The sequence below is a fragment of the Chitinophaga sp. 10T418 genome (assembly GCF_056394125.1).
On sequence record NZ_JBFTHG010000012.1, the window covers coordinates 115,344 to 173,014 of the forward strand.

The 57,671-nt window shown below is 45.1% G+C and carries 51 protein-coding genes and 1 other RNA gene (2 of these 52 cut by a window edge); 28 read left to right on the top strand and 24 right to left on the bottom strand.

Going from position 1 to position 57,671, the window contains the following annotated elements:
• A protein-coding gene (locus tag AC1DCV_RS28515) for a DEAD/DEAH box helicase (protein WP_477026375.1) crosses the window boundary here: on the bottom strand, nucleotides 1–667 show its 5' portion. Its footprint begins 665 nt before the window's first position; only the first 667 of its 1,332 coding nucleotides appear in the window; the start codon lies at nucleotides 665–667; its stop codon lies off the left edge, out of view.
• Nucleotides 668–817: 150 nt separating this feature from the next.
• Here AC1DCV_RS28515 and AC1DCV_RS28520 point away from each other — a divergent pair, with 150 nt between their 5' ends.
• Entirely contained in the window at nucleotides 818–1,744 is a 927-nt protein-coding gene (locus AC1DCV_RS28520; protein WP_477026376.1) for an NADP-dependent oxidoreductase, read from the top strand.
• Nucleotides 1,745–1,770: 26 nt separating this feature from the next.
• On the opposite strand, the gene AC1DCV_RS28525 is transcribed toward AC1DCV_RS28520, so the two are convergent.
• Nucleotides 1,771–2,154 carry a winged helix-turn-helix transcriptional regulator gene (locus tag AC1DCV_RS28525; RefSeq protein ID WP_477026377.1) on the bottom strand — a complete coding sequence of 128 codons (384 nt, stop codon included), beginning with the start codon at nucleotides 2,152–2,154 and terminating at the stop codon, nucleotides 1,771–1,773.
• Nucleotides 2,155–2,260: 106 nt separating this feature from the next.
• On the opposite strand from AC1DCV_RS28525, the gene AC1DCV_RS28530 reads away from it, so the two are divergent.
• A complete protein-coding gene (locus AC1DCV_RS28530) occupies nucleotides 2,261–2,968 on the top strand; it encodes a DsbA family oxidoreductase (protein ID WP_477026378.1) in 708 nt (235 codons plus the stop codon).
• Between the two features lie 81 nt (nucleotides 2,969–3,049).
• Here the strand turns inward: AC1DCV_RS28530 and AC1DCV_RS28535 are convergent, their stop codons facing one another.
• Complete coding sequence (locus tag AC1DCV_RS28535; protein WP_477026379.1) at nucleotides 3,050–3,514, bottom strand: hypothetical protein; 465 nt, start codon at nucleotides 3,512–3,514, stop codon at nucleotides 3,050–3,052.
• Nucleotides 3,515–3,688: 174 nt separating this feature from the next.
• The gene (locus AC1DCV_RS28540; protein WP_477026380.1) at nucleotides 3,689–3,859 is read right to left on the bottom strand and encodes a hypothetical protein; all 171 of its coding nucleotides are present in this window, start codon (nucleotides 3,857–3,859) and stop codon (nucleotides 3,689–3,691) included.
• 117 nt (nucleotides 3,860–3,976) lie between these two features.
• On the opposite strand from AC1DCV_RS28540, the gene AC1DCV_RS28545 reads away from it, so the two are divergent.
• A complete protein-coding gene (locus tag AC1DCV_RS28545; RefSeq protein ID WP_441576976.1) occupies nucleotides 3,977–4,948 on the top strand; it encodes an ion channel in 972 nt (323 codons plus the stop codon).
• 48 nt (nucleotides 4,949–4,996) lie between these two features.
• On the opposite strand, the gene AC1DCV_RS28550 is transcribed toward AC1DCV_RS28545, so the two are convergent.
• Nucleotides 4,997–6,439, bottom strand: a complete 1,443-nt coding sequence (locus AC1DCV_RS28550; RefSeq protein WP_477026381.1) for a sodium:solute symporter — start codon at nucleotides 6,437–6,439, stop codon at nucleotides 4,997–4,999.
• A 157-nt stretch (nucleotides 6,440–6,596) separates the two neighbouring features.
• Between AC1DCV_RS28550 and AC1DCV_RS28555 the strand changes: the two genes are divergently transcribed.
• The 3 genes from AC1DCV_RS28555 (at nucleotide 6,597) to AC1DCV_RS28565 (ending at nucleotide 9,766) form a co-directional block, all read left to right on the top strand.
• Nucleotides 6,597–8,015 (top strand): MFS transporter, encoded by a 1,419-nt coding sequence (locus AC1DCV_RS28555; protein WP_477026382.1) that lies wholly within the window; start codon nucleotides 6,597–6,599, stop codon nucleotides 8,013–8,015.
• A 2-nt stretch (nucleotides 8,016–8,017) separates the two neighbouring features.
• A complete protein-coding gene (locus tag AC1DCV_RS28560; RefSeq protein ID WP_477026383.1) occupies nucleotides 8,018–8,590 on the top strand; it encodes a Crp/Fnr family transcriptional regulator in 573 nt (190 codons plus the stop codon).
• A 243-nt stretch (nucleotides 8,591–8,833) separates the two neighbouring features.
• The gene (locus tag AC1DCV_RS28565) at nucleotides 8,834–9,766 is read left to right on the top strand and encodes a bifunctional helix-turn-helix transcriptional regulator/GNAT family N-acetyltransferase (RefSeq protein ID WP_477026384.1); all 933 of its coding nucleotides are present in this window, start codon (nucleotides 8,834–8,836) and stop codon (nucleotides 9,764–9,766) included.
• On the opposite strand, the gene AC1DCV_RS28570 is transcribed toward AC1DCV_RS28565, so the two are convergent.
• Nucleotides 9,763–10,221 carry a DinB family protein gene (locus AC1DCV_RS28570; protein ID WP_477026385.1) on the bottom strand — a complete coding sequence of 153 codons (459 nt, stop codon included), beginning with the start codon at nucleotides 10,219–10,221 and terminating at the stop codon, nucleotides 9,763–9,765. The genes AC1DCV_RS28565 and AC1DCV_RS28570 overlap by 4 nt on opposite strands.
• A gap of 209 nt (nucleotides 10,222–10,430) precedes the next feature.
• On the opposite strand from AC1DCV_RS28570, the gene AC1DCV_RS28575 reads away from it, so the two are divergent.
• The 5 genes from AC1DCV_RS28575 to AC1DCV_RS28595 all read left to right on the top strand — a co-directional run bounded on the left by AC1DCV_RS28575 (nucleotide 10,431) and on the right by AC1DCV_RS28595 (nucleotide 19,489).
• Entirely contained in the window at nucleotides 10,431–12,068 is a 1,638-nt protein-coding gene (locus AC1DCV_RS28575; protein WP_477026386.1) for an acyl-CoA carboxylase subunit beta, read from the top strand.
• A gap of 145 nt (nucleotides 12,069–12,213) precedes the next feature.
• Nucleotides 12,214–12,675 (top strand): ribonuclease HI, encoded by a 462-nt coding sequence (gene rnhA / locus AC1DCV_RS28580; protein ID WP_477026387.1) that lies wholly within the window; start codon nucleotides 12,214–12,216, stop codon nucleotides 12,673–12,675.
• Nucleotides 12,676–12,745: 70 nt separating this feature from the next.
• Nucleotides 12,746–14,461, top strand: coding sequence for an aspartate-alanine antiporter (aspT, locus tag AC1DCV_RS28585; protein ID WP_477026388.1), 1,716 nt, complete (start codon nucleotides 12,746–12,748; stop codon nucleotides 14,459–14,461).
• Between the two features lie 439 nt (nucleotides 14,462–14,900).
• Nucleotides 14,901–17,987 carry a SusC/RagA family TonB-linked outer membrane protein gene (locus tag AC1DCV_RS28590; protein ID WP_477026389.1) on the top strand — a complete coding sequence of 1,029 codons (3,087 nt, stop codon included), beginning with the start codon at nucleotides 14,901–14,903 and terminating at the stop codon, nucleotides 17,985–17,987.
• Nucleotides 17,988–17,998: 11 nt separating this feature from the next.
• Entirely contained in the window at nucleotides 17,999–19,489 is a 1,491-nt protein-coding gene (locus AC1DCV_RS28595; protein WP_477026390.1) for a RagB/SusD family nutrient uptake outer membrane protein, read from the top strand.
• A gap of 96 nt (nucleotides 19,490–19,585) precedes the next feature.
• Here AC1DCV_RS28595 and AC1DCV_RS28600 read toward each other — a convergent pair whose 3' ends face one another.
• On the bottom strand, nucleotides 19,586–20,149 hold the full coding sequence (locus AC1DCV_RS28600) for a methyltransferase family protein (protein ID WP_477026391.1): 564 nt from the start codon (nucleotides 20,147–20,149) through the stop codon (nucleotides 19,586–19,588).
• A 98-nt stretch (nucleotides 20,150–20,247) separates the two neighbouring features.
• Between AC1DCV_RS28600 and trxA the strand changes: the two genes are divergently transcribed.
• The gene (trxA, locus tag AC1DCV_RS28605; protein ID WP_477026392.1) at nucleotides 20,248–20,547 is read left to right on the top strand and encodes a thioredoxin; all 300 of its coding nucleotides are present in this window, start codon (nucleotides 20,248–20,250) and stop codon (nucleotides 20,545–20,547) included.
• Between the two features lie 112 nt (nucleotides 20,548–20,659).
• Here trxA and AC1DCV_RS28610 read toward each other — a convergent pair whose 3' ends face one another.
• The 4 genes from AC1DCV_RS28610 to fbaA form a co-directional block, all read right to left on the bottom strand.
• Nucleotides 20,660–21,811 carry a hypothetical protein gene (locus AC1DCV_RS28610; RefSeq protein ID WP_477026393.1) on the bottom strand — a complete coding sequence of 384 codons (1,152 nt, stop codon included), beginning with the start codon at nucleotides 21,809–21,811 and terminating at the stop codon, nucleotides 20,660–20,662.
• A 50-nt stretch (nucleotides 21,812–21,861) separates the two neighbouring features.
• Entirely contained in the window at nucleotides 21,862–22,299 is a 438-nt protein-coding gene (smpB, locus tag AC1DCV_RS28615) for an SsrA-binding protein SmpB (protein ID WP_331966655.1), read from the bottom strand.
• 96 nt (nucleotides 22,300–22,395) lie between these two features.
• Nucleotides 22,396–23,244: an acetyl-CoA carboxylase, carboxyltransferase subunit beta gene (gene accD / locus AC1DCV_RS28620; protein ID WP_441576990.1), complete on the bottom strand. Its 849-nt coding sequence runs from the start codon at nucleotides 23,242–23,244 to the stop codon at nucleotides 22,396–22,398.
• Between the two features lie 195 nt (nucleotides 23,245–23,439).
• Nucleotides 23,440–24,507 carry a class II fructose-bisphosphate aldolase gene (gene fbaA / locus AC1DCV_RS28625; protein WP_441576991.1) on the bottom strand — a complete coding sequence of 356 codons (1,068 nt, stop codon included), beginning with the start codon at nucleotides 24,505–24,507 and terminating at the stop codon, nucleotides 23,440–23,442.
• Between the two features lie 136 nt (nucleotides 24,508–24,643).
• Here fbaA and AC1DCV_RS28630 point away from each other — a divergent pair, with 136 nt between their 5' ends.
• On the top strand, nucleotides 24,644–25,456 hold the full coding sequence (locus AC1DCV_RS28630) for an alpha/beta fold hydrolase (RefSeq protein ID WP_477026394.1): 813 nt from the start codon (nucleotides 24,644–24,646) through the stop codon (nucleotides 25,454–25,456).
• On the opposite strand, the gene AC1DCV_RS28635 is transcribed toward AC1DCV_RS28630, so the two are convergent.
• The 3 genes from AC1DCV_RS28635 to AC1DCV_RS28645 form a co-directional block, all read right to left on the bottom strand.
• Entirely contained in the window at nucleotides 25,453–25,890 is a 438-nt protein-coding gene (locus tag AC1DCV_RS28635; RefSeq protein WP_441576993.1) for a QcrA and Rieske domain-containing protein, read from the bottom strand. The genes AC1DCV_RS28630 and AC1DCV_RS28635 overlap by 4 nt on opposite strands.
• Nucleotides 25,891–25,950: 60 nt before the next feature.
• The gene (locus AC1DCV_RS28640) at nucleotides 25,951–26,724 is read right to left on the bottom strand and encodes a helical backbone metal receptor (RefSeq protein WP_477026395.1); all 774 of its coding nucleotides are present in this window, start codon (nucleotides 26,722–26,724) and stop codon (nucleotides 25,951–25,953) included.
• A gap of 82 nt (nucleotides 26,725–26,806) precedes the next feature.
• On the bottom strand, nucleotides 26,807–28,165 hold the full coding sequence (locus AC1DCV_RS28645) for a pyridoxal-phosphate dependent enzyme (RefSeq protein ID WP_477026396.1): 1,359 nt from the start codon (nucleotides 28,163–28,165) through the stop codon (nucleotides 26,807–26,809).
• Between the two features lie 282 nt (nucleotides 28,166–28,447).
• On the opposite strand from AC1DCV_RS28645, the gene bioD reads away from it, so the two are divergent.
• From bioD to AC1DCV_RS28695, 10 genes are all read left to right on the top strand, one after another.
• Nucleotides 28,448–29,092 (top strand): dethiobiotin synthase, encoded by a 645-nt coding sequence (bioD, locus tag AC1DCV_RS28650; protein WP_477026397.1) that lies wholly within the window; start codon nucleotides 28,448–28,450, stop codon nucleotides 29,090–29,092.
• Entirely contained in the window at nucleotides 29,089–29,664 is a 576-nt protein-coding gene (locus tag AC1DCV_RS28655) for a 5-formyltetrahydrofolate cyclo-ligase (protein WP_477026398.1), read from the top strand. Before bioD ends, AC1DCV_RS28655 begins: the two co-directional genes overlap by 4 nt.
• Before the next feature lie 6 nt (nucleotides 29,665–29,670).
• Nucleotides 29,671–30,741 (top strand): tetraacyldisaccharide 4'-kinase, encoded by a 1,071-nt coding sequence (gene lpxK, locus AC1DCV_RS28660; protein ID WP_477026399.1) that lies wholly within the window; start codon nucleotides 29,671–29,673, stop codon nucleotides 30,739–30,741.
• Between the two features lie 15 nt (nucleotides 30,742–30,756).
• Nucleotides 30,757–33,933, top strand: a complete 3,177-nt coding sequence (rnr, locus tag AC1DCV_RS28665) for a ribonuclease R (RefSeq protein ID WP_477026400.1) — start codon at nucleotides 30,757–30,759, stop codon at nucleotides 33,931–33,933.
• Between the two features lie 24 nt (nucleotides 33,934–33,957).
• Nucleotides 33,958–34,929 carry a polyprenyl synthetase family protein gene (locus AC1DCV_RS28670; RefSeq protein WP_477026469.1) on the top strand — a complete coding sequence of 324 codons (972 nt, stop codon included), beginning with the start codon at nucleotides 33,958–33,960 and terminating at the stop codon, nucleotides 34,927–34,929.
• Nucleotides 34,930–35,114: 185 nt separating this feature from the next.
• Nucleotides 35,115–36,746, top strand: a complete 1,632-nt coding sequence (locus AC1DCV_RS28675) for an amino acid permease (RefSeq protein WP_477026401.1) — start codon at nucleotides 35,115–35,117, stop codon at nucleotides 36,744–36,746.
• Between the two features lie 163 nt (nucleotides 36,747–36,909).
• Entirely contained in the window at nucleotides 36,910–37,374 is a 465-nt protein-coding gene (locus tag AC1DCV_RS28680) for a DoxX family protein (RefSeq protein ID WP_441577001.1), read from the top strand.
• 101 nt (nucleotides 37,375–37,475) lie between these two features.
• Nucleotides 37,476–38,525 carry a Smr/MutS family protein gene (locus AC1DCV_RS28685; protein WP_477026402.1) on the top strand — a complete coding sequence of 350 codons (1,050 nt, stop codon included), beginning with the start codon at nucleotides 37,476–37,478 and terminating at the stop codon, nucleotides 38,523–38,525.
• Nucleotides 38,526–38,550: 25 nt separating this feature from the next.
• Nucleotides 38,551–38,927: RNase P RNA component class A (rnpB, locus tag AC1DCV_RS28690), an RNA gene on the top strand.
• Nucleotides 38,928–38,992: 65 nt separating this feature from the next.
• Nucleotides 38,993–39,403: a DUF4870 domain-containing protein gene (locus AC1DCV_RS28695; RefSeq protein ID WP_477026403.1), complete on the top strand. Its 411-nt coding sequence runs from the start codon at nucleotides 38,993–38,995 to the stop codon at nucleotides 39,401–39,403.
• A gap of 113 nt (nucleotides 39,404–39,516) precedes the next feature.
• Here the strand turns inward: AC1DCV_RS28695 and AC1DCV_RS28700 are convergent, their stop codons facing one another.
• A complete protein-coding gene (locus tag AC1DCV_RS28700) occupies nucleotides 39,517–41,214 on the bottom strand; it encodes a S8 family peptidase (protein WP_477026404.1) in 1,698 nt (565 codons plus the stop codon).
• 358 nt (nucleotides 41,215–41,572) lie between these two features.
• On the opposite strand from AC1DCV_RS28700, the gene AC1DCV_RS28705 reads away from it, so the two are divergent.
• Nucleotides 41,573–42,106, top strand: coding sequence for a histidine phosphatase family protein (locus AC1DCV_RS28705; protein WP_477026405.1), 534 nt, complete (start codon nucleotides 41,573–41,575; stop codon nucleotides 42,104–42,106).
• A 369-nt stretch (nucleotides 42,107–42,475) separates the two neighbouring features.
• Here the strand turns inward: AC1DCV_RS28705 and amaB are convergent, their stop codons facing one another.
• The 9 genes from amaB to panC all read right to left on the bottom strand — a co-directional run bounded on the left by amaB (nucleotide 42,476) and on the right by panC (nucleotide 53,264).
• Complete coding sequence (gene amaB / locus AC1DCV_RS28710; protein WP_477026406.1) at nucleotides 42,476–44,002, bottom strand: L-piperidine-6-carboxylate dehydrogenase; 1,527 nt, start codon at nucleotides 44,000–44,002, stop codon at nucleotides 42,476–42,478.
• A gap of 23 nt (nucleotides 44,003–44,025) precedes the next feature.
• Entirely contained in the window at nucleotides 44,026–44,916 is an 891-nt protein-coding gene (locus tag AC1DCV_RS28715; protein WP_477026407.1) for a 2-oxoadipate dioxygenase/decarboxylase family protein, read from the bottom strand.
• Nucleotides 44,917–45,005: 89 nt separating this feature from the next.
• Nucleotides 45,006–46,076: a saccharopine dehydrogenase family protein gene (locus AC1DCV_RS28720; RefSeq protein WP_477026408.1), complete on the bottom strand. Its 1,071-nt coding sequence runs from the start codon at nucleotides 46,074–46,076 to the stop codon at nucleotides 45,006–45,008.
• Nucleotides 46,077–46,567: 491 nt separating this feature from the next.
• The gene (gene panB, locus AC1DCV_RS28725) at nucleotides 46,568–47,383 is read right to left on the bottom strand and encodes a 3-methyl-2-oxobutanoate hydroxymethyltransferase (RefSeq protein ID WP_477026409.1); all 816 of its coding nucleotides are present in this window, start codon (nucleotides 47,381–47,383) and stop codon (nucleotides 46,568–46,570) included.
• Between the two features lie 181 nt (nucleotides 47,384–47,564).
• The gene (locus AC1DCV_RS28730) at nucleotides 47,565–48,452 is read right to left on the bottom strand and encodes a Ppx/GppA phosphatase family protein (RefSeq protein WP_441577010.1); all 888 of its coding nucleotides are present in this window, start codon (nucleotides 48,450–48,452) and stop codon (nucleotides 47,565–47,567) included.
• A 44-nt stretch (nucleotides 48,453–48,496) separates the two neighbouring features.
• Nucleotides 48,497–50,644, bottom strand: a complete 2,148-nt coding sequence (gene ppk1 / locus AC1DCV_RS28735; RefSeq protein ID WP_477026410.1) for a polyphosphate kinase 1 — start codon at nucleotides 50,642–50,644, stop codon at nucleotides 48,497–48,499.
• A 217-nt stretch (nucleotides 50,645–50,861) separates the two neighbouring features.
• Nucleotides 50,862–51,890 (bottom strand): lysylphosphatidylglycerol synthase transmembrane domain-containing protein, encoded by a 1,029-nt coding sequence (locus AC1DCV_RS28740; RefSeq protein ID WP_477026411.1) that lies wholly within the window; start codon nucleotides 51,888–51,890, stop codon nucleotides 50,862–50,864.
• 44 nt (nucleotides 51,891–51,934) lie between these two features.
• On the bottom strand, nucleotides 51,935–52,279 hold the full coding sequence (gene panD / locus AC1DCV_RS28745) for an aspartate 1-decarboxylase (RefSeq protein WP_133811105.1): 345 nt from the start codon (nucleotides 52,277–52,279) through the stop codon (nucleotides 51,935–51,937).
• A gap of 121 nt (nucleotides 52,280–52,400) precedes the next feature.
• The gene (gene panC, locus AC1DCV_RS28750) at nucleotides 52,401–53,264 is read right to left on the bottom strand and encodes a pantoate--beta-alanine ligase (RefSeq protein ID WP_477026412.1); all 864 of its coding nucleotides are present in this window, start codon (nucleotides 53,262–53,264) and stop codon (nucleotides 52,401–52,403) included.
• A gap of 110 nt (nucleotides 53,265–53,374) precedes the next feature.
• Between panC and AC1DCV_RS28755 the strand changes: the two genes are divergently transcribed.
• The 4 genes from AC1DCV_RS28755 to AC1DCV_RS28770 form a co-directional block, all read left to right on the top strand.
• The gene (locus AC1DCV_RS28755; protein ID WP_133811107.1) at nucleotides 53,375–54,193 is read left to right on the top strand and encodes a glycogen/starch synthase; all 819 of its coding nucleotides are present in this window, start codon (nucleotides 53,375–53,377) and stop codon (nucleotides 54,191–54,193) included.
• Between the two features lie 55 nt (nucleotides 54,194–54,248).
• Nucleotides 54,249–55,610 carry a DUF4270 family protein gene (locus AC1DCV_RS28760; protein WP_477026413.1) on the top strand — a complete coding sequence of 454 codons (1,362 nt, stop codon included), beginning with the start codon at nucleotides 54,249–54,251 and terminating at the stop codon, nucleotides 55,608–55,610.
• Between the two features lie 22 nt (nucleotides 55,611–55,632).
• A complete protein-coding gene (gene metK, locus AC1DCV_RS28765) occupies nucleotides 55,633–56,889 on the top strand; it encodes a methionine adenosyltransferase (RefSeq protein WP_477026414.1) in 1,257 nt (418 codons plus the stop codon).
• A 563-nt stretch (nucleotides 56,890–57,452) separates the two neighbouring features.
• Nucleotides 57,453–57,671, top strand: the 5' end (the start) of a protein-coding gene (locus AC1DCV_RS28770) for a right-handed parallel beta-helix repeat-containing protein (RefSeq protein ID WP_477026415.1). 1,191 nt of this gene lie beyond the right edge of the window; 219 of the gene's 1,410 nt are visible here — the first part of the coding sequence; the start codon lies at nucleotides 57,453–57,455; its stop codon lies off the right edge, out of view.

The following is a 57,671-nucleotide window of genomic DNA, read 5'->3' on the forward strand; positions in this document are numbered from 1 at the left end:
GTACCTTGTACACGATCTGGTCAATGTTCTCCAGGGGAGTACCGGTAGGTGCCGCTTCAATCCGTAGTGGGTTGTAAAAATGTGTTTGAATCATTTTCTCTACATCTTCCGTGATGGTAGCGGAAAACATCAGGTTTTGCCTTTTCGGAGGCAACAGGTCCATAATGTTCCTTAACTGTGTACGGAAGCCCAGGTTCAGCATTTCATCTACTTCATCGATGATGAGGCGCTTTACAGATTTTACTTTCAGTGCACCGCTGAGGATAATATCGTACAGGCGTCCGGGTGTGGCCACCAGTATATCCAGTTTATCCTGCACGGCTTCCATCTGGGGATTCATGTTTACCCCACCATACACACCCAATACTGATACATTCATGTACGTGGTAAGTTTCTTCACCGCTTCCACCACCTGTACTACCAGTTCCCTGGTAGGCACAATAATCAGCACAGAGGGGTATTTCTCTTTCGAAAACTTAAACTGACGAAGGGTTGGTAACAGGTAAGCAAATGTTTTACCGGTACCGGTTTGCGCAATTCCGCACACATCCTGGCCGGACATGATCACAGAAAATGCACGCTGCTGTATAGTCGTAGGTCTTTTATAACCTAATTCATCTAACGCGTTTAATAAGGGAGTATTGAGGTTTAAATCACCAAAAGTCATGATACTGCTATAATATGAGCGGCAAAGATAGCTTTTTTTAGCTTTTGGCTTTTAGCCTTTAGCTTTTAGCTTGCCATATGTCGATCTCCACTACATTTGCTAAAAGCTAAAAACTAAAGGCTAAAAGCTTATTTTAGCATCAAAAAATCTATGAAAAACCTCCACATACCAGCCATTTGTGTACATGCCTATGGAGGCCCGGAGCAGTTGAAGCTGGAAGAGGTGCCGGTACCAGTGCCGGCAAAAGACCAGGTGTTGATCAAGGTGGTAGCCAGTGGGGTAAATCCCATTGACTGGAAATTAAGAGAAGGATTAATGCAGCATCCGCTGCCCTATATACCCGGTGTGGAAGCATCCGGAGTAGTTACTGCTGTTGGGGAAGGTGTATTTGGTAAGAAAATAGGAGATGAAGTGTATGGCGCTGTGGATGGTTCCTATGCTGCCTATGCTATTTCCCCGGCAGAACTGTTGTTTCGTAAACCCACACACCTCTCCTTTGAGGAGGCGGCAGCCATGGGCGGTGCTAAAACGGCCTGGGGCGCATTGTTCGATGTGGCGCGGCTGGTAAAAGGACAACGGATCCTGATCCATGCCGGCGCAGGTGGAGTAGGACATTTCGCTGTACAACTGGCCTATAACGCCGGCGCCTATGTAATCGCAACTGCCAGCGCAGAGAATATAGCTTTTGTGACTGCATTGGGTGCCGACGAAGTGATCGACTATAAAGCCGCGCCTTTTGAAACGCAGGTACACTCCGTAGATATTGTATTTGACACCGTAGGAGGAGATACCACCGAACGCTCCATGGGCGTGCTGAAACCCGGAGGACTGCTACTTTGTATTGTTCAGATGCCAGATCCGGAAAAGGTAACTGCTGCTGGTATCCGCGCCGTATGGGGTGGTACTAAAACACTGGCTGCCATGAAAGAAGTTCATAAAATGGTGGAAAGGGACCTGATCAGACCATATGTGCGCCGCGTGTTCCAGCCATTATCCCAGGCTGCTGCAGCGCAGGAGTTCAGCAAAAATGGCGGCCCTGGAAGAGGAAAAATCGTATTGAAAATTTCGGAAGAATAGAAACATAGCGCGTACCGGCGTACACGCTATTTCCCCAATATCTTTTTTCTGTGTTGGATGCCCCATTTCTGCAAGGCAACGATAACGCTGTCCAGTGTAGCGGCGTAGGGCGTCAGGGTATATTCCACTGATACTGGTTGTGTATCGTATACCGTACGCTTCACCAGCTTATGTGTTTCCAGGTCTTTCAGTTCTTTAGACAATACTTTGGACGTGATTTTAGGAATGCTGCGTTCAATATCCCGGAAACGTTTATGCCCCCTGGACACCGCAATGATAATAGGTAACTTCCACTTACCACTGATCACATCCAGTGCATCCCTGACTGGCATAATCACTTTGTGACAGTCGCTGTGGCTGTTCTCTTCTGCATCTTTACCACAATTGACTGTTAATTCTTCTGTTTTCATCTGCATATTGGTTGGTTACCTCTTGTAAAGCACTTACTTAAAGGAAACTGGTTACTTTTTGATAGCAAATATATTAACTTTGCAGCTGGATCTTAAATAAATTATAATGAAAGTAGAAATATGGTCTGATATCATGTGTCCGTTTTGCTACATAGGCAAACGGCGGTTTGAAGCAGCACTGGAACAATTTCCGGGAAAAGATGACGTCACGGTAGAGTGGAAGAGCTTTCAACTGAATCCTGCGTTGCAATCTCAGCCTGGCAAGGATGTATACGATTATGTGGCGGAAATAAAAGGGCAGTCCCGTGACTGGTCTCTGACGGCACACGAACAAATGACCAGTACCGCTAAGGACGCTGGTCTCACCTATAACTTCGATAAAGCGGTCATCGCTAATTCCTTTGACGCACACCGCCTGATTCAACTGGCGAAAAAGCACCAGCTGGGCGATGCGGCGGAAGAACGACTGTTTTACGCCTACTTCACCGAAGGTAAAGACATGAGCAATCACGAAACCCTGTTGGAACTGGGAGCAGAAATAGGATTGGACAAAGCAGAAATAGCTGCGGTATTGAAATCCGGCGACCTGGCGGCGGCTGTAAATAAGGATGTGAATGAAGCACAGCAGCTGGGCATCAGAGGTGTACCGTTTTTTGTACTGGATCGTAAGTATGGCGTATCCGGCGCACAACCGGTAGATGCATTTACGCAGGCATTGGAGCAGGCATATGGAGAATGGAAGAAAACACAATCTGTAACAGAGCTGGAAACCTTATCAGGACAAGTTTGTACACCAGATGGTGATTGTAAATAAATTTCTTTGAGGAAAAGGTTGGCTAAAAGCCAACCTTTTTTGTTACCCTTAACCAGTCAGATAAACTTCCTTTTACAAGGATCAGGAATTTGTTAATCTTATCTCTACCGTACTGGCGCTGCCGGATATCGGAACAGGCGACAATATTACGGGTACATTGGAACCCATAGACGGATAATAAAACTGCATGGGCGTTTTATAAGCCAGCACCCCATCTACATATGCACTTACATAATAGTGATACCCATAAGGCACATCACTGAAATAGAGGTTTACTGTAATCGATTCATTAGGCGGATTAAAGGCCAGTTTGTAGGGCGATGTATAATATCCCCCGAAGGCATTGACTCCTGTTGCATCATTACCACTTCCGGCAAAAGAAATAGTGTGAAACTGAATAGCGGGACTTCCGCTTCCGGATGGCGGCGTTAGTTGCCCGTTTTTAATCAGCGTACACATGTAGCTCTGGGAGCGGGCGGAGAAGGCAATGGTCATTAGGGCAACCAGTAATGTCAATGAATAAAGGATTTTCTTGGTTAAATGCATAACATGAAATTTAGGGAAGGTTTTAAAATGGGTATACTAAACAGACTGAATTAAGGTTGTAATAAAGTAGGGATATTTTTTAATAAAATATTTCTTTTTTGGTTGAATGGCAAGCATGAAAAAAGGTGAACAGATGCTATCTGCCCACCTTAAATAATCTAGTGTATAGTATGCTTATAATGATTTTAAAATTGTCATAAAGACATGCGCTTGTTCTTTGGTTTTAATAACCCGGCCCAATGAACTCACCCCTCCTGATTTCAAGGTAACTTTAACCTTACGATCCTCACACTGCTTTGCTTTGAGAAGAAGGGCGTCTACTTTTTTTTGGGTTTCTTTGTCCATTATCAAATTTCTTCACAAGAAACTCCTTTTTAATTCCTCATTCGTTAACCAAACTCAAACACACTCAAACAGATTCAATTTTTCTCTCTTACCTTTATGCAATAATTTATCCATCTTATGGCGCTTCTGAAAAGAATAAACCCTTTTTCCAGACAAAATGACGACACCGGATTTGGCGTGAATGCAAATGGTTACGGCGGTCGTTTTATCAATCGTGACGGGAGTTTTAATATACGTCGTGAAGGACGTTCGTTTATGCACCGTTTCAATATTTATCATGCATTGCTGAACGTGCCGGCCTGGCAGTTTGGCGTGGTCATCCTGCTTTTTTATTTTTCTATCAACCTGTTGTATTCCGGTATATACTGGTGGTTAGGGGCAGCACAATTCCAGGGTATTATAGGTCAAACAACCTGGGAAAGATTTAAAGAAATTTACTTCTTCAGCACAGAAACCTTTACCACAGTAGGATATGGCCGGGTAAACCCCGTAGGAGATGGCGTAAACCTGGTAGCGGCAATTGAGGCCATGACGGGTTTCCTCTCATTTGCGGTGGCTACAGGTCTTATCTATGGCCGGTTTTCGAAGCCGCGGGCGCATCTGCTGTTTAGTGATGAAGCACTCATCGCTCCTTACCAGGATAAAACAGCCCTCATGTTCCGCTTTGCTTCCTACAAAGAACATCACACGCTCACCAATGTAGAAGTGCTGGTAACACTGGGTTTGCAGGTACAGGAAAACGGTAATGCGGTGTATAAATTCTATACGCTGCCATTGGAGAGGAGGATGGTAGAAACATTATCAATGAACTGGACAGTGGTGCATCCCATTGATGAAAACAGCCCCCTGCTTGGATTTTCTGCGCAGGACCTGGAAACGGCAGATGTGGAACTATATGTAACCGTAAAAGGATTTAATGATGTATACGCTAATACCGTGATACAGCGTACCTCTTACACCTACCAGGAAATTCTGCATAACCGCAAATTTGTACCGATGTACCGGGAAAGTGAGAACGGGAAAACAACGATACTGGAGTTACATCATCTCAGCAAAACGAAGGCAGTAGAAGTAGCTGTGGAAGCGTAAATAACAACTGCTGCTATGCTGTTGAAGGCATAGCAGCAGTACCTGAAATTATGCTTTACGGGAAATGAGTAACAATCCCAGGTAGGTAAATAATCCGTTAATAATCAGTAATTCCAATCCTATCTGGAAGCTGCCGAAGAGGGCAGACTGATTAAGATCAACCACCAGGCAGAGCAGGGGAGCGGCCACACATACTATCGGTACCAGCATATCGTTTACCTGGCGTTTCGTTAAAATACCAAAGGCAAATAACCCCAGCAACGGACCATAAGTGTAGGTGGCTACTTTAAGAATCACACCTATCATACTCTGGTTATTCACCCATTCAAATATCATCACAAACAGGAGGAAAATAAATGCCATCATCAGGTGTATACGCTGACGGTATTTTTTCTTCTGTTCTTCTGTCCAGTCGGTTCTCGTTTGCATGTTCAGGATGTCAATGCAAAGAGAGGAGGTCAGCGCCGTCATAGCACCATCGGCACTGGGGAACAGCGCGGAGATCAGTGCAATGATAAAGATAACGGAGATCACGGGCGGCATATGATGCAATGCCAGTTCCGGGAATAATTTATCTCCCGTAACAGTTACCTGCTGCTGGGCGCCATATAAGTGAAGCAAACCACCCAGGAAAAGAAACAGCCCAATTACGATCACCATAATAAAGGCCAGCGATACCATATTTTTTTTCGAATCTTTTAATGTTTTTACAGAGATGTTTTTCTGCATCATCTCCTGATCCAAACCGGTCATGGTAATGGTGATGAAGGCACCCGCCACAATCTGTTTAAGGAAAAAGAGTTTGCTGTCCGGATCTGTATTGAAGATGGTGGTCAGCCCTCTTTCGTGCATGGCGGTGAAACTTTCTCCCAGGTTCAGGTGCATGGTCTGCAGCATAAATCCTACACAAATCACCAGTCCTGCCAGCATACAGGTAGTTTGTAAAGTGTCTGTGTACACAATGGTTTTAACACCACCTTCATAGGTGTACAGCAATATCATAAACAAGATGATCAGTGTGGTAACCCAGAAGGGAACACCGAAGCTGGAAAGAATAGCATCCTGTAATATTCTTACTACGAGGTACAACCTGGCGGTAGCTCCCAGGGTGCGGGAAAGAATAAAGAAGGAAGCACCTGTTTTATAAGAACGGTTGCCAAAACGACTATCCAGGTAGTTATAGATAGAGGTGAGCTTTAGCCGGTAATACAATGGTATCAATACATAGGCGATGGTGATATACCCTATGAAATATCCGAGAGTGATCTGCATGTAAGAGAAGGCATCTTTTCCTACGGCTCCCGGTACGCTTACAAACGTAACCCCGCTGAGGGAAGTTCCTATCATGCCAAAGGCAACCAGCATCCAGTTACTGTTACGGTTACCGATAAAAAAGGAGTCATTGTTGGAATTACGACCCGTGTACCATGCTACTACTAAGAGAATTACAAAGTAGGCAACGACGAATGAGAATAATAAACCTGGCGACATAAATCAAATTTGATCAAGATACTACTTTCCTGCAAAGAGGCAAAGATAATGATCTTCCTGTCTTCCGGCGGGAAGGGAATGCGTCCCTCATTTATTGACATGGATCAATTTTCAGGGAAGCGGATAAAGTCATCTTTGCGGCATCAAAAAATACGATATGTCTGTTTTAACAATGAATGCTCCGCCAGTGGCGGATTCGCCTCAACCCCATCAATGGCCGGTGAAGGCGGCAGTGATAGGAATTTCACTGATCCTGTTTATGGTAAACCTGGATACAAGTATTGTCATCGTTGGATTACCGGTATTGATGAAACAATTGCAGGCTTCTTTTGCGGCGGCACAATGGGTGGTGCTTAGTTATATGCTCCTGCTTACTGCACTGATTGCTGGTGCCGGTCGTTTGGGAGATATCTTTGGTAAAAAGAAATTATACCTGTTTGGTATCGGCTTGTTTACCCTCGCTTCCCTTGGCTGTGGCCTGGCTCCGGGTATCGGTACGCTGATCGTTTTCCGGGGCTTGCAGGGCGTTGGCGCCGCTTTTTGTTTATCACTCAGCTTTGCTATTGCGGGCGACCTGGTACCTAAAAAACAATTGGGCAAAACAATGGGATGGCTTACAATGATGGTGCCACTGGGTATTGCTTCCGGCCCTACCTGTGGCGGCATCCTGGTATCTATGCTGGGCTGGCAATCTATGTTTCTTGTAAATATTCCGCTGGGCATACTGGCATATGCGCTGGTGCGCCGCTACGTACCTGTGGTGACCAAAGCGGGAGCGCAGCAAACCGACTGGACAGGGATGCTGATCCTGGCAGGGGTACTGCTTTGCTATTGCATGGGCATGACCATGATGGAAGATCAGGGGCTGTTAAGCCGGCCGGTACTGATTTTGCTGGCGGGTTTTGCTGGTGGCAGCGTACTCTTTGTACGCTACGAAAAAAAGGTCAGCCAGCCATTTCTGAACATGCAACTGTTTCGTAATCCCTTGTTGAGCGCAAGTCTTATTGCTGCATGGCTGGTGTATACCGTGATCATGGCAACCGTGGTACTATTACCGTTTTACCTTACAAATGAAGGGCATTACACCCCATTACAAACAGGGCTGCTGATGTCATTTGGTCCACTGGTGACCGCGGTGCTAAGCGTGTTTGCAGGTAAGGCGGCCGATAAATTTCATGCCCGGAAAGTAATGCTGGCAGGGGTACTCATCATGGTGGCTGGTTGCCTGGCGATGAGCAGTCTTACGCCTGAACAGGGTATCTTTGGCTTTTTATGGCGCATCGGGCTGATTCAGGTAGGACTTACTTTCTTCCAAACGCCCAACAATACCGCGGTGATGGAGCTGGCAACATCTGAACAGCGGGGACTGATGAGTGGGTTGCTATCATTGTCGCGCACTACCGGTCATATAACGGGAACGGCTGTACTGGGAGCTGTATTTGCTTTGCTCATCCGGCAGGGAACTATTACGCACGCTATCTCCGTAGTATTCCTGGTGGCAACTATCCTGGTAGCGATCGCCGCATTATTAATATATTTGGTGCTGAGAAAGCAGGCACACCGTAATAACATGTAAGTATGTACGAACAGCTCACCACCTACATCCTCAGCAAAGTAAATGTAACAGATGCGCAACTCAGTGTCATACTCTCTCATTTCAAACCGCTGAAAACGGTCCGCAATCAGCTGTTGCTGGCGGAAGGAGAGGTGGCTAAAAATATCTTTTTTGTTGGAAGCGGTTGTGTAAGGGTTTATTTTTTAGATGAAAACGGACAGGAAGCTACCCGCTATCTCGCGTTTGAGAATAATTTTGTCAGCGGATTAATGAGTTTTATTGGTCAACAGCCTTCTCATGAATTCATCCAGGCAGTGCTGCCGGGTCAACTGCTGGCCATCTCCCGTAACGACTTTTATTACCTGCTGGATACCATACCAGGCTGGGAGAAATTTTATCGTCACTATCTTGAAAATGCTTACGTGGTAAACACCGGGAGATTGATGAGCTTTATCACCCAGAGCGCCGGAGAAAGATATCAGCAGCTACTGCATAAAAATCCGCATATCGTACAAAGGCTCCCCAATAAGTTAGTGGCCTCATACCTGAATATTTCCCAGGAAACACTCAGTCGCCTGAAATCAAAACGGCCGTAGCCTGGCTCCGGTGATACCGGATGGAGGATATTTCAATAACCGGTTTGGCTGGTGCACTTATTCCGGTTGGAGCATCCTAACGAATGTTTTGCATGCTACAACTCACCTTATAACAGATCGTCTATGGAATAAAATATCACCGGAACGGGCAAATGATGGGCATTAAAAAATATTTGACAAAGGCAAATAATAAATTTGCTTTTGTCAAGTATTTATTTACTTTTGTCTGGAAAACAATCACCTATGGCCAACGAATCATCCGTAGTCAGCGACATCCGAAGCTTTAACCGCTTTTACACCGGCATGATCGGATTGCTCAATCAACATATCCTGGAAAGTAACTTATCCCTCTCTGAGGTAAGGGTGATTTATGAAATCGGGCAGCTCAATAAATGCACTGCAGGGGAGTTAATTAATATTTTAAAGATCGATGGTGGTTACCTCAGCCGCATGCTGAAGAAGTTCGAAAAGAACGGTTGGCTGAACAGACAGCAGTCTACCGCCGACGGCCGTACGTTTTTTCTGCACCTCAGCGCTGCCGGTAAAAAACTGCTGGCAGGACTGGAAGAAAAGTCTACCGGAGAAATTCAGCACCTGATAGCTCCTCTGGCTGAAAAGCAACAGCTACAGGTATCCGGCGCCATGAAAACGATACAACAGGTGTTGTCTGCCGGGGAAGGAGCAACCGTTTCGGATATCCATATCCGTTATAACCTCCAGCCAGGGGATGTGGGCTACCTCATTTACCTGCATGGACAGCTTTATGCGAAAGAATCGGGGTACAACCTGGAGTTCGAAGCATATGTATGTAAAACATTCTACGAATTTTTACCTACCTATAATCCCGCCAAGGATCGCATCTTCCTGGCGATAGCAGATAATCAGATCGTGGGATCTGTAGCTATCCTGGGCTCTTCCAGGCACCTGGCACAGCTTCGCTGGTTCCTGATACACCCGGACTACAGGGGCAGGGGATTGGGTAAAAAATTATTGCAGGAAGCCATTGTCTTTTGCAGGGAGAAAGATTACCAGAAAGTATACCTGATGACAACCAGTATGCAGGAAACGGCGATTGCACTTTATAAAAATGCAGGCTTCCGCAAAACAGGCGAAAAATACCTGCAGCTGTGGGGCCAACAGCTGTATGAACAGCGCTATGATATGGATTTGTTTTAAGCGTATTTGTGTAACAATACAATTTGCCCCAGGTGATAGGCATCATGTTCTGCCAGTCCCTGCAGGTAATAAATAGCGATGTGTTCTGTACCGGGAAAAGTATCGAACAATTCCTTCTCCGGAAATTTACGGATCGTGGCGGCTATCTGCTCAAAAGAATGCGCCAGCCGGTGTATGGTGGCCTGCCAGTTTTCTTCTCCATGATTTTCTGGCATATAAAAATCCGGCAGATCTCCGTCCTGCTCGGGGGCTTCGTTATGCATAAAACGTTGCGCACGCTGATGCCAGAATATGATATGGTTGACAATCTCCCAGATATTATTTGATTCTCCAAACGTCTTTACTGCCTGTCGCGCATCAATGCGGGATAAATGCGGGGAAAAGGTAACATCAATCCAGGGTTGTCCATTGTAAAGGTTTTCCAGTGAAGCGGCTAAATGTTCCGTTAACGACATACGATCGGATTTTATTTTTTAAAAGATATCCTTGTCTCTTTTAAACGGGTACTTACATAACCGGTGTACGGCTGTATAAATGAGAATATAACCCCTTTAATCATAATAATCATCTAAATGTGGGTAAGACAAAGGCCGGTAGCCATGTCGTAATTCGAATTTACTGAATTCTTTCCCTTATTTTTAAAGAATATAAAAAAACCATCGTTATGGATCAGCAGCAACTGGAGAACAACAAAAATGAAGATGCTATGCGGATGGCAATCAGCACCATGAAACAACGCCTCGGAGTAATAGAACAGGGCGGCGGAAAGAAAAGTCTGGAGAAAGTACGGCAGCGCGGCAAGCTGACTGCCCGTGAACGTATTCATTATTTAATAGACAGGGATTCTGCGTTTACAGAGATAGGTGCTTTTGCAGCTTACGATATGTACGCAGAATATGGAGGATGTCCTGCAGCAGGCACTGTAGGCGGGATAGGCTACGTAAGTGGCCGGCAGTGCATGATTGTAGCGAATGATATGACGGTGAAAGCAGGTGCCTGGTTCCCGATGACCGGAAAAAAGAATCTTCGCCTGCAGGAAATTGCCATGGAAAACAGGCTTCCGGTGATCTACCTGGTAGATAGTGCTGGTGTATTTCTGCCCATGCAGGACGAAATATTTCCGGATAAAGAACATTTCGGACGCATCTTCCGCAACAATGCAAGGATGAGTGCCATGGGTATTACGCAGATTGCAGCGGTCATGGGCAGCTGTGTTGCTGGTGGAGCGTATCTGCCTATTATGAGCGATGAAGTATTGATGGTAGAAGGCAACGGTTCCATTTTTCTCGCAGGCCCCTACCTGGTAAAAGCAGCGATAGGCGAAGACGTAGATGCGGAAACGTTAGGCGGCGCCGTTACACATACAGAAATTTCAGGTATTGCCGACTACAAATTTAAAACAGATGAAGAGTGCCTCGACCAGGTGAAGTGTATTGTAAGTAAGCTGGGACATCAGCCTACCGCGGGATTTGATAGGATTGAACCGCAGATGCCGCTGAAATCAGGAGAAGACCTGGACAGCGTATTGCCGGTAGACAGCTCCCGTCCTTACGATATGCTGGAAGTAATTGAACGCCTGGTAGATGGATCTGCTTTTGATCAGTACAAACAGGATTATGGCAAAACCATCTTATGCGGGTATGCCCGTATTGATGGTTGGGCGGTGGGCATTGTGGCTAATCAACGCAAAATAGTAAAAAGCCGCAAAGGTGAAATGCAGATGGGCGGCGTTATCTATAACGACAGCGCCGATAAAGCTGCCCGCTTTATTATGAACTGCAACCAGAAAAAAATTCCACTGGTATTTCTGCAGGACGTTACCGGATTCATGGTCGGCAGCAGAAGTGAACACGCCGGAATTATTAAAGACGGCGCTAAATTAGTGAATGCAGTGGCCAACTCCGTGGTACCCAAAATAACCATCATCATCGGTAATTCATACGGTGCCGGCAATTACGCCATGTGTGGTAAGGCCTATGATCCCCGTTTCATCTATGCATGGCCTTCCGCTAAAATAGCGGTAATGGGAGGAGAGCAAGCCGCCAAAACATTACTACAGATCCAGGTGGCGTCTCTAAAAGCAAAAGGAGAGGTGATTACACCGGAAGAAGAAGCCCGCCTGCTGAAAGAAATTACAGATAAATATTACGCACAAACCACTCCTTATTATGCGGCATCCCGTCTTTGGGTAGATGATATCATCGATCCGGCAGATACCCGGGTACGCATAGCGGAAGGTATCAAAGCAGCTAACAACGCACCGGTAGAACAGGCATTTAATGTTGGTGTGTTTCAGGTGTAGAAAGAGCGGAAAGCTTAAAGCAGAAAGCAAAAAGCTATTGAGGCGGATACTTTAAGCGTTATTCGCTATTATCTTCGCTTCAATAGCTTTTTGCTTTCCGCTTTATGCCAATATAATCTATCTTAGCGCTTCTTTAAAAATGAACATGGCTGAACTGGTAGTATATACTGATGGTGCATCCCGCGGCAATCCTGGCCCGGGAGGATATGGTGTTGTGCTGATATGGGGAAATATCAGGAAAGAATTATCGCAGGGATATCGTAAAACTACTAACAACAGGATGGAACTCCTGGCGGTGATTGTAGCATTGGAAGCCCTGAAGAAAGAGGGCGTGGCAGTCACTATATTTACGGACAGCAAATACGTGGTAGACAGTATTGAAAAAGGCTGGCTATGGGGCTGGGTAAAAATTAATTTTAAAGACAAAAAGAATAAAGACCTCTGGTTACGTTTCATTCCCTTGTTTAAAAAACATAAAATAAAAATGCAGTGGGTGAAAGGGCATGCCAGCAATCCGTTCAATAACCGCTGTGATGAATTGGCTACACAGGCTGCTGACAGCGGCAATTGGCTGATTGATGAAGGATTTGAAAGTGGATTGATGTAGAATAAGCTCCTTCCTTCCGAACCAAGAGGTGGTCATAATTGTAGTATAAGCGCAAACTTAATACTTTATTATGCTCACCTGGTTTATTGACACACTGCAGAAATATCCTGAAATAGCGGTGATGCTTACCCTGCTTATTGGCTACCTGATCGGGAAAGCACACATCAAAGGCTTTACATTGGGTACGGTAACCGGTGTATTACTGGTGGGTATTGCCATTGGCAGTTTTCATATTAGTATTCCTTCCGAAACAAAATCTATCTTCTTCCTGTTCTTCCTGTTTTGTACAGGATATGGTATCGGCCCCCAGTTTTTTCAGGGTCTGAAAAAAGATGGATTACCTATTGCACTATTCTCCTTTATAGTATGTTGCAGCAGCCTACTCTTTTGCTGGGGTATTGCTTCTTTGCTGCACTTCGAAACCGGTACCACCGCTGGCTTGATGTCGGGTGCCAATACCTGCTCGGCTATTATAGGGGTTGCTTCCAATACCATCAATGAACTGGATCTGAATGATGACCAAAAAACAACCCTGGTCAACCAGATTCCAATCGCCTACGCAGTCACTTATATTTTTGGTACGGCCGGCACCAGCTGGTTTCTTTCTGTGATTGGTCCCTGGTTTATGTCTGGTAGCCGGGCAAAGTTAATTGAGGAAACCAAAGAGCTGGAAGCGAAGGTTTCGGAAGCCAGTGCAGAAGGAGAGGAGAATATCACCAATGCCTATGATCAGGTGGCGTTCCGGGCTTACCTCGTCAACGGAGAGCTGGCGGGAGAGGGCAGAACGGTGGGGGAGATTGAAGATATGCTGCATGACAAAAAAAGGCTGCTATACATTTTGCGGGTAAGACGAAATGGAAAACTGTTTGAAACCAGTAATGGATTTATCATTAAGCCCGGAGATATTGTTGCCATCGGTGGTCAACGCTCTGCGGCAATTGCTTCGGAATCCTTACTGGGTAAAGAGGTGGCAGATGCGGAATTACTGACTTTTCCCGTGCAGTCGGCTTCTGTGATTATCACCAATAAGGCGGCTAATAATAAACCGCTGAAGGAATTTACCCGGCATCCTGAATTTCATGGTATCAGTGTACGCAAAATAACCCGCTCCGGTATCGAAATGCCTTTGTCTGCACACACCATTGTACAAAAGGGAGATGTGGTAGAAATGGTAGGTATTCAGCAGGAACTGGACAAAGCCGTGGCGGTGTTAGGCTATAAGGAACGGGGCGGCGTGGAAACAGATATCGTCTATCTCGCAGCAGGTATCGTAGCAGGTACATTATTTGGCAGTCTCAGTGTACGCCTGGGTAATGTGCCAGTGGAACTAAGTACCAGCGGTGGTGCACTGATTGCTGGTCTCGTATTTGGCTGGGCACGTGGTATCCATCCCCGTTTTGGTTATATCCCTGCTGCCTCCCAATGGGTACTCACCAAACTGGGCTTACATGTATTCATTGCCATCGTTGGACTGAGTGCCAGTGAAGGTTTTTTAAAAGGATTGAAGGAAGAAGGGGTAACGCTTTTCCTGGCGGGTGTGGTACTAAGCCTGCTGCCAATGATAGTGGCACTGTTTCTCTCTAAATATGTATTCAAATTCCATCCGGCTATAGGCCTTGGCGCTTGTGCAGGCGCGCATGATGAATCTGCCCCCTTGCTGGCGGTGCAGGACGCCCTGAATAGTAAAGTGCCTGCGCTCGGATATACAGTGGCATATGCGGTAGCTAATATTACCCTCACTACTTCCGGTGTTATTATTGTTCTTTTAATGCACAAGGGAGGTTAACCGTTCATCATATTTTTTTCATAGAAATTTCAGTCTTGTCTTGTACATTAATTTTAATGTGTTATTTTTATTTCAACTTTTTTAACAATTCTTTTGTTTTTATCTCTTAAAGATGATAGCTTTGCGGCCCACTAGTCTATAGGAATTATAGGATAATAAATTTGGAACTGTTTTTAAAGAAAAAGCTTATGGAGAAATATACCCAACCATTTACTGTCTGCAACTATTGTTGCTGCATTAATTAAAACCAAAAGAAAATTTATCTGCTTAGCCCAGTCGCATGCAAGCAGGTTACAACGATCATTAACTGTCCCGGAACTCCGACTGTACCGGTATTAAATCAACAATGGAATTCAACGCTGTAAAGCCTGTTTAAATACAGGTGTAGCATTTTTATTGCCAGGAAAAACCAATCACTGCTCAATTCAACATTTTACTTATGTTACATCGACTACTCCTCTTACTGCTATTATTCAGTTCAACAGCAGTATGGGCACAAACACGGACCGTTACCGGACGTGTTTATGCTGCAAAAGACAATACACCTTTGCCAGGTGCTTCTGTGGTAGTGAAAGGTACCACCAGTGGTACCGTTAGTGATGCAGATGGAAATTTTAAACTGCAGATCACTGATCCTGCAGCCACTACTTTACAAATCCGGTTTATCGGTATGGAACAACAGGAAGTGCAGATCAGCAATACTCCGCTGAATATTGCACTTCGTTCTTCCGGAAAGGATTTGGGTGAAGTAGAAATAATAGTGGCTTATGGTACTGCTAAGAAGGGCTCTTATACAGGCTCTGTTGCACAGATCAAAGGCACCGAACTGGAAAACAGACAAGTGTCCAGCGTTACCAAAGCATTACAGGGCTTGGCAGCGGGTGTGCAAAGCACTTCCGCCAGCGGGCAGCCAGGTTCTGAGGCCACCATCCGTATTCGCGGAATTGGCTCCATTAATGCTTCTTCTGATCCGCTGTACGTGGTGGATGGGGTGCCTTACGGTGGTAGTCTTAGTGCTATCAACCCATCCGACATCGAGTCTATCAGCGTGTTAAAGGATGCGGCCTCCAGTGCATTGTACGGTTCCCGTGCGGCAAATGGTGTGATTATCATCACTACCAAAAAAGGCCGGGGCCAGGGTACTATAATAGATGCACGTGTTAGCCAGGGCTTCTCCAAGAGAGCCGTAAAGGATTATGAAAAAGTAAGCACCGATCAATACGTTCAAATGTACTGGGAAGCACTCCGTAATGCCGGTTTAACCAATGGTCAGTCTCCCGCAACAGCCGCCACACAGGYGAGCAGCAATCTTATCAGAAGAATTGGGATTAACCCTTACGGAACAGCATTTCCGCAACCGGTAGGCACAGACGGTAAGCTGGTGGCCGGCGCTAAAACATTGTGGGATGATAACTGGAGTGATGCGATGCAACGCACCGGACACCGTACACAAGCCGATCTGAACATCAGTGGCGCTACCGAAAAAAGCAGGTACTATATTTCCGGCGGTTATCTCAATGATCAGGGTGTTTACCTCGCCTCCGGTTTTAAAAGATATAATGTACGCAGCAATGTAGAATTAGACGCGAAGAAATGGCTGAAAGTTGGATTGAACGTGAGTGGTGCACATTCTGACCAACAGGCGCCTCCTTCAGAAGACAGCCGCACAGATAACTACGTGAATTACGGTCGCCTTATGGCCAGCTTTTATCCTATTTATCAGCGGGATAGGACTACAGGTGCTTATATATTGGACGCTAAAGGGAACAAAATATTTGACTATGGTAGTTACCGCCCCAGTGCAGCGAATACCAACAGTAACCTGGTAGGAACATCTGCAATAGATAAGCATAACTTCACCAGAGATGATGTGTCCGCACGTGTATTTGGAGAGGCGACTATCTGGAAAGGGCTGAAGTTTAAAACCAGCTACAACGCAGATTATACCGCCCAAAATCAACATGAATATACGAACCCGGTGTATGGTTTTGATGCAGAAGTAGGAGGTACCGTAGAAAAAGTGTCTACCCGTACTTTCAGCTGGACTTTCAATAACATCCTTACTTACGAGCAAACATTCAATGAAAAGCATCACCTGAACCTGTTGGCAGGACAGGAAACCTATAAATATACCAACACCTTCATGGATGGTACGCGTTCAGGTTTCTCCCTGCTGGGTCTTGATGAACTGTCTGATGCCTCTCTGATCAAAGATCTGCAGGGATACTCAGATACGTATAACCTTTACAGTTACCTGGGCCGTGCGGAATATGATTACCTGGGAAAATACTTTTTATCAGGGTCCGTTCGTTCTGACAGATCTTCCCGTTTTGCACCAGATCGCGCCTGGGGTACTTTCTGGTCTGTAGGCGCTTCCTGGAAAGTTACGGAAGAAGAGGCCCTGAAAAACAGCAGCTGGCTTAACCTGCTGACGCTTCGCGCCAGCTACGGTGCACAGGGAAATGATAATCTCGGTTCTTACTACAACTATCTTCCATTGCTGGAAGTAAACAGTAACCTGGGAGAAGGTGGTACTTATCGCAGAGTGCTTTACAATAAAAATCTGAAATGGGAAACCAATCTGAATCTGAATGTAGGCGTGGATTATTCTATGTTCGACAACCGGTTCGGTGGTACCCTGGAATTCTTCCAGCGCAAATCCAAAGACCTGTTATATCTAAAACCATTGCCACCTTCTCTGGGCTATGGATCGATCGCACAGAATATCGGCGCGCTGAAAAATACAGGTTATGAAGTGACCCTGCATGGTGTTCCGGTAAAGACAAAGGACTTTAGCTGGGTAGTGGATTTCAATGCGACCCATTATAAAAACAAGGTGACGGAATTACCGCAAAAAGAAATTATCAGCGGCACTAAAAAGCTGATGGTAGGAAGATCTATTTATGATTTCTKGCTCCGCGATTGGGCAGGTATAGATGAGAAGACCGGTTTACCATTATGGTACATTACCAATGCAGATGGAACCAAGGGTACAACTGGTACCTATAGCTCTGCAACACTGTATTATACAGGTTCCTCCCTGCCGGATGTATATGGTGGGTTCACCAATACCTTCAACTACAAAGGATTTTCGTTGTCGTTCATGGTTGCTTATAGTTTAGGTGGAAAGGTACTCGACCAGGATTACCTCTACATGTTAGGCACCGGAACCTCCGCAGGACGGTCTTTTGGTACAGAAATGCTGAACCACTGGACTCCGGAAAATACGAAGACAGATGTACCGAAGCTGACGACCATTCAAACCAACTGGACATCCGTTTCCAGTCGCTTTTTGTATGACGCGAGCTATGCCCGTTTGAAAACGTTGAACCTGAGCTATAATCTCCCTAAGTCATTGATGGAAAGAGCACATCTTAACAATGTACTCGTTTATGTACAGGGAGAAAATCTTTTCACCTTATATAATCATAAGGGCCTGGATCCTGAGCAATCCGTTGGAGGTACTACTTACTATCGCTATCCGGCTATCAAATCTTTATCTGCCGGTATTAACCTGAGCTTCTAAAAATCAAGACCATGAAAAAGAACTTTTTTATATTCATCATCGCTGCTCTTGTGCTGGGATCCTGCAGTAAGGATTTCCTGGAACCCAAGCCTACCAATGCTGTGCCAGACGATGAGGTGTTCAATACCGTAGATAATGTGGAAACTGTGATGAATGGTACCTGGTCATATATGTTTGAAGAGTTTTTTTCATATGCTGTTCCCGGCTACAAATCCATTCACCTGACCAGCGATGCCATGGGCAGTGATATTGCCGTAACACAATCATATGGTTTGAGGGACTCTTATGGTTTCACCGAAATGGTAGATAATACCAAAAACCGTGTAACCGCTTTCTGGACCATCCTCTATAAAGTGATTGATAACTGTAATAATATCATTGCGAAAATAGATAATGCTACCGGAGATGACGCTAAAAAACAGCGCATCAAAGGCCAGGCTTATGCACTGCGCGCCCACTGCTACCTGACCCTTGCTTCTTATTATCAGTTTAACAGAACCGGTACTGAAAAAGCAGTGCCCATTTACCTGGAGCCTACTACCGCTACCTCTGTGGGAAAGCCTAAATCAACCATCGGAGATGTTTATAAGCAGGTGATTGCTGACCTGGAGAAGGCGTTGCCATTGCTGAAGGATTATGAGCGCAATCCCAGCCAGAAATGGAAGATTGACCAGAATGTAGCAAATGGTTTACTGGCCAGAGCATATCTCTACAACCATCAGTGGACACAAGCTATTACCGCTTCGGTAGCCGCCCGCAGAGGTTATTCCCTGATGTCTGGTGACGACTATAATAAAGGATTCAGCGACCTGAATAACGTAGAATGGATCTGGGGACATGGTCAGACACCTAACCAGAGTAATGCGAGTTATAATTTCCATTTCCTGGATGTATCTACGCCGGCATCATACTACCAGAGCTTCATGTGCGATCCTTACTTCCAAAATTTCTTTGATAGTGCAGATGTACGTTTCCGTTTATTTGACTGGGATACATTACCTGATCAGGAAGGCTACCTGCGCTACAAGAAATTCCGTTTCCGTGATGCTACTGCACTCGTAGGCGACCTGGTGTTGATGCGTTCAGCAGAAATGTACCTGATAGAAGCAGAAGCCTATACCCGTAACGGTAATAACGGTAAAGGTGCCGAAGCGCTGAATGTACTGCGTGCTGCGCGTAATGCCACTACATACAAAGGCGGTGGTAATTTGCTGGATACTATCCTGGTAGAAAGAAGAAAAGAGCTGTGGGGAGAAGGGTTTGCACTGTCTGATATTATTCGTACAGGCGGCACCGTAGTGAGGAAGCCGTTTCTTTCCTATACAGGGGAAGACAGTATTATTAATGTACGTCGGGCAGACGGTACTTTTTTACAGGTAGCCGGTCAGGGACATCTTACCCTGAAGCAGCCAGATGGCAAAGCTTTTACGCCCTATAGCAATTATTACCTGTTTGCCATCCCGATTTCGGAAATACAGAATAATCCCAATCTCAATAACTAAAATCAAATGCCGGGATTGGACCACCGGCGATTACATAAAAAATGGGCGGTATCATATTTTGATACCGCCCATTTTAAATTATGTGATTCCTGTATTTTAATAAATCCAGGGCAGTATCCTGCTGGTATGTTTCATATAGTCTGTATACTCTTCACCAAATTGCTCGGTCAGCATCTTTTCTTCTATGTTCATCCGGTAAATAAAAACGGCCAACACAGGGATAAACACAATTGCCAATCCCAGCCAGTTATTGATAGATAATCCAAATCCGAGGAAAGACAGCAGGGAACCAGCGTAGGAGGGATGCCGCAATAAACTGTACAAACCGTCTTTCTTGATATGATGATCCTTGCGGATGGTTACCACCACGGTAAATAATCGTCCCAACTGTGCAATAGATATAAAGCGAAGCAGCATACCCAGTAGTATAACGGATAAGCCTATACGATTCATGAGCGGCCCCTGCATAATATAATAGTGTGTTTTAATAGACACCAGCACCGCGATATTTATGAACACAATGATTACGATCCAGATAAACGCCAGGCTGCCTCTGTCCTGCTTTTTTTTGTCGGCCTTATCGCCGCCGCGGAGAATACGATGTAGTAATATTTCAGAAAGAAACCAGACCAGGTAAATAATGGACGATAACGAGTTCATGATGTGACAGATATTAGAATAGTATATGCGTAATATATGCCATATTTTCTGATCTTCAAAAAGGTACGTAATTTGTATTCGCAATTAAAACGTGTGCTATGGAAAATCTGCAAGCAATATTACAATCTTCCACCCCTGTATTAATAGATTGTTTTGCTACCTGGTGTGGCCCCTGCCAGATGGTACCACCCATTCTGAAAGAGGTAAAAGACAAGCTGGGAGATCAGTTGAGGATTATTAAAATAGATATAGATAAGAACCAGCAGCTATCGGCACAATGGCAGATCAGTAGCGTACCTACCTTACTGCTTTTTCGTGATGGGAAATTGATCTGGCGTCAGAGCGGAGTAGTGCCGGCGCATCAGCTCCTGCCGATACTGAAACAGCAGCTGGTGTAGCTTTTAGCCATTAGCTTTTAGCTTTTAGCTTTTAGGAAATGCAGCGGAGATTAACATATTATCTTCTCCGCTGCATTTCCTAAAAGCTAAAAGCTAATGGCTAAAAGCTATCCTAAATTCTATTGTAGAAGGTCTGCAGATCCCTGGCCAATACGTCATAAATAGGCCGGGTAAATTCCATAAAGAGATCAGAAGGAGGGGGTGGTGGCATATCCTGTCCGCCCATGAGCCGTTTATCATCATCACTTAATGCCCTTTCGTCACCACGGAAGGTACCAAACTGATTCAGCCAGGTATAGCTTCCGGGAATGCGGTCTGTTCGCAGCAACTGCCCGTTATTGGTATTGGTAATGCGATAGTCCAGCAGTCCTTTCGATACAACCGTTTTTTTGGTTATATACAGGGTAGCCGTTACCGTTTTATAAACATTGCTTTCTTTCCCGGTGGTGTCTTTCGTAGTACCTACGATGATTTCTTTCGAAACATCGCGCTGGATGCGATCTATATAGGTTTGTCCCACTATGAAATCAAAAAAGCGCAATTCGATATATTCATCAGGACGGAGATTTCCATTGCGGGCCACACGCTCATCGTAAAACTGCACAAACTGGTTAATATTGCGTTGTTGCAGGTTTCTGACGAGATAATCCCGGAACTGGTCTGCGGAGAACTGGTAATAAGGAGAGCGCACCTCAATTTCGCTGACTACTACATTGATAACGCCCAGTTGGTAGGCTTCATCTCTTCTTTGTTTGGTGTCGCGGTAGTTGGGGATGAGCTTAAGGGCAGCGCTGAATTCTTCATATGCCTGGCGTGCACTRGCTTTATCACCCTTGTCCAGTAGTGACATGCCCCTGTCGTATCGTGTTTCTGCGGCGTTTTCCTGGGCTCCTGTAATGGCATCGCTATAGTCCTTTGGTTGTACCAGTTTAAGGGCAGCAGGGGATTTATGAATGCTGTTATAAAGGCTTTGCAACGCCCTGTATTCATTACGTACAGATTCCCATTTCAAGTCGTTGTTGGAGCGCAGGTAGGCATTCACCCGTTCTTCCCGCTGTAACTGGGCCTGTTTATAAGCATCTGGCAGCATCCGGGTAGCAGTAGCATCCTGGGGTTTACGCTGCAGCTTCTTTACGAAGGCATTAACAGCTTCGTCGTACCTGCCTTTATTATATAATTTTTCGCCTGATTTGCAGGAAAGGAAGAAGGTGTAAAGGAAAATGGCGGCTACGCTGAGTAGCTGCCTCCATAATAACTTTTTCAAGGGGATTAATTTTATAAGGATATGTTTGCCTGCTACAGCCCCGTTCCTGGCTATTTGTATTGTCTTCTGAGTTCCCTGTCTGCTTCTCTGGCTTTAATGGAGTCACGTTTATCATGCAGTTTCTTTCCTTTACCAACACCTATTTCAATTTTGGCAAGACTTTTATCTGTGATAAACATACGCAGAGGCACGATGGTGTAGCCGCGTTCTTTGATTTTATTTTCAATTTTTCTTAATTCCTTCTTGGTCAGCAGCAATTTGCGTTCACGTATGGGGTCGTGGTTGGAGGAGGTACCATGGGTGTACTCGGCAATATGCAAGCTTTTTACAAACAATTCTCCTTTGGAAAAATAGCAGAATGAATCATTGAAACTCACTTTATTGGCACGAATAGACTTAATTTCCGTTCCCAGCAATACCATCCCAGCAATATATTTATCTTCTATTGCGTACTCGAAATATGCCGATCTGTTCTTTAATTCTGCCATTTATGAAGCTGTAAGCCTTTAGCTTTTAGCTGTTAGCCGTCAGTATTCAGAGATGTTTATCTGAAATACAAAAGGGCTAACAGCTAAAGCTAACAGCTAGTTTTTAAATATGGTCAGCAAACTTGCCAACCTCGTCTTAAGTTCTTTTCTATCCATGATGAAATCCAGGAAACCGTGCTCCAGCAGGAACTCAGCGCTCTGGAAACCAGCAGGCAAGTCTTTTTTAATGGTTTCTTTAATGATCCTCGGACCTGCAAAACCAATCAGTGCACCCGGTTCAGCAATGTTCAGGTCGCCCAGCATTGCGTAGGAAGCGGTTACACCACCGGTAGTAGGATCGGTCATTAAAGAGATGTAAGGCTGTCTGGCATTGGCCAGCTGTGTAAGCTTGGCAGCCGTTTTAGCCATCTGCATCAATGAAAACGCACTTTCCATCATACGGGCACCCCCGGATTTGGAAATGATCATCAGCGGCATTTTGTTAACGATGCAATAGTCAATAGAACGGGCAATTTTTTCACCCACTACTGATCCCATAGATCCCCCGATGAAGTTGAAATCCATACAGGCTACTACCAGGTCGTTGCCTAATACCTTGCCGGCACCAACCGTCATGGCATCTTTTAGCCCCGATTTTTTCTGCGCATCTTTCAACCGGTCGCTGTAGGGCTTCAGATCTTTAAAGCCCAGGAAGTCCGTCGGGTATATATTTGGGAACAGTTCCTCGAACTGATTGTTATCAAATATGATCTCAAAATACTCTGCTGAGTTAATACGGTTGTGATAATTACACTTATCACAAACATAGAAATGCTCTTTCAGATCCTTTACAGTGGTGGTTTTTTTACAGTTAGGACACTTGTGCCACAAACCATCCGGTGCTTCTTTCTTTTCACTGGTGGTGGTAGAGATGCCTTGTTTAATTCGCTTAAACCAGCTTGACATATTTTACTATTAGATTAGAAAATAGTGGTGCAAGATACGAATTATCGTATAAAGCCAAAAACATATAGGGAAAAGCTTTTAGCTATTACCGTTTAGCCCTTAATAAACAGAACGGAGACAAAAGCGATAATTTAATATTATTCGCTCCTGTCTCCGCTTACTAATAGCTGGTAGCTAATGGCTGATAGCTATTTATTATGCGTTTCTGTTGATACAGTTCAGATCTCTGAATGCTTCTTCCAGACGCTTAACAAAGGTTTCTTCACCTTTGCGCAGCCATACGCGTGGATCATAGTATTTTTTATTTGGCTTGTCAGCACCTTCGGGGTTACCCAACTGGCCCTGCAGATAATCTTTCTTTGCTTCGTAGAAATCGTGGATACCTTCCCAGAATGCCCACTGCATATCTGTATCGATATTCATTTTGATAACGCCATAACCCAGCGCCTCTGTGATCTGGTGTTTAGGAGAACCGCTACCACCGTGGAATACATAGTATACTGGCTTAGCAGCAGTTTTGTATTTTTCCTGGATAAATTCCTGGCTGTTGTGCAGGATCACCGGACGCAGCTCTACGTTACCTGGCGTATACACGCCATGTACGTTACCGAAAGCAGCAGCAACAGTGAAACGTGGACCTACTTTAGATAAAGTTTCGTAAGCGTAAGCTACTTCTTCAGGCTGTGTGTACAGTTTAGAGTTATCTATACCGGAATTATCCACGCCGTCTTCTTCACCACCAGTTACGCCCAGCTCAATTTCGATGGACATACCCAGCTTGTTCATTCTCTCAAAATATTTATGAGAAATTTCGATGTTTTCAGCAATTGGTTCTTCAGACAGATCCAGCATGTGAGAGCTGTACAGTGGCTGACCGTGGAGCTTGAAGTATTGTTCGCCCGCATCCAGCAAACCATCAATCCATGGTAACCATTTTTTAGCGGCGTGGTCAGTATGTAATACTACCGGTACACCATAATATTTAGCTACTTCATGTACGTGCTTGGCGCCGGAGATACCACCTGCAATATTCGCCTGCAGCTTATCATTTGGCATGCCTTTACCGGCAAAAAATTGTGCACCACCGTTGGAAAACTGTATAATTACCGGTGAATTTACTTTAGCAGCTGTTTCCAGTACCGCATTCACGGAGTTAGTTCCCACAACATTCACGGCAGGCATAGCAAATCCGTTGTCTTTGGCATCGTTATACAGCGCATCCAGCTCTTCGCCGAATAATACGCCAGCTCTGTATTTTCCCATACTCTGATATGTATTTTATTTTTTAGGAAAGCAAATATAAGGAGTTAAATAGAAGATTTATAGCGAAAAGTAAGTGCTTATGTATTAAATCTACCAACAGAAAAATGTATTTTACCCGATCTCAACCCGCATCAGCATGAAATCATATCTAACCCTGTTAATATGGGCGCTTCTGCAAATACCCGCTGCTACCGTGTTTGGTGGGAATGCAAACGATTCGCTTACCTACTATACTTCTTTTGATGGTACCCGGATTCACTACGCCGCAAAAGGTACAGGGCAACCCGTATTATTGGTACATGGTTTTATTACAGATGGTGAGTCCTGGAAAAAAACGGCTTTATACGATTCGCTGGTATTACATGGCTTCAGGGTAGTTACACTCGACCTGCGGGGAAATGGCGCTTCAGATCATCCGCACGATAGTACCGCCTATCTGCAGGATGCGGAAGCTAAAGATATCATGGGCCTCGTCACTTACCTGGGGCTGAACAGCTACCAGGTGGTAGGCTATTCCCGGGGAGCTATTATAACAGCCCGTCTGCTGGTGCTCGATGCCCGCGTACGTTGTGCGGTAATGGGAGGGATGGGGACCGCCTTTACCGATCCGGCCTGGCCACGACGGCAGTTATTTTATGAAGCCCTTTCCGGAAAGGAAGTACCGGAGCTGGCCGCCATGGTAAAAAATGTACAAAAGGCCGGTCTGGATCAACGCGCCCTGGCACTGATGCAATTTGGCCAACCCGCCACTTCACCACAGGAGCTGGCCAAGGTGCAACAACCGGTATTAGTCATAGGAGGAGATAAAGACGGAGATAATGATACCGGTGGATCATTGGCAGCGATGATGCCGGCAGGTATGCATGGCACCGTGAAAGGAGATCATAATACCGTGGTGCGTACTGCTCCTTTTGCCGCATGGGTACTAAGTTTCCTGCAAACGCATTAACTAACGGTTAATGTATTGCCATCCACTTTAATAGTATACGCTGTTAATGCAGCAGTAGCAGGCCCGGTGTTTACCGCGCCGGTTGTGCTATACCGGCTGCCATGACCGCAAGGCGCATTGCATTCTATTAATTTAGTGCCGTTGTTGAAATTAGCTACGGTGCAGCCCTGATGAGTACAGGTACTGGAGAGCGCCGCAAAATTAGTTGCTGCATTACCGGCGCTGGTACGGATAATAATAACGCCATTGGATATTTTAAAATCGCCGACATTAGGAAGGTCGGACGTCAGGTTGAGTGACAGCCTGGGATTGCCGCCAGCAGGAGGAGTTGGAGTATCGGAGCCGCCACCTCCTTTGCTGCAAGCTGCCAATCCTGCGGTACAGGCCAATACGAGCGTTAATCCAATGTTGGAAACAAAATCTCTTCTTTCCATAGAAATACGTTTTAGTTGATCGATAAACTGTTTACGCAAATGGAAAGCGGAAGGTTGCCTCTAAAAGTTAAGGGAGGAAAAGTAAGCAGCAGATTCCAGTAAACGACTGCCATACCAGGAAAACATTTCCCCGTCTACCAGCTCAATACGCGCATGCGGCACAATGGCCTGCAATTCGGCCATATGCTTTTCTTTAAAAGGATAAGGTTCAGATGATAACAACAGCAGCTCACAGCCGCTGCCAGACAGCTGTTCAGCCGTAATGGAAGGATAACGAAGTTGTTCGCCAAATACATTATGCAAACCGCAGGCATTCAGCATTTCGTGGATAAATGTGTCGCCACCCGCTACCATCCAGGGATCGCGCCAGATGAGATAGGCGGTGGGAATCGGAACGGGACGCACCGGCAGTGAGGCAAAACCAGCTTTTATTTGTGTCACCAAAGTGGCTGCAGTGGATGAACAGTGGGTCACGGCGCCTATACCGGTGATCATGTCATAAGCATCCTGCAGTGTTTGTATATTGCTGACCCATACCGGGTAATCGGCCATCAATGGCTCCACATCTGTTGCCAGGTTTTCTTCTTTGTTGGCAATAATCAGATCCGGCGATAATGCCGCAATTCTGTCACGGTGTATATGTTTGGTGCCGCCGATCTGTGTTTTTTTCCGGAACCACGCAGACGGATGTACGCAGAATTTAGTAATGCCCACCACTTCATGATCGAGCCCCAGTGAATATAATAATTCAGTTTGGGAGGGCACCAGTGAAATGATTCGCTGTGGCGGGTGTTCGAGTGTTATCTGTCTGTTTAGCTGATCGGTAAAAATCATGTAAAGGTGATTATGTAAGTATTTTTTTATAGAGATGTTACCCGCATGGGCCACATCTCTATAAAAAAATAACAATCGGCTGCTATCTGCCTAATGCCTGGATAATATCATACTTGGTGACAATGTGGTGGTTGCCACTATCATCTTTCGTCAGCACGGCGCCATTTTCCCGGTTAATATAAACGGAGAGCTTTTCTATAGGCGTATCCTGGCTTACCAGCGGAAAGGACAACTGCATCACTTGCCTGATCAGTGCATCTTTCAGGTTGGCATCATCAATCAGTCGATTGAATAAACCGTTTTCAGAAATGGCGCCAATAATTTCTCCGCCCTGCTCAACCGGGATATGTTCTATGTCATATTTTTTCATGCGGGCAATGGCTTCACTCACTTTGTCATCGGCGTTAATGGTGACCAGTGGCTGGTTACGGCGGCCATTCACTACGTCTTTTACTGTTTTAACATCCAGGAATCCGCGTTCCATCATCCACTGATCATTGTATATTTTTCCTACATAACGGCTGCCATGATCATGAAAGATGACCACCACCAGGTCTGTTGGCTTCAATGTTTCTTTCAGCTGTATAAGCCCTGCTATAGCAGATCCGGCAGAGTAACCAACAAAAATGCCTTCTTCTTTGGTGATGCGGCGGGCCATCACGGCGGCATCTTTATCCGTTACTTTTTCGAACTTATCGATCACCTTCATGTCGTAGTTCTCCGGCACAAAATCTTCCCCGATACCTTCCGTGATATAAGGATATACTTCGCTCATATCCAGTTCACCGGTTTCGAAATATTTTTTCAGCAGGGAACCATAGCTGTCAATGGCCCATACTTTTATGTCCGGATTTTTTTCTTTCAGGTATTTTCCGGTGCCTGTAACGGTGCCACCAGTGCCGGTGGCCACTACAAGGTGAGTAATTTTACCTTCCGTTTGTTCCCATATTTCCGGACCGGTTTGTTCGTAGTGAGCTTCCCGGTTAGCCAGGTTATCGTATTGATTTACGTAAAAGGAATTGGGTACTTCCGTGGCCAGTCTTTTCGATACAGAATAGTAGGAGCGGGGATCTTCCGGTTCCACATTGGTAGGACATACAATTACTTCTGCACCTACCGCTTTCAGGATATCTACTTTTTCCTTGGATTGTTTATCGGTGGTGGTAAATATACATTTGTATCCGCGGATAATCGCTGCCAGCGCCAGGCCCATACCGGTGTTGCCGGAAGTACCTTCAATGAGGGTACCGCCTGGTTTCAGCAATCCTTTCTGTTCTGCTACATCCACCATTTTTATGGCCATGCGGTCTTTAATAGAGTTGCCCGGGTTAAAAAATTCTACCTTGGCGAGGACGGTACATGGGAGAGAAGCGGTTACGCGGTGCAACTTTACCATCGGGGTGTTTCCTATCGTTTCGAGTATGTTATCACAATATTTCATAAAAAATGAGGTTGTATGGTTACGAAAATAAGGAATTGCATTGATACGCGGGGAGCCGGGGGGATTGCTTTCGGTGATTGTCTTTTATCCTGATTAAACTGATTAACTGATTTGTATGATTTTTTTAAGGTCTTTTTAGAAAAGTACTTACTTCATTTTAAAAGCTCTTTCAAAAGGATAATATTATTAGAACAATCAAAATCCTCAAAATCAGTTTAATCAGGGGAAAAGACAATCGCCGGAGGCGATCCCCCTCCACACTTTCTTATTATCTTTGCCCCGATGAGTGAACGAATTTTTATCACCGGCATAGGTACCGGTGTAGGCAAAACCCTCACATCTGCCTGTATTACCGAAGCGTTAACGGCAGATTACTGGAAACCTGTACAAACAGGTTTGATGGAAGGTACAGATACGGATACGGTGCTATCATTATTATCCAACCCGGTGTCAGTTTGTCATCCGGAAGCCTGGCGTCTGCAGGCACCTGCCTCCCCGCACCTGGCAGCGCGGCTGGAAAATACGACGATAGATACAACGAAGATTCTCGCGCTGGCAGACGAATACCAGCCGATAGGGCGTCCTTTGCTGATGGAAGGTGCAGGAGGCGTGATGGTACCTGTCAATGAGTCGGTTTTTACCCTGGACCTCATCGTGGCCCTGAAGGCCCGTGTGGTGATAGTGGCCCAAAACTACCTGGGGAGTATTAACCACGCATTATTGACTGCACGCATACTGCAACATACAGGCGTTCCCGTTATTGGTTGGGTTTTTAGCGGAGATCACCATAGTAATGAAGAGGATATTGTAGGATGGAGTGGCTATCCCAAAATTGGCCGTATCCCGCTGGCAGAACATGTAGATAAGGCATTTGTACAACAACAGGCACAGTTGTTGACATCCTCGCTGCATACTTTAATGGCATGACCACGAAAAAGGATATACGAAAACATTTCCTGGAGCAACGGCTCAACCTGGACGATGATACTTCCCTGGCATTGAATGAACGCCTGCTGGCAAATTGCCGGCAGCTGGATTACAGTCGTAGCCGGATGGCACATATTTTTCTTCCCATCTCCGAAAAAAAAGAAGTAGATACCTGGCCCCTGGTAAAATGGCTGCGGGAACAGCAGCCGCAAATGGCATGGGTGCTTTCCCGGTCGGATATGAAAACGGGCGAAATGACCCACCATCTCTGGAAAACCAATACTATACTGGTAAAAAATAAGTTCGGCATTCCGGAACCGGATCAGGGCGAAGTGGTACAGCCGGCCGATATAGACCTGGTATTTGTACCTTTACTGGCGTTCGACCGGCAGGGCCAAAGGGTAGGCTATGGCAAAGGAATGTATGATCGTTTCCTGCAACAATGTGGCCCCGGAGTGCGTACCATCGGCCTTTCGCTGTTTGAACCCATTCAGAAGATCGAAGACGCCGATGCCCGGGATATACCGTTACAAACGGTAGTGACCCCGGATCATATTTATCAATTTAAATAAACAACAGTGCTCAGATACCTCAGTTTTATTTTATATCCCTTTTCCCTGCTGTATGGCCTTGTGATGTGGCTACGAAACCGTTTTTATGATAAGGGACTGCTGACAGCAGTAGAATTCGACCTGCCGGTTATTGCTGTGGGTAACCTTTCTGTAGGTGGCACCGGTAAAACGCCGCATGTAGAATACCTGATCCGTTTACTGAAAGATTATTTCAAAACGGCCACCCTCAGCCGGGGGTATAACCGCCGTACYAGCGGCTACCTGTTGGCCGATGAAAAAAGCACCGCTGCCGATATCGGGGACGAACCCATGCAGTTTCATGATAAATTTCCGGATGTAAAGGTATGTGTAGGGGAGGAAAGGATGTTAGCTATTCCACAACTGCTGGGGGATGAACCGGATACCCAGGTGGTACTGCTGGATGATGCGTTCCAGCACCGCTCCATCAAGCCGGGCATGAATATTATGATCACGGACTACAGCCGCCTGTTTACCCGCGATCATGTGGTGCCCTTCGGCCGTTTAAGGGAAGGACGTGCCGGTTATCACCGGGCCGACTGTATTATCGTATCGAAGTGTCCGCCGGCCATGAGCGCGGCTGAGAAGGTGGCCCTGGAAAAAGAAATTAAACCATTGCCACATCAGCGGCTCTTTTTCACTACCTTGCAATACGGCGCCCTGTCCGATATGATTACCCATCAACCGGTGGAAATCCCCAAATCAGCAACCGTATTGCTGGCGTGCGGTATAGCAAGGCCCGAACCATTGCTCGAAGAATTGAAACGACGTTACGAACAGGTATACCTCTTGTCTTTTCCCGATCATTACTATTATACTGAAAAGGATATTGAAAAAATCAAAAAAGAATGCAGCGAGTTACCCGGCACCGAAAAGATTGTCATTACCACCGAAAAGGATGCGGTAAGATTACATCTGCTCAAAGGAGTGCTGGCAGAACAAAACCTGCAGATTACTGTTATGCCAGTGGAGATTTCATTTCTCTTTGGCGAAGCAGCATTATTTAATAACTTTATTTTTGACTACGTAGGCCGGCATCTGCCAGTCCCAGGTCAATAATAACTTACGACTAACATGAGTAGAAAAAAGAAAAATAAAAAAGGCAGTAACAACAACTCCACCCCGAACACCAATAACAACAATAGTAGCCAGAAGAAAACCTTTAAAGGCATATTGGAAGTGACCAGGTCAGGAATGGCCTTTGTGATTGTAGACGGCCTGACAAAGGACATCATGGTGAAGCAGAAAAATCTGCATACTGCCCTTGATAAAGATGAAGTGCTGGTAGACGTGCTAAAAGCAGCGCGCAACGAAGGCCGGATGGAAGGTATCATAACGGACATCCTTAAACGAAATAAAACGGAATTTACAGGTACCCTGCAGGTAAGCAAAAGTTTTGCTTTCCTCATTCCCGAAAAGGGATTGTTTATGCCGGATATCTACATTCCAGCCAACTCCCTCGGAGGTGCTAAAAGCGGCGATAAAGCCGTGGTGAAAATAGTGGCCTGGGGAGAAAAATCACGTAAACCGGTAGGAGAGATCGTAGAAATTCTCGATGCCAGCGACACGAATGATCTGGCCATGAAAGAAATCCTAATCGAAGCAGGATTCCCGCTCAGCTTCCCCAAAGAAGTACTGGAAGAACTGAACACCATCCAGGAAAATATCTCCGGGGAAGAAGTCGCCAAACGTAAAGATATCCGCAAAATCCTGACCATGACCATCGATCCGGTGGATGCCAAAGATTTTGATGATGCTATTTCTATACGCCTGCTGAAAAACGGACAGTATGAAATCGGTGTTCATATCGCCGATGTGAGTCATTATGTATTGCCCGGCACAGAACTGGATAAGGAAGCGGATAAACGCGCTACCTCTGTGTATCTTCCGGATCGTGTACTGCCAATGCTGCCGGAGAAAATTTCCAATGAACTGTGCTCTCTGCGTCCGCATGAAGATAAGCTGACTTTCTCCGCCATGTTCCAGATGAATGAGAAAGGAGAAATCAGACAACACTGGATTGGCCGCACGATTATTCACTCTGATCACCGCTTCACCTATGAAGAGGTGCAGGAGATCATTGAAAGCAAGGACGGTCCCTTCAAAAATGAAGTGCTGCTGCTGAATAAAATAGCGCAAACCATGCGTGCACAACGTTTTGCTCATGGTGCTATTAACTTCTCTTCACAGGAAGTACGCTTTAAACTGGACGAAACCGGCAAGCCTATTGGCATTGTGGTGAAGGAAAGTAAAGAAGCACACCAACTGATTGAAGAATTTATGCTGCTGGCCAATAAAACCATTGCGGCATATGTAGGTAAATTAAGAATCAATAAACAACCGATACCTTTCCCGTATCGGGTACATGATACGCCGGACCCGGAGAAACTGAAAGTGTTTGCCCTCTTTGCCGGTAAATTCGGATATAAATTTGACCTCAGCACCCCTGAAAGCATCGCCACTTCCTTCAACAACCTGTTGTTGAATGTGAAAGGCAAGCCGGAACAACCGGTGCTGGAAACATTGGGTATCCGTACCATGGCCAAAGCTATTTATACGGTGAATAATGTGGGCCACTATGGTCTTGGTTTCGAAGACTATTGCCATTTTACTTCTCCCATCCGCCGCTACCCCGATGTACTGGTACACCGTGTACTGGCAGAATGCCTGGCCAACAGTGTAAGGCCGGATAAGCAGATGGAACAGAAATGTAAGCACAGCTCTGAAATGGAACGCAAAGCTATGGAAGCTGAAAGAGCCGGTAACAAATACAAGCAGGTAGAATATATGCAGCAGTTTATTGGTAACACCTTTGAAGGGGTTATCAGTGGTGTGGCACATTTTGGTTTCTGGGTAGAAACCATGGATACCAAGTGCGAAGGCCTGATCAGCATCCATAACCTGAATAAAAGAGAAGAATTCCAATATAACGAAGGAGAATATGCATTGGTAGGTCAGAGCACAGGTCGCAAATTTCGTATAGGCGAAAAAGTGAGTATCCGTGTAGTAGCTGCTAACCTGGCTAAGCGTCAACTGGATTACGATCTGGAAGATGAGCTGACAGGTACCGGCACCGCCAGGACTGAATTCCAGCCTAAACGTCACGATGACCGTAAAGATCACCGCAGGGATGATCGCCGTGACGACCGCAAAAAGAAGAAAGAGAAACACCGTGGAGAATATGCCGGGAATAAACCATGGCAGCAGGGAGATAACGGCAGGTCACATGTGCAACAGGCACCCAGACTTGAACCGGAGCCCGTACCAGTGGTAGACCAGGTAATAGCGGAAACGCATGTGGTACCGGTAACACCGGTTCCTCCTGCTCCCGTATTACCGGCAGCAACGCCACCAGCGAAAAAGAAATGGAGAGAAAAAGCACCGGTTACTGAAAAAGCGGCCGATGCTCCAAAAGAGGTAACAGCAGCACCGGTAGAAAAGAACGTGACACCTGAAAAAGAAAAGGTAGCCGCTAAACCAGCACCGGAAGTGAAAGCTCCGGTGAAAGCAGTTGAAAAACCAGCACCTGCAAAGGTTACAGCCGTGAAAGCGTTGGTTAGTGCAGTGCAGGCTAAAACAACTGAAAAGTCAGCACCGGCGAAGGCTCCGGCTGTTAAAACACCAGCAAAGGCAGCTGCTAAACCTGCACCAGCTAAGAAGGCAGCCGCAAAACCAGCTAAGAAAGCAGCCGCTAAACCTGCACCAGCTAAGAAGGCCGCCGCAAAACCAGCTAAGAAAGCAGCCGCTAAACCTGCACCAGCTAAGAAGGCCGCCGCAAAACCAGTTAAGAAAGCAGCCGCTAAGCCGGCACCAGCTAAGAAGGCCGCCGCAAAACCAGTTAAGAAAGCAGCCGCTAAACCGGCGCCAGCTAAGAAGGCCGCCGCAAAACCAGTTAAGAAAGTAGCTGCAAAACCGGCACCAGCTAAAAAGGCAGCTGCTAAACCAGTAAAGAAAGTAGCTGCAAAACCGGCACCAGCTAAGAAGGCCKCCGCAAAACCAGTTAAGAAGGTAGCTGCAAAACCGGCACCAGCTAAGAAGGCCGCCGCAAAACCAGTTAAAAAAGTAGCTGCAAAACCGGCACCAGCTAAAAAGGCAGCTGCTAAACCAGTAAAGAAAGTAGCTGCAAAACCAGCACCAGCTAAGAAGGCCGCCGCTAAACCGGTACCAGCTAAAAAGGCAACCGCTAAGTCAGCTCCTGCAAAGAAAGCAGTGGTGAAACCGGCAGCTAAAAACAAGTCAAAGAAAAAGTAAATAATAAAATACGAGCCACCAGTGATGCATTCATTTCAGGAGTTAACAGCGCAGTTTAGTCAACATTTTGAGAAACAACATTTTCCGGAACAGCCCAGTAAGTTATATAATGCCGCCTCCCATATCCTGGATATCGGTGGTAAAAGAATACGACCGGTATTGTGCCTGATGGGAAACGAGTTATTTGATACCCTGCATCCGGATGTCATGGAAGTGGGCAGTGCAGTAGAGCTTTTTCATAATTTTACATTATTACATGATGATATCATGGATAAAGCCCCGCTCCGCCGCGGTAAGGCAACCGTACATACGGTATATGGCGAACCGGCTGCTATCCTTGCGGGGGATGTGATGCTCATCAATGTATATGAACACCTGAATAAAGTAGATGCACACTATAAACAAAAAATCATCGCTGTTTTTAATAAAGCGGCGATTGAAGTTTGTGAAGGGCAGCAACTGGATATGGACTTCGAAGGAATGGAAGCGGAAGAAGTAAAGTATGATGACTACGTTCATATGATTGGCCTGAAAACATCTGTGTTGCTGGCTGCCAGCTTACAGCTGGGCGCTATCATCGGCGGTGCCGGTGACGGAAATCAACAGCATCTTTACTCGTTTGGTAAAAATATTGGTATTGCCTTCCAGATCCAGGACGATTACCTGGATGCATTTGGAGATCCGGAGAAATTCGGGAAACAACAGGGGGGCGATATCCTGGTGAATAAAAAGACTTTCCTGCTGCTTAAGGCGCTGGAATTGTGTAATCCAACAGAGCGTGCAGAATTAAAAATGCTCCTGGAAACGTCTCCGGCCGATAAAGTAGAACGGGTACTGTCGTTATTCCGCAGTTGTAAGGTAGATGAGTGGGCAGAAAAGGAAAAAGAACGTTTCCAACAGCTTGCTTTTCAAAGCCTGGACAGCATTGCGGTGCTGTCTAACCGCAAAACGGCGTTGATGGAATTGGCTAACTACCTCTTAAACCGTCAGCAATAAGGTTTGTATTTAAAATCGCATTATATTCGCGCTTGTCTTATTCAGGATGAAGTGATATGATATGCTGATTGCACTGATTTTTTCTGAGAGATTTAATCAGCGCAATCAGCATTCTTATTTTTAGCAGGGTAAGATGGTATATTTAGTAAATTAAAAAACAACTGTAACACGTAATTCCTTCGCCAATGTCAAATTCGCTGTTTCGAAAAAAATCGCTTGCCACAATTATAAAAGATGCCAAGGACGGATTGGCAGACGGTCATGGAACAGGAGGATTACATAAGGTACTAAAGGTGAAAGACCTTACCGCAATGGGGATTGCCGCCGTTATTGGCGCCGGTATTTTTTCCACTATCGGGGAGGCATCTTTTCATGGTGGGCCGGGGGTATCATTGCTATTTGTTATCACTGCTGTTACCTGCGGCTTCTCTGCCCTTTGCTACGCAGAATTTGCTTCCCGCGTGCCGGTATCGGGCAGCGCCTATACATACTCTTATGTTACTTTCGGAGAGCTCGCCGCCTGGGTAATCGGCTGGGCGCTTATCCTGGAATATGCCATCGGGAATATTGCCGTGGCCATTTCCTGGAGCGGGTATTTCAATAACCTGTTAGGGGGACTGGGTTTAAGCCTGCCTTCCTGGCTGGCCAGCAACTACGATAGCGCAACTCCTGCTATTATAGCTGCCGCGCCGCATATCGCCGGCATCCCAATCATTCTCAATCTTCCCGCGTTTATCATTGTGGTGTTGGTGACTTACCTGGCCTATGTAGGTATCCAGGAAAGTAAACGCAGCGCCAATTTTATGGTGGCGCTCAAAATACTGGTGATCCTGTTTGTGATTGTAGTGGGCTTTTTCTATGTAAATAAGGCGAATTGGAACCCTTTTATGCCTAATGGCTTCTCTGGTGTGCTGAAGGGGGTATCTGCCGTATTTTTCGCTTATATTGGCTTTGACGCTATCAGTACAACCGCCGAAGAATGTGAGAACCCGCAGAGAGATCTGCCCAAGGGGATGATCTATTCCCTGATCATCTGTACAGTATTATATATCCTGATTTCATTTGTACTCACGGGTATGGTTCCTTTTTACAAATTAAAGGTAGATGATCCCCTGGCTTTTGTTTTTGACCAGGTACATTTACCATGGATCAGCTACCTTATTTCCATCAGTGCGGTGGTGGCTACTACCAGCGTATTGCTGGTGTTCCAGATTGGTCAGCCACGGATATGGATGAGCATGAGCCGGGATGGGCTGTTGCCAAAGCGTTTCAGCAAAATTCACCCGCGTTTCCAGACACCTTCCTATGCTACCATCATTACCGGTATTTTAGTAGGTGTGCCGGCATTGTTCCTGAACCTGACCATTGTAACGGATCTTACCAGTATAGGTACCTTGTTTGCCTTTATCCTTGTTTGTGGCGGGGTGTTGATATTGCCAAGAGAAGAAAAGGCCACTGTAAAACGTTTTCAGCTACCCTATATCAACGGACAGATTATTGTTCCCGCCCTGGTAATAGGCCTGGTGGCGTTGTTCCATAAGGAAATCCTCATTAAGTTTTCTATAGAAGGTGGCTGGGAAGTATGGAAACACAACATTCCTTTCTACATATTTGTGGTGGTAACGGTGTTGATCACCTTTTTCTCTGCTACCCGTAAACTCTCCCTGATACCGGTGTTGGGGATGTTGAGCTGTTTTTACCTGATGACGGAAATAGCCCTGAAGAACTGGATCGTTTTTTCTATCTGGCTCGCATTAGGACTCACCATTTATTTCGCTTACAGCTATACCCACAGTAAACTGAGTAAAAAAGCATAAAGCTTAAAGTATAAAGCAAAAAGCCATCGGAGCGGATGATTTCAGCGGTTATACGCTAATTATCCGCTCCGATGGCTTTTTGGCTTTGCACCTTATGCTTTCTGCTTTACAGTATATATTTCGTAACTTCATAGTAGCTCTTTGATCCTAAAATTTATATTTTATGAACATGCTACAACAGGTTGAACACTGGGGTGACAGACATAGCCCCAATTGGCTGAGTGCCGTACGTATACTGCTGGGAATATTTCTGATGGCCGTAGGTGTTTTGTTTGTCATGAACAGAGACGCGCTGGTGGCCACGATTAGTCAGAAACCAGCCCTGGCAGCCATATCCGTAATGTTAGGGCATTATATCGTATTTGCCCATATTGTTGGTGGTTTATTCATTGCGATGGGCCTGCTCACCAGATTTTGCGCTATCGCGAATATTCCGGTATTACTGGGAGCCGTTTTCCTGGTGCATTCTCCTTCCGGTTTATTTAATGTGTACCCACCTATGGCATTAACAGTGCTGGTACTCTGTCTGCTGATTTTATTTGTTGTTGAGGGCAGTGGCCGTATCTCCGTAGACAGGTACATGCACAATCACCCGGAAAAAGTACGCAGCCGCAAGTACGCTGAGTAAGGGTTATTGTGGTGATATTCATATGCAATACACCGTCTGATAAATCTCTTCCACACATATCCCTTCAAAATTCTATTTTTGTATTTCAGAAGAATGCAATTATGAAATACCAAATAGGCGACAGCATCTTGCTGTTGAGTTCAAAAGAAGAAGGAACGGTTGTAGACGTTGTGAATGATAATATGGTGATGATAGAGGTACGCGGGACATCTTTCCCTGTATATCTCGACCAGATTGACTTCCCATATTTCCATCGTTTCACCCAGCAGAAGCTGGTGAAAGATAAGCCCAGACTAATCCCCGGGGACGAGATTAAAGTAGACAGAAGTAAGTACGAAGTATTTAAAACAGACAAAGGAATGTTCCTGTCTGTTTTGCCGGTATACCAGATGGATGGCCTGGATGAAACAGTGAAACTGATGAAGTTCCACCTGTTTAACGACACGCCACATGCCATGCGTTTTTATTTTCAGATCTGGCTGAACAACCAGCTGGATCTGGAAATAAAGAATGAGATTCAGCCGTATAATAATTTCTACCTGGCTGATCTGATATTCGAATCGCTGAATGATAACCCGCGGTTTGAATTTTCTTTTTTCCTGAAAGAGCCACAACCCAAGCTGGCCACCTCCATACAAAAGACCTGGAAAATAAAGCCCAAACAAATGTTTGTGCAGTTGGAGCAGTTGCGTATTAAAGAAGAGGCTACAATTACGTATCCTTTATTTGATAAATTTCCTGAAAAAGAGCCGGAGCCTCCTGCACCAGTGGAATCCGCTAAAAAGAAGGCGCCTGTTACTACACTGGGATCCGGAAATTTTGCCAGTCTCTTAAGTAAAATCCAATTACAACCGGAAACATCGCTGACGCCCAAAACGGAAGTGGACCTGCACATTGAAGCACTGGAGAAAAATTGGAAAGGGTTGAGCAACATTGCTATTCTGGCTATACAACTCAATGCCTTCCAGCGTTACATGGAACTGGCCATCAGTCATCACCAGCATAACCTCATTGTTATTCATGGTGTAGGCAAAGGAAAACTCCGGGATGAAATTCACCAGGTACTTAAACAAACACCGGAAGTAGCCAGTTTTGTAAACCAGTATCATGCAAAATATGGCTATGGTGCTACAGAAATAACATTTAGGTAATATTTTTCTTTACCTTCGCGCCTCAACTACAAACCGTGCTATCGTTTCACTGACTTGTTCAGTGGGAAGGAAAGTCCGGACAGCGCAGAGCAACGCACCACCTAACGGGTGGGGCCTGGTGCAAACCGGGAACAGCAAGTGCCACAGAAAATAACCGTCTGCTTCGGCAGATAAGGGTGAAAATGTGGGGTAAGAGCCCACGGTGCAGGCAGGTAACTGTTTGTGCGGGTAAACCTTGCGTGCTGAAATGCCATGTATACGGTCGCCTGAGGGCTGCTCGCCCGATGACCGAGGGTAGGCAGATACAGACAACGTGCGAACGTTGTCGCAGATAAATGATAGCAGTCTGTCCCGGCTTTGCCGGGGCAGAAACAGAATCCGGCTTACAGGTTTGTAGTTTTTTTTCTTCCCCTTTTTAGATATGCTAAAATAAGCACTAACTTCCCATTAATATTAATCTCTATTTTATGAACCAGAAAGATGAACATACCTGGGGGACCCTGGTACACCTGGGCGGCATTATAGGTATGGCCGTAATCCCTACTGTAGGTAACATTATCGGAGTACTTGTACTTTGGCTGATCAAACGTAGCGAATCCGCGTTTGTAGATGATCAGGGCAAGGAAGCCATTAATTTCCAGATCACCCTCAGCATAGCTGCGGTGGCAGTGAACCTGGTCAACAATATTTCTAATGGATTCTGGTCATTGACCAACTTCTGGCACTATACACGCGGGGAAGCTTTCTTCACCTGGGGCTGGACGGAGCTGTTAGGTGTGATATGGCTGATCAATATTATTTTCAGCATCATTGCGGCCGTGAAAGCGAATAAGGGAGAGTCTTATAAATATCCGCTGAGCCTGCGTCTTGTTAAATAAAGCAGAAAGTATACAGCTTACAGCAAAAAGCTATTGTGTAGTAGAATAAAGCGTATGTCATTCGCCTATTTCTCATACACAATAGCTTTTTGCTTTAAGCCTTCGGCCTGCTATTAATTCTTCTTAATTGGTTTCACTTTTGCTTTGCGCTGCTTTTTACCCTTCACATTTTCTCCTTTAATAGTTGCAGCCAGCTTCAACGCTTCATAACTGTTTATTACACCACCGGTTACTGACAGGTCAGAGAAATTTATTTTTTCATCCGCACTACCTGGTTTATTAACGAGGGTAGTTCCGTCCGGTAAAGGAGTGGCACTTTTTTCCAACACATATTTCAGTTGCCTGGCGCTGAGCTCAGGATAGTAGGAGAGTACCAATGCCGCTACACCTGCCACTACCGGACTGGCCATACTGGTGCCGCTGGCACTGCCGTATTTGTTGCCACCTGGAACGGTAGAGTATATTTGTACACCTGGAGCAAACAGGTCTACGCTCTTTTTGCCGTAGTTAGAGAAACTGGCTACTTTATCATTGCCGGTACCAGTGCTGCTGGCGCCTACTGTAATGAAGTTAGTAGCGGTAGTACCATCCAGGAAATCAGGGTTGGGGAAGTTCAGTACAGAATCATTGTTGCTGCCATCGTTGCCTGCGGCATGCACCAGCAGCACGCCTTTCTCTTCTGCATACTTAACAGCAGCATCTACCCATTCTTTATGGGGCGAAAAGGGTTTACCAAAGCTCATATTGATGATCTGTGCACCATTGTCCACCGCATAACGGATAGCCAGGGCTACATCTTTATCTCTTTCATCGCCATCCGGAACGGCTTTCACAGCCATGATGCGTACGTTGTCGGCTACACCGTCCATACCTACGCCATTGTTCCTGGAGGCTGCAATAATGCCTGATACGTGTGTGCCATGGAAGCCAAAGGCGCCCATTACGTCATTGTTGCCGTATTTATTATCGTTGATATCTTCGAGGTTATCGCCCACAATTTTTTCCCTGTTCGCATTCGGCATGACTTCTGTGCTTTCTGCCTTGCGTTTCAGTTCATTCATGTATTCATCGAACTCCATTTTAAACTCACTGAAAGTGGCTGGCTCATCACCGGCACTTTTGAGTAAACGGGTCATGAAATTACGTGCCAGCAATACGTCCTGGTTGGTAGTTTGAATACTATCCAGTTGTGCCACATTGAAATCTTCCTTACTGAGATAAGTCTTCAGGATCGATTCACATTTATTTACATTTTCCTGCAGTTTAGCCATGCTTTTGTATTGCATCTTAAACTGGGAATTAGGTTTTTCTACTTTCGATTGCAATTGTTGCCATGTAGCATACTCTTTGGAGTCTTTTGCAAGGGTAGAATCAGGGTTGCCATACTTGGTTTTATAGCGATAATATTCGCGGGCAGCTTCTTCTGAATCCTCTTTTAAACTGCCGCCATCTTTACCGCCAAGGAAGTTCCATCCATGGATATCATCTACATAGCCGTTATGGTCATCATCCTTGCCGTTGCCGGGAATTTCGCGGGGATTGGTCCACAGTATACCTTTCAGGTCTTCATGTGTGGTATCAATACCAGAGTCGATCACCGCCACAATCACGGGGGTGCTTTTCTTCCCTTTTAACAATTCCTTATAGGCTTTTTCTGTAGACGTGCCAAATACGCTGTCGGTATCATAACTCAGCAGATGCCAATTTTTGGGGACCTGGGTTTTACTTTGCGCGCTGGTATTTGTTGTAAAAGCAGTCATTAATGCAACACACCCTGCCAGGACTGCGACCTCTCGACTAAACAATTTCATGTTCAATAATTTTCCCGATATATAAAACAACTAAAAATATCTTGATGATAACAATAAAGGTAGAGAAAAAGCGGTATAACATTAAATATTAATGATAAGCGCGCTATATGTTGGTTGATTGGGAGATTGAAGGACAATAAGGGAGATAATTACTTGATCTCCAGCCTAATGGAATTGAACTGATCTTATCTTGATTCCGTTGCCCGCCCAGTCCGATTGCCACCTGTCACAATCTGTTTTGCGGATCATTTTACCTGTTTTAGTTTTACATCATTCCCTCAAGCATCTATACTCTCATCTACCGTTGTTCTAAGCGAGATTTTACAGATTCGTTGTCATTTATTTAAATTTACCAATCATGCTGAAGACTCTTTTCATGGCCACTTTGCTGGTCACCGGTACACAGGTATTTGCTACAGAACCTGAAGTAACCACTATCATTTTCGTGAATGCTGCTGAAATGGAATCATCTCCATCTTCAGATCCCGGCCTGAGTGCCTCTGGTACAGAACAGGCATCTCAACTCGCCACCTCGCTGGCAGGAATAGACATCAGTGCCATCTACACTACTTTTATTAACCGTGCGGTACAAACCGTTACCCCACTGGCGAAGGCCCATCAGCAACAGCTGGATTACTTCCGGTTAAATGGTGATCCGGAGCTTACTTCCAAGATAGTAAAAGACATGATAAAGAAGAATAGCGGCAAAACCATTGTTATTTGCAGTGATCCGGAAAATATTACTGCGATGATACGGCAGGTAGGGGTAAAGGGTAGAGATGTTAAAACCCTTTATGATAAAGGATCTGGACAGGTTTTGGTGGTAAAGCGCAGTGGTAATAATACGGCAGTAGCACAAAAGTTGAATATGAATATTCAAAAAAAAGTCTAATATTTATATCCGGAAGAGTATTTAATGGCTTCCCGCTATTACTTACTTTTCCCATAAGCATGGTTTCCGTTTAACGAAAAGCGGGGTTCTCTAACCTCGCTACTATTTTTAAAAACCATGCGATCGATGTATGTAGAGAGTGAGCAACCAGGGTTGCTTCAATGATTTTAACAGGACATCTTTTATCAACCGCTTTTAAAAATCTGATCGGGTGGCATACCTTTCACGAAAATTAAAAGCTCCGGGGCAAGGGCCTCGGAGCTGAAGAGACCAGAGATTACTCCGAAAATATTAGTGATAATACATGTTATAAAAATGAAAAAGGAGAACATACAATATGTTCTCCTTTTTCATTTTTATAAAAACAGACTAGATATCAAATTTAATACCCTGTGCCAGCGGGAGACTGTTAGAATAGTTGATGGTATTGGTTTGACGGCGCATGTAAGCTCTCCAGGCATCGGAGCCACTTTCGCGGCCACCACCGGTTTCTTTCTCTCCTCCAAAGGCGCCGCCTATTTCCGCACCGGAAGTACCAATGTTAACGTTGGCAATACCGCAATCGGATCCGGACTGAGACAGGAATTGTTCTGCTTCACGAAGGTTAAGCGTCATGATAGCGGATGAAAGTCCCTGTGGTACGTCATTCTGCATTGCAATCGCTTCTGTCAGCGTTTTATATTTCATGACATACAGGATGGGGGCAAAGGTTTCATGCTGTACAATTTCATATACATTTTCAACTGCTGCAATGCAGGGCTTCACATAGCAACCAGATTCATAGCCAGTGCCAGAGAGCACGCCGCCTTCTACGAGGAAGGTGCCTCCCTGTTGTTTTACCTGCTCTATTGTGTTGAGGTATGCATCTACGGCTGCTTTGTCTATGAGTGGGCCCACGTGATTATGTTGATCCAGTGGGTTGCCTATATGCAGCTGTGAGTAAGCTTTTACCAGTTTAGAGGTGAAATTGTCATACACACTTTCATGGATAATGAGACGGCGGGTAGAAGTGCAGCGTTGTCCGGCAGTACCTACGGCACCAAATACAGCACCAATCAGTGACATGTCGAGGTCCGCATCCTGGGAAATGATGATGGCATTGTTTCCGCCCAGCTCCAGTAGTGAGCGGCCCAGGCGTTGTCCCACAGCAGCACCCACAGCTTTACCCATACGGGTGGAACCGGTAGCGGAAACCAGGGGAATACGGGTATCGTGCGCCATCCATTCGCCGGCATCGCGGTTGCCCGTTACCAGGCAGCATACGCCTTCTGGTACATGATTGGCAGCAAATACGGCGGCGACTATACGTTGACAAGCCAAAGCAGTAACAGGTGTTTTTTCTGAAGGTTTCCAGATACATACGTTTCCGCAAACCCACGCCAGCATTGAATTCCATGCCCATACGGCAACAGGGAAGTTAAAGGCGGAAATAATACCTGTAATACCCAGCGGATGCCACTGTTCGTACATCCGGTGTCCGGGACGCTCAGAGTGCATGGTTAATCCATGCAGCTGGCGGGATAATCCAACCGCAAAATCACAGATGTCAATCATCTCCTGTACTTCTCCATATCCTTCCTGTAAACTTTTTCCCATTTCATAGGATACCAGTTTACCCAGCTGATCTTTGTGTTCCCGCAGGGCTACACCTATTTGTCTTACTATTTCGCCTCTTTTAGGTGCAGGCCACATGCGCCATTCTTTGAAAGCCTCCTGGGCTACTGCCACTACCAGGTCATAATCTTCCCGGGTAGCGCTTTTCACGGTAGTAATCTTTTTATTATTTACCGGTGAAAAGGAGGTAATATCTGCTCCGTGAGCAGGCACCCAGTTATTACCGGTGCTGATACCACTTTGTTCTGTAGTGATGCCGAATGCTTTTAAGATGTCTTCCATTATGGGTGTATTATTAGACTAAATTAGGAACTTTTTTTTGTTTGGGTGGCGTAAGTGCTTTCGAAGATCTTATCGGCATTGCCGGCTTCGAAACCTTCCCGTCTTTGTTCCCTGCCTATTTCGCTGACAGGTAAATGTGCAAATTGGGGGAGTACTTTTCTTTCTGCAAACTCTACGTAGGAACCTGCGATGGCCTGCTTTTCACCGTTTGCAAATTCCGCAGTGATCATACCCGCCACTGTGGCGCTTTGCAACAGGTTGCCATCCGGACTTGTCTTGATTTTTCCGCCGGCATCATTCAGGCGGAAGCCATGCTTTTCCAGGAAGGCGTTGAAATCCGCCACCGTATTATATCCCGGAGGGAGATTGTGTACACTGACGGTAAAGTGATTGAGGTAATACCGGTTATAAATCACCCAGGCAGCGTATTCGCTTTCCGCTGCCAGCAGCTGGTAATCGGCCAGGGTAGGCGTGCGCCAGAGAGAGCTGTGTAAAAAGGTATCTACCGCGTTGGCATCATCCAGGTTCAGCGTATTTACCGGATCCGTTTTTACTTCACTGGTGTAGCGGTGAATAATCTCCTGTGCGGCTTCGCTCAGGTCATTCACCCTTAATTCGCTGATAAATATACGTGGGTACTGAGGCGCAGGAGGGGCATACCACCAGGCATCCAGCTTCTTGGCAGCGAAATGGTATTTATCCATTTTCGTATAGCCATAATGAAGAAATATTTTCTCTAGGGATTGTACACCCAGCTGAGGCACCCCCATTGTTCTGAAAGCGATATGATCATTCTCGATATCATCCGCCTGCTGAATCATCCCTTCTTTGACCATGGCTGTTATCACCGCTGCCACATCCGGTACGCGTTGCTGATAACGTTCCATCAGCCCTTTTAATACATCTTTTAACATGAGATGAAGCTTTTTAGTAATTAGCCGTTAGTGTTTTTAATAAAGAGGCTACTCTTCATCAAAATTTACTAATGACAATCCTTTAACTGCTAATTATAATATACCGCAAAGCGGTTGTTGATTAAATCGTTGAATGCCACGTCTTCCTGACGAACAAAGCCATTAGCCGGCAGGAGTCCTTTTGCGTGCAGATCTATAACTGCACAGGCAGCACCTGCTGTGGTCAGTTGTATGGCGGTGAAATCCTTGCCTGCAACTGCCTGGTTGTAGATCTTACGTGAATAGGAGCGTTGTACGGAACGTCCGTTCACCATTCCTGAAACAGATACAAAAACCAGTACTACATCCTGCGCAGTGAAAGGTATGCTATCTTCCATAATCTCCTTCAAAATATCCCTTTTTTTATTAAGCTTTAGTTCGCTCAGGAGTATCTTCATCAGGTGGCAGTGGCCAGGGTAGCGCACTGTTTTGTAATCCAGGTTGTATACTTTTTTATCCAGTATTTCGGCCAGGGCGCCCAGTCCGCCGGAGGTATTAAAGGCTTCATATTCCACTCCATCCAGTGCAAAACGCTCGTAGCCTTCCATCGGCATTACCTCTTTACGGGCGCCTTCATAGATGGCATCGCAGGGGTTACAATATTCATTGATCAGCCCATCGGTGCTCCAGGTAAGGTTGTACATGAGGCTATTGGTAGGGAACTGTGGAAGTGCTCCTACGCGCAGGCGAACCGCATCCAGCGAATCAAACTGTTTGGCGATATCATAAGCGGCAATGCTAATGAAACCCGGTGCCAGACCACATTGTGGCATAAAGCTAACATTGGCTTTGGCGGCTATTTCCCTGATAGCATTGGTAGTGGCCACATCTTCTGTTAAATCAAAATAGTGGGTATTGGATTGGGCCGCGGCGGTGGCAATTTTTACATTCAGGAAAAAGGGGCAGGCGCTCAGTACAATGTCCTGGTCCTGAAGGCTCTGTTGTAATGCGCTGGCATCATTTACATCCAGGATGGTTTTGCGGATACCGGTATCGGTGCATTTGTCCAGTAAAACCTGGTTGCTGTCTGCCAGTGTTACTGCATAGTCGCCGGACTGTTGTAAAAGAAAGGCTGCGGTTTCGCCGATCTTGCCGGCGCCGATAATCATTACACGTTTCATAATCTGTTTGGAATTATAGTGATGAGCGGAGCGTGGTTTGCTCCGTTATGAGTGAATATATATACGGGTCCGGGATACTACGTATATCCATTAACGTTATATAGTGACCATGCGCTTTTCAGATTGGAAAAAGGATCCAATACGAAAAAAGGAATGACAACAGCCAATAACAATAATAAATGTTAGTCTTGCTGAAACACAGCACCGGAAACCGCTTTAGCGGCATTAAAGAAAAGATGTGCAGGGAAAAATACCCTTTGTGCTACCTATGGCACATGGGAGCAAGTGCTCCGTAGATAGGAGAGTAGAGAAAGCTGTATGTTTAACAGGTAGTTCATTCAACTTGCGAAAAGTGCGAGGCGAATATAGGGAAAAATTATGAATTACAAATTATGAATTACGAATTACGGATTTATGTGGAGATGGTAAACGCGAAGATCAACTACTCATAAATTCGTAATTCGTAATTCTTCATCATTCGTAATGCTCAATTAATATTGTTCATTATCGTTCGGGAAATCCTTTGTTTTTACATCATTGATGTAAGCCTGGGTAGCGCCATAGATCTGCCCGTAAAGGTCCAGGTAACGGCGGAGGAAGCGCGGTTTGAAATCTTTGTTGATGCCCAGCATATCGTGCATCACCAGCACTTGTCCATCTACATATTTACCGGCTCCGATTCCAATCATAGGAATACTTACGGTTTCCGTCACTGTTTTGGCCAGGGCAGCCGGAATTTTTTCCAGCACAATGGAAAAGCAGCCTGCTTCCTGCAGCAATTTCGCATCGTTGATGAGCTTATTGGCTTCTGCCTCTTCCGTAGCGCGTACGGCGTAGGTGCCAAATTTGTAGATCGATTGTGGTGTTAATCCAAGATGGCCCATTACAGGCACTCCGGCAGAGATAATCCGTTTTACGGATTCAATGATTTCTTCGCCGCCCTCAATTTTGATTCCATGCGCACCGGTTTCTTTCATAATGCGGATGGCAGAACTGAGTGCTTCTTTGGAGTTTCCCTGGTAAGAACCAAATGGAAGATCCACGACTATGAAACAACGTTTAATCGCCCTTACTACAGAAGCAGCGTGGTAGATCATCTGATCTAGTGTAATAGGGAGCGTGGTTTCATGACCAGCCATTACATTGGAAGCAGAATCACCGACCAGCAGTATATCAATCCCGGCATCGTCAAAAATGCGGGCCATGGAGTAATCATATGCCGTCAGCATAGATATTTTTTCTCCATCCACTTTCATCTTCTGCAGTGTATGCGTGGTGATACGCTTTATTTCTTTATTCACAGACATAAGCAGTAGCTTTTAGCATTTTGCTGTTAGCAATAACTGCAAAGGTGGCAATATAAAAAGATAAATGGAAATGTTTTTTTTAGCTTTCAGCAGTTAGCTTTTAGCTATTAGTATTCAGATGCAGACGGCTACTTTTCATGTATATGATTATTGTTTGCAGGTTAACACCTAAAAGCTACCCTCAGCTGATAACAGCAATTTCTTCGTAGAGCGCATGAATAAGCCCATCGGCCAATCCGATCTTCGGTACATAAATTTCCGGGGTATCGGCCCAGCGCATTACGTTCACATAGATCTGCAATGCAGGTACGATCACATCGGCGCGGTCTTCCCGCAGGTTATACAGGTGGATCCGCTCTTCTACGGTGAAACTGCTGAATTCCTTGTGATAGTCTTTCAGCGTATCCAGTGATAATGGCTTGCCTTCCTTGCGTTTGGAGAGTGAGAATATTTTATTGATGTTGCCACCGGAACCAATCGCGATCACGGGGCCTATGTTCTTTAGTTGTTGCTTCAGGAAGTCTTTCATCACCTGCCATTGGGCTTCTGTTACCTGTTGCTGCAACAACCGGATGGTGCCTATGTTGAAAGACTCCTTAAAGATCTGTTTGCCACCACCAAACAAGGTAAGTTCTGTACTGCCGCCACCTACGTCTATATAGAGGTAAGACTTGGTTTTATCCATGTTTTCTGCCACATGGTTTTCATAAATGAAAGACGCTTCTTCCTGCCCCGAAATGATTTTGATATCGATGCCTGTCTGCGCCTTAACTTCCTGGAGAATAACCGTAGCATTGCTGGCATCACGCATGGCGGAGGTGGCGCAGGCTTTGAGATACTTCACTTCATACACATCCAGCAACAGCTTATATGCCTTGATGGTATCGATGAGGTGATTGGCTTTTTTCTCGGAAATAACATTGTTGTTAAATACATCAAATCCCAGCCGCAGCGGTACTCTCACCAGATTCAGTTTGGTAAAGTCCATTACGCCTGTACTGTTTGGCGATGCTTCAGAAATGAGCAGCCTGGCAGCATTGGAACCTATATCAATCGCAGCTAATTTCATCTGTCAGTCGTTATATCAAGGGGCAAAAGTAAAACATTTTAAAGTTACAGGTACTGTTTTTCGTGCAGGTATTTGTAGATCTCTAATTGTGTACGTATTTTTTTATCACCATCTTTCCGGTATTCATTGAGCTGCTCATTATCGAGTATACGGGCTTTTACGTTGCCGCTCAATTGAATTTTCATAATGTCAATCAGCTCMTGGCGTATAGCCGGATCCGTTATGTGTGCAGCTGCTTCTATACGGTGGTCGAGGTTACGTATCATCCAGTCGCAGGAAGCAATGTACACTTTTTCCTGGCCTCCATGATGGAAAATGAATACACGTGCATGTTCCAGGTATTCATCCACAATGCTGACGGCGGTGATATTTTTCTTCCACTTTTTATTTTCTGTATAAGCACAGCAGATACCCCTGATCACCATCTTCACATCTACACCTGCCTTAGCCGCTTCATATAGTTTGGAAATGAGGGTAGCATCAGAAAGGGAGTTCATTTTAACGATGATACCTGCTTTCTTTTTATGCTTCGCATTCTTTATTTCCCGGTCTATCAGCCGCAGGAAAGTATCACGCATATTGAGCGGGCTCACCGGCAGTGTTTTGCATCCTTCCAGTATTTTAATATCATGCTTCGGGCTTTCCAGGTAAGCAAAAATGCGGTTCATATCGGCGATGATGGAACGGTTGGTGGTGAGCAGGCAATGATCACCATATACGCGGGCGGTTCTTTCATTAAGATTACCGGTGCTCACAAAGCCACACTGAATGGTTTTGGTGCCTATCCGTTTTTTGATCACACAAAGCTTGGCATGTATTTTCATATTCGGAATGCCAAGCAATACCTTCACACCTTCTTCTTCCAGTCTTGATTTCCAGTCGAGGTTGGCGGCTTCATCAAAGCGGGCACGGAGTTCCAGCACTACGGTTACCTGCTTGCCATTGCGTACCGCGTTCACCAGCGCATTCACTATCTTGGAATTACGGGCAAGCCTGTACGCTGTTATTTTAATGGAAGATACATTCGGATCGATAGCTGCTTCTCTTAACAGATCGATGATGGTATCAAAGGAGTGATAAGGGAAATGCAGCATTACATCCTGCTGTTGTATCACATGCATTACGCTGGGTGCATTGAGGAAGAGCGGATGTGTAAAGGTTTTACGGTGTAAATGTGGAGGGAAGATGGATTCCGGGAAGTCCATAAAGTCCTTGAAATTATGGATACGTGCTCCGGGGATCAGGTTATCTTTTCCGGACAGTCCTTGTCTGCGCATCAGGTATTCCAGCAGCAGCGGGTCAATATCCTTATCATATACAAACCGCACCGGCTTCCCTTTACGCCGGTCTTTTAGTCCTTTTTCAATCTGGTGAATAAGGCTGTCGGAGATGTCGTTATCTATATCCAGTTCCGCGTCACGGGTTACTTTGATGATGTGGGCAGAAAATTTATCATAACCAAAATAGACGAATATATTCGGTAAACAGAAGCGTACCAGGTCTTCCAGCAGAATGATATCATGCTCACCGGGTTTGGACGGAAGAATGATGAAGCGGGGAAGTACCGTAGTAGGAATTTCTATCAGTGCAAATTTTTGTCGTACGGAATTATCCTGCCGGGCCAGTACAATGGCCAGGTAAATGGATTTGTCGCGCAGAATGGGGAAGTGCTGTATGCTCTCAATCATCAATGGGATGATGTTGGTGCGTACCTGTTCGTTGAAGAAATTCAGTACAAATTTCTGTTGTTCTTTATTGAGTTGTTTTTCAGTACGGAGAAAGATATGCTGCGCCTCCATTTCAGTGGCAATGTCTTTCCATACAAGGTCAAATTCGCGTTGTTGTTCAATTACACGGCTTTGTATTTCGTCCAGTATTTTATCAGGGTTTTCTTCCAGGTGCATTTTAGAGGCTTTGCCGAAAGACATCATTCTTTTGAGCGTGGCTACTCTCACCCTGAAAAACTCATCGAGATTATTGGAGAAGATGCCTAAGAAGCGGATACGTTCATGGAGAGGGACAGTCTTGTCTGCAGCTTCCTGCAGTACTCTGGCGTTGAAAGAGAGCCAGCTGATATCCCTGGCAATCATTTTTTTCTTTTCTGCCAGTGGCTTTTTCCTGGTTGTTTTCTTTTGTACTATTACATCGGGCATTGTCATAATATCAAGGTTCTCACCATTCGGCAAACGCATACAAACATATTTACATTCAAAAAATTCACTTCATCTAAACTACGATGATACAGCTTTCGCTTTAATTGGAGTATTAAATTAAAGTTAAAGAAAAGCGGGGAGAAACGGGTGGATTTTGTATTGATCCTCATTAACTTAAAAAGAGAAGCGAAGACCGGAGTGTATAACACTTTGGCATCCGCTTATCTTTTTATCTGTTTATAATGTTAAAATCAGTTTAATCCTGCACTGGTGCCAATACGTTTTTTTTCTTGTTGTAGATGGGTAATGCAACGAGGCTGACAAAGCCCAGAATTATTACCAGGATGGTTTGTGCCACCCAGATGATCCAGCCAAAGGCGAAGCCTATAGCGGAAGGGATGCTGTAGATTTCCAGTGTTTTTTGTACCAGTGGCTGATAGGCGCCGATACCACCTGGCATAACGATCATGCCTACACTACCGATCATCAGCACGGCAAGGGCCGCACTCATACCGAGATGGGAGGTTTCCTGCAGGCAGAAAAAGCCGATATATACCTGTGACAGGTAGCAGGACCAGATGAGTATAGAGTGAATGATAAACCAGATCTTTTTCTTTTTTTCCATTTTACCGATGGAGAGAAATCCTTCTGTGATGCCTCTTATCAGGTTTTTAACGGTGATGGCTATTTTGGATCTGGCAAAGCGGCGCAGCAACCAGCCGAGGAGTACAATGAACAATGCCAGGACAACAACGCCTATGAGTAGCTGTGTGCCGTTGGCATGTGCTATTTTATCTGATACCGGTTGAAAGATGGTTTCATTCACCAGGGAGCCCAGGAGGTCCAGTTGCGTAACAATAGTGAGTACCATCAGGAGTACAAGACATACCAGGTCCACGGCTCTTTCCGCGATCATGGTACCTACCAGTTTGTCGGCTGGTACTTTCTCGTATTGTGCAATGATGCCGCAACGGGTTACTTCACCCAGGCGGGGTACGGCGAGATTCACCAGGTAGCCCACCATCACGGCGAAAAAAGTATTGAGGGTAGTAGGTTGATGTCCCAGTGGTTTCATCAGCAGTTTCCAGCGTACGGAACGGAACCAGTGACTGGCGACACCGATGGTCATGGTGGGAATCAGAAGCCAGTAGTTGGCTTTGCGTAATGCCAGATTGATTTTGCCCCACTCATCTGCTTTGATATTCCTGGTGAACAGCCATATCAGTAGCACCCCTATGCCAAAAAAGCAAATAAACTTAATGACGTTCTTAAGCGTTTTGGGCATGATCCAAAGTTATTTTAGGGCGTTAATAAAAACAGTATACGGGTTTACAGTTTATTCCCTTCTTTAGGGAAAATGGCAATAGGTGTATATTTTTTAGCTTCTTCAAAATCCATTGTGGCATAGGAAATAATGATTACTATGTCACCCGGGGCAACGAGTCGGGCAGCGGGGCCATTCATGCAGATTACTCCGGAACCACGTTTACCTTTGATAACATAGGTTTCCAGTCTTTCTCCGTTATTTACGTTCAGTACCTGTACTTTTTCGTACTCAATTAAACCAGCGGCATCCATCAGATCTTCGTCAATCGTAATGCTTCCAACGTATTGCAGGTTGGCTTCCGTAACTACCGCGCGGTGAATCTTACACTTTAAAATTTCGATTTGCATAATTTATAACTGGCTTAACGCTGTAAAAAAAGAGCGTTCGCAAAGCTAGGAAAAAAATATGGAAGATCGAACAAGGCATGCAGCAGTAATGCAGTGTTTGCTGAATGCCTTGTCCGGCAGGCTAGAGGCTTCCCTGCAGTATCATGTTGTCGATGAGTCTTACTCCATCCAGCCAGGCAGCAACGGCTACGATTACTGTGGCGTTTCCTGGTGGTTGGTCGAGCGGGTGGAGCATGTCATCGTCCAGTTGAAGGATATCCACGTATTCGGGCTCAAAACCTTGTTTTTTCAGGTCATCAAATGCTTCATGCGCACCTTCCATGAAGTGGAGGCCTTTCCCGAAATTATTTTTAATGTGAAGAAGGGCCTGGTAGATAGCCGTGGCTTTTTTTCTGGCGGTGGGAGAGAGGCGTGCATTACGGCTGCTCATGGCCAGACCGTCTTTTTCTCTTTCTGTAGGACAAACCACCAGTTTCACGGGAGAATGGGTGACTACGAGCAGCCGGCGGATGATCAGACACTGCTGCAGATCTTTTTGTCCCATAAAAAGCTGGTCAGGTTGCACAATATCAAGTAACTTGTGAACAATGCGGCCCACGCCCTGGAAATGTCCGGGACGAAATTTGCCTTCGAGTATCGTTTCCAGGTTGCCAAAGTCGTAATGCAGATTACTTTCCAGCCCTTCCGGGTACATTTCTTCTACGGATGGTAAAAAAAGTATATCTGTCGATACGTTATTTAATTTTTTAATATCCTCCTCAATGGTGATGGGATATTTTTCAAAATCTTTTGGATCATTAAACTGAGTTGGATTGACAAAAATGCTGCAAACGACCACATCATTATTTTCCCTGGCGGCCTGAATAAGTGACAGGTGCCCGTCGTGGAGAGCTCCCATAGTGGGCACAAAACCAATGCTTTTGTTGCTTTTTCTTACCAGGTCCAGGTGCTTCTTCAGGTCCGTGCTGCGCTTAAATAGATACATAAATCATTGCTTAAAAGGATGTTAAAACTGACAGATTGGCCAATATTCCGTAAAAAATCCGTAATTTTGCAAGCCAAATTAAAAATTACTGCATTAATAATCAGCGTTAAATGTCCACAAAGAAAAGAATTCTTTTTATTGCCCAAGAGATGTCGCCGTACCTGGAATTGAGTGATTACGCGGCAATGGTCAATAAAATGGCAATTAAGTCCAATGAGGCTGGCCTGGAAGTGAGAGTGATCATGCCTAGATTTGGAATTATTAATGAGAGAAGACACCGTTTGCACGAGGTAGTAAGGTTGTCGGGGATCAACATTGTGATTGACGGGGATGACTACCCGTTGATTATCAAGGTGGCTTCGCTCCCGAATGCCCGGTTGCAGGTTTACTTCCTGGATAATGAAGATTATTTTAAGCGTAAGACTGTGTTTGCCGATGAAAACGAAGAGTTTTTTGACGACAACGCAGCCAGAGCTGTCTTCTTTTGTAAAGGAGCCCTGGAAACGGTGAAGAAATTCGGATGGCCTCCTGACATCATTCATTGCAGTGGCTGGATGACCTCTCTGATCCCCATGTATCTGAAAACTGCCTACAAGAAGGAGCCGGTTTTTGCTAACTCAAAAATCATATATTCGTTGACGCCCAATACGTTCAAGGAAAAGTTAGGCACCACCTTTGTTAAGAAGGCCACGATCAGCAACCAGATCAAAGAAAAAGATATGGAGCTGTTTAAGGAAGGTACCAATACTGCATTGAACAGAGGCGCAGCTAAATACGCGGACGCTGTTGTACTTGCCGGTGATAAGCTGGAAAAGAAAGTGGTGGATGAAGTGAAAGCAGAAAAAGGTAAGATCATTTTACCTTACAAAAAAGAGAACGAAGATCTCGGTGATTACCTGCAATTGTACAACCAGTTGCTGGGAAAATAGTTATCTTAAAACATTGTTCGGGCAGTTAAAACAATACTCACTAACAACATAACGCGTGAAGATCAATTTCAGGAACCTTAGCTTCTTAGCTACCTATATTACTCTACTGTACGGAGCAACCGGTTGTAACAAATCCACTCTTTTGGGAGGTGGTCTCATTCCTCCAGGCGATTTCGTCAATGCACAGGACACTGTCCTCAATGGTATTATTGCCAACAACATACTCCGGTATGATTCTACTATTTTAAACGGCAATACTGCCTATGCCAAAATACTGGGTTCCATTACAACAGATCCTGTTTTTGGTAAAACTCACGCTTTCGTATATACGCAGGTGTCTTTGCCTCAGAGTGCCTTCACTTTTGAAGGTGCCGGACAAACCCTGGATTCGGTGGTATTGTCACTCAGTTACAATGGCTATACCGGCGACTCTGCTGCACCTCAAACCTTTAGGGTGTATCGTATGGCAGAAAACAAATTTACGATCGATTCCAACTACGCTTATAACAGGGCACTGGCATACAACCCCGGTGAATTACTGGGCCAGGTAACTGTTACACCGCTGTCACTCCGTGACTCTGTCAGTGTATATGGTACCAAGGAAACAGCCCAGCTGCGTATTAAACTGAGCACTGCTTTTGGCCAGGACCTGCTGAAGCAGAAATCAGATGGTGCATTTGCTACAGATTCAGCCTTCCGTGCTTACCTGAAAGGTTTTGCCCTGGTACCGGATACCAACCTGGGTACCAACAGGAATATGATTTATCTGAACCTGAATAACAGCAATACCAAGCTGACAGTATTTTATAAGAATTCAGAAAAAGATTCGCTGCGTGCTACCATGGCGTTTAATCAGTATGCCAGCGCACATGCCAACTACTTTACCCGCAATTACAATGGTTCACAGGCCGGCCGGTTCATTAACACCGGCAATCCAAAAGGAGATAGTATCCTGTTCCTGAATGCCAGCCCTGGTTTATATACCAAGCTGACTATACCAGGTCTGGAAAACTTCCCGGCTGTTCTTATTAACAAAGCGGAACTGGTCATTACACAAATAACTTCTGGTGTAAGTGATATGAATAATATTTTTATTGAACCAGGAAGCTTATCTTTACGGCAGTATGGAAACGGGGACTCCACCAAAATCCCTATGGATTATTATACGAGTGGCGGTGCAGCCTATTTTGGAGGCAGTCGTCAGGTGATAACCAATTTTGGAGGGATACAGATTGTGCAGTATACCTTTAACCTTGCCAATACGGTACAAAGGTTTATCAAGAAACTCGATACTAATAACGGCTTCAAACTGGAAGGCTATTCTCCGCTTTACATGGATGTAAACCGTGTGAAAGCTGGTGGTAGTAATCTATCGCAGTACAACATCAAGCTCAGAATTATTTACACTAAACCATAAAACTACTAATCCCCAGTTTTTTATGCCTTATTTATTTACATCTGAATCCGTTTCAGAAGGACACCCTGATAAAGTAGYCGATCAGATCTCTGACGCTTTGATCGATAACTTTCTGGCTTATGACGCGAAATCTAAAGTAGCATGCGAAACGCTTGTAACTACCGGCCAGGTTGTTTTGGCAGGAGAGGTGAAGTCTGAAGCCTACCTGGATGTGCAGGATATCGCAAGAGAAGTGATTCGCAAAATAGGTTATACCAAGAGTGAATATATGTTTGAAGCTAATTCATGTGGTATCCTCTCCGCTATTCATGAACAATCACCTGATATCAATCAGGGCGTTGACCGCAAATCTCCGGAAGAACAAGGTGCCGGCGATCAGGGTATGATGTTCGGTTATGCCACCCGTGAAACTGACAACTATATGCCACTGGCATTAGACCTGGCGCACAAACTGTTGCTGGAACTGGCAGTACTCCGTCGTGAAAATAATGAAATCAAGTACCTGCGTCCGGATGCTAAATCCCAGGTAACTATCGAATATTCAGATGATAATAAACCGGTAAGAATTGATACTATCGTGATTTCTACCCAGCATGATGATTTTGATGAAGATGAAAAAATGCTGGCCAAGATCAAGGAAGATATGATCAATATCCTGATCCCGCGTGTTAAAAAGCAACTGAAACCAGAACTGCAAAAACTGTTCGAAGGTTTTGATATCAATCACCACATCAACCCAACCGGTAAATTTGTAATCGGTGGTCCTCATGGTGATACCGGCTTAACCGGTCGTAAAATCATCGTAGATACCTATGGTGGTAAAGGTGCTCATGGTGGTGGTGCCTTCTCTGGTAAAGATCCTTCCAAAGTGGATCGTTCTGCAGCCTATGCTACCCGTCATATTGCCAAAAACCTGGTAGCTGCAGGTGTTTGTGATGAAATACTGGTACAGGTGTCTTATGCAATCGGCGTAGCTAAACCATGTGGTATTTATGTAAACACGAGCGGTTCTGCCAAAGTGAAACTGAATGATGGAGAAATTGCAAAGAAAATTGAAGAGATCTTTGACCTGCGTCCTTACGCTATTGAGCAAAGACTGAAACTGCGCAATCCTATCTACAGTGAAACTGCAGCTTATGGTCACATGGGCCGTGAGCCTAAAGTAGTTACCAAAGTATTCAACAAAGGCAAGAAACATGAGAAGAGTGTGGAAGTGGAATTGTTTACCTGGGAAAAATTGGATTACGTTGATAAAGTAAAAGCTGCATTCGGTTTATAATCAAAACGAGATGTCAACATTATAGCAACAGCCGTTTCAATTTTGAAACGGCTGTTGCATTTTATGTGGTGAACATCTTTTGACTTCACCTGTTTTTAATGCAACACCACCATTTTTTTAAAATGTGGAAAAGTTTTTCAGATTTTTTTAAAAAAAGTTCAAAAAAAGTTACATATTATTATTAAATATACCTTATATTTAATAATAATACGATTGATTGGCCTACGTTTCACGCCCTGTAAGTGGGTGATGGGTTCGTTTATTCTTTTTAGATGATGGTTAGGACACTGGTTTTATTTCTGTAAATGGTTATAAAATTCTCCCGGACATTTTAGTCGATAATATTTCAACAAGGGGGATCGTTATGATGCTGCTTTTATATCCAAAATTCTGGATATTCGCAGCCAGAAATTATAATCTAACCTTTTAATTGTTTCCGGAGATAATTAATCAGGTGCCATTATTCTTTTGAAATACCGAATCCATATCAGAGAAAATCAATTGCAATTACCATTGGGTAGTTGTGAACTTTTTATTGAAACCATATAATTATCTGAAAAACCATGAAGCGCAACACCACCTCACGACTGTCTATGTACACAATCGTATCACTTGCAATGGCTTTTATTTTTACGACTGAGAGCTGTAATAAAGCACAATTAGACGCAGTAAAACCGGGACCTTCAAAGCCCGATACAGTAACTGCCAAGCCTCCGGTTAATACAAAAGAAATAGTGCTTGTACCAGACAAAGACGGGCGATTGCTTTTAGATGGAAGCATC

What these genes read in the sequence shown, in the direction of transcription:
- AC1DCV_RS28600 (WP_477026391.1), bottom strand. Translation starts at nt 20,149, where the DNA reads ATGAACTCGTTATCGTCCATTATTTACCTGGTCTGGTTTCTTTCTGAA.
- AC1DCV_RS28680 (WP_441577001.1), top strand. Translation starts at nt 36,910, where the DNA reads ATGAACATGCTACAACAGGTTGAACACTGGGGTGACAGACATAGCCCC.
- AC1DCV_RS28595 (WP_477026390.1), top strand. Translation starts at nt 17,999, where the DNA reads ATGAAAAAGAACTTTTTTATATTCATCATCGCTGCTCTTGTGCTGGGA.
- AC1DCV_RS28535 (WP_477026379.1), bottom strand. Translation starts at nt 3,514, where the DNA reads ATGCATTTAACCAAGAAAATCCTTTATTCATTGACATTACTGGTTGCC.
- rnhA (WP_477026387.1), top strand. Translation starts at nt 12,214, where the DNA reads ATGGCTGAACTGGTAGTATATACTGATGGTGCATCCCGCGGCAATCCT.
- AC1DCV_RS28575 (WP_477026386.1), top strand. Translation starts at nt 10,431, where the DNA reads ATGGATCAGCAGCAACTGGAGAACAACAAAAATGAAGATGCTATGCGG.
- AC1DCV_RS28645 (WP_477026396.1), bottom strand. Translation starts at nt 28,165, where the DNA reads ATGAAATATTGTGATAACATACTCGAAACGATAGGAAACACCCCGATG.
- fbaA (WP_441576991.1), bottom strand. Translation starts at nt 24,507, where the DNA reads ATGGGAAAATACAGAGCTGGCGTATTATTCGGCGAAGAGCTGGATGCG.
- AC1DCV_RS28635 (WP_441576993.1), bottom strand. Translation starts at nt 25,890, where the DNA reads ATGGAAAGAAGAGATTTTGTTTCCAACATTGGATTAACGCTCGTATTG.
- AC1DCV_RS28700 (WP_477026404.1), bottom strand. Translation starts at nt 41,214, where the DNA reads ATGAAATTGTTTAGTCGAGAGGTCGCAGTCCTGGCAGGGTGTGTTGCA.
- AC1DCV_RS28755 (WP_133811107.1), top strand. Translation starts at nt 53,375, where the DNA reads ATGTCCACAAAGAAAAGAATTCTTTTTATTGCCCAAGAGATGTCGCCG.
- AC1DCV_RS28730 (WP_441577010.1), bottom strand. Translation starts at nt 48,452, where the DNA reads ATGAAATTAGCTGCGATTGATATAGGTTCCAATGCTGCCAGGCTGCTC.
- AC1DCV_RS28530 (WP_477026378.1), top strand. Translation starts at nt 2,261, where the DNA reads ATGAAAGTAGAAATATGGTCTGATATCATGTGTCCGTTTTGCTACATA.
- AC1DCV_RS28540 (WP_477026380.1), bottom strand. Translation starts at nt 3,859, where the DNA reads ATGGACAAAGAAACCCAAAAAAAAGTAGACGCCCTTCTTCTCAAAGCA.
- AC1DCV_RS28550 (WP_477026381.1), bottom strand. Translation starts at nt 6,439, where the DNA reads ATGTCGCCAGGTTTATTATTCTCATTCGTCGTTGCCTACTTTGTAATT.
- AC1DCV_RS28695 (WP_477026403.1), top strand. Translation starts at nt 38,993, where the DNA reads ATGAACCAGAAAGATGAACATACCTGGGGGACCCTGGTACACCTGGGC.
- AC1DCV_RS28670 (WP_477026469.1), top strand. Translation starts at nt 33,958, where the DNA reads ATGCATTCATTTCAGGAGTTAACAGCGCAGTTTAGTCAACATTTTGAG.
- AC1DCV_RS28555 (WP_477026382.1), top strand. Translation starts at nt 6,597, where the DNA reads ATGTCTGTTTTAACAATGAATGCTCCGCCAGTGGCGGATTCGCCTCAA.
- smpB (WP_331966655.1), bottom strand. Translation starts at nt 22,299, where the DNA reads ATGGCAGAATTAAAGAACAGATCGGCATATTTCGAGTACGCAATAGAA.
- AC1DCV_RS28520 (WP_477026376.1), top strand. Translation starts at nt 818, where the DNA reads ATGAAAAACCTCCACATACCAGCCATTTGTGTACATGCCTATGGAGGC.
- bioD (WP_477026397.1), top strand. Translation starts at nt 28,448, where the DNA reads ATGAGTGAACGAATTTTTATCACCGGCATAGGTACCGGTGTAGGCAAA.
- panC (WP_477026412.1), bottom strand. Translation starts at nt 53,264, where the DNA reads ATGTATCTATTTAAGCGCAGCACGGACCTGAAGAAGCACCTGGACCTG.
- AC1DCV_RS28565 (WP_477026384.1), top strand. Translation starts at nt 8,834, where the DNA reads ATGGCCAACGAATCATCCGTAGTCAGCGACATCCGAAGCTTTAACCGC.
- panD (WP_133811105.1), bottom strand. Translation starts at nt 52,279, where the DNA reads ATGCAAATCGAAATTTTAAAGTGTAAGATTCACCGCGCGGTAGTTACG.
- AC1DCV_RS28570 (WP_477026385.1), bottom strand. Translation starts at nt 10,221, where the DNA reads ATGTCGTTAACGGAACATTTAGCCGCTTCACTGGAAAACCTTTACAAT.
- AC1DCV_RS28705 (WP_477026405.1), top strand. Translation starts at nt 41,573, where the DNA reads ATGCTGAAGACTCTTTTCATGGCCACTTTGCTGGTCACCGGTACACAG.
- AC1DCV_RS28545 (WP_441576976.1), top strand. Translation starts at nt 3,977, where the DNA reads ATGGCGCTTCTGAAAAGAATAAACCCTTTTTCCAGACAAAATGACGAC.
- AC1DCV_RS28720 (WP_477026408.1), bottom strand. Translation starts at nt 46,076, where the DNA reads ATGAAACGTGTAATGATTATCGGCGCCGGCAAGATCGGCGAAACCGCA.
- aspT (WP_477026388.1), top strand. Translation starts at nt 12,746, where the DNA reads ATGCTCACCTGGTTTATTGACACACTGCAGAAATATCCTGAAATAGCG.
- trxA (WP_477026392.1), top strand. Translation starts at nt 20,248, where the DNA reads ATGGAAAATCTGCAAGCAATATTACAATCTTCCACCCCTGTATTAATA.
- AC1DCV_RS28685 (WP_477026402.1), top strand. Translation starts at nt 37,476, where the DNA reads ATGAAATACCAAATAGGCGACAGCATCTTGCTGTTGAGTTCAAAAGAA.
- panB (WP_477026409.1), bottom strand. Translation starts at nt 47,383, where the DNA reads ATGTCTGTGAATAAAGAAATAAAGCGTATCACCACGCATACACTGCAG.
- AC1DCV_RS28560 (WP_477026383.1), top strand. Translation starts at nt 8,018, where the DNA reads ATGTACGAACAGCTCACCACCTACATCCTCAGCAAAGTAAATGTAACA.
- AC1DCV_RS28715 (WP_477026407.1), bottom strand. Translation starts at nt 44,916, where the DNA reads ATGTTAAAAGATGTATTAAAAGGGCTGATGGAACGTTATCAGCAACGC.
- AC1DCV_RS28740 (WP_477026411.1), bottom strand. Translation starts at nt 51,890, where the DNA reads ATGCCCAAAACGCTTAAGAACGTCATTAAGTTTATTTGCTTTTTTGGC.
- AC1DCV_RS28655 (WP_477026398.1), top strand. Translation starts at nt 29,089, where the DNA reads ATGACCACGAAAAAGGATATACGAAAACATTTCCTGGAGCAACGGCTC.
- AC1DCV_RS28640 (WP_477026395.1), bottom strand. Translation starts at nt 26,724, where the DNA reads ATGATTTTTACCGATCAGCTAAACAGACAGATAACACTCGAACACCCG.
- amaB (WP_477026406.1), bottom strand. Translation starts at nt 44,002, where the DNA reads ATGGAAGACATCTTAAAAGCATTCGGCATCACTACAGAACAAAGTGGT.
- AC1DCV_RS28630 (WP_477026394.1), top strand. Translation starts at nt 24,644, where the DNA reads ATGAAATCATATCTAACCCTGTTAATATGGGCGCTTCTGCAAATACCC.
- AC1DCV_RS28525 (WP_477026377.1), bottom strand. Translation starts at nt 2,154, where the DNA reads ATGAAAACAGAAGAATTAACAGTCAATTGTGGTAAAGATGCAGAAGAG.
- AC1DCV_RS28675 (WP_477026401.1), top strand. Translation starts at nt 35,115, where the DNA reads ATGTCAAATTCGCTGTTTCGAAAAAAATCGCTTGCCACAATTATAAAA.
- accD (WP_441576990.1), bottom strand. Translation starts at nt 23,244, where the DNA reads ATGTCAAGCTGGTTTAAGCGAATTAAACAAGGCATCTCTACCACCACC.